At 36.4% G+C, this 57,671-nt stretch carries 57 protein-coding genes and 1 other annotated feature (2 of these 58 running past the window's edge); of the genes, 47 read left to right on the forward strand and 10 right to left on the reverse strand.

Annotation, left to right across the window (positions count from 1 at the left end):
• The 3 genes from B9N79_RS05940 to asnB all read left to right on the forward strand — a co-directional run.
• A protein-coding gene (locus B9N79_RS05940; protein WP_019392262.1) for an MTH1187 family thiamine-binding protein crosses the window boundary here: on the forward strand, nucleotides 1-124 show its 3' end. 182 nt of this gene lie to the left of the window's left edge; 124 of the gene's 306 nt are visible here — the last part of the coding sequence; the start codon falls outside the window, past its left edge; its stop codon occupies nucleotides 122-124.
• A gap of 175 nt (nucleotides 125-299) precedes the next feature.
• Nucleotides 300-538, forward strand: a binding site (T-box leader).
• A 228-nt stretch (nucleotides 539-766) separates the two neighbouring features.
• A complete protein-coding gene (locus B9N79_RS05945) occupies nucleotides 767-1,843 on the forward strand; it encodes a bifunctional 3-deoxy-7-phosphoheptulonate synthase/chorismate mutase (RefSeq protein WP_019392263.1) in 1,077 nt (358 codons plus the stop codon).
• Nucleotides 1,844-2,135: 292 nt separating this feature from the next.
• Nucleotides 2,136-4,028 carry an asparagine synthase (glutamine-hydrolyzing) gene (asnB, locus tag B9N79_RS05950; protein ID WP_085117958.1) on the forward strand — a complete coding sequence of 631 codons (1,893 nt, stop codon included), beginning with the start codon at nucleotides 2,136-2,138 and terminating at the stop codon, nucleotides 4,026-4,028.
• A gap of 208 nt (nucleotides 4,029-4,236) precedes the next feature.
• On the opposite strand, the gene B9N79_RS05955 is transcribed toward asnB, so the two are convergent.
• Complete coding sequence (locus B9N79_RS05955) at nucleotides 4,237-4,671, reverse strand: PDDEXK family nuclease (RefSeq protein WP_019392265.1); 435 nt, start codon at nucleotides 4,669-4,671, stop codon at nucleotides 4,237-4,239.
• A gap of 336 nt (nucleotides 4,672-5,007) precedes the next feature.
• Here B9N79_RS05955 and B9N79_RS05960 point away from each other — a divergent pair, with 336 nt between their 5' ends.
• The 5 genes from B9N79_RS05960 (at nucleotide 5,008) to B9N79_RS05985 (ending at nucleotide 8,727) form a co-directional block, all read left to right on the forward strand.
• Nucleotides 5,008-5,424, forward strand: coding sequence for a hypothetical protein (locus tag B9N79_RS05960; protein ID WP_019392266.1), 417 nt, complete (start codon nucleotides 5,008-5,010; stop codon nucleotides 5,422-5,424).
• Nucleotides 5,425-5,484: 60 nt separating this feature from the next.
• Nucleotides 5,485-5,868, forward strand: coding sequence for a ribosomal maturation YjgA family protein (locus B9N79_RS05965; protein ID WP_040056416.1), 384 nt, complete (start codon nucleotides 5,485-5,487; stop codon nucleotides 5,866-5,868).
• A gap of 466 nt (nucleotides 5,869-6,334) precedes the next feature.
• Nucleotides 6,335-6,898 (forward strand): GNAT family N-acetyltransferase, encoded by a 564-nt coding sequence (locus B9N79_RS05975; RefSeq protein WP_094041202.1) that lies wholly within the window; start codon nucleotides 6,335-6,337, stop codon nucleotides 6,896-6,898.
• Nucleotides 6,899-6,999: 101 nt separating this feature from the next.
• Nucleotides 7,000-7,644 (forward strand): 5,6-dimethylbenzimidazole synthase, encoded by a 645-nt coding sequence (gene bluB / locus B9N79_RS05980; RefSeq protein WP_085117963.1) that lies wholly within the window; start codon nucleotides 7,000-7,002, stop codon nucleotides 7,642-7,644.
• Between the two features lie 192 nt (nucleotides 7,645-7,836).
• Nucleotides 7,837-8,727 carry a sulfite exporter TauE/SafE family protein gene (locus B9N79_RS05985; RefSeq protein WP_019392271.1) on the forward strand — a complete coding sequence of 297 codons (891 nt, stop codon included), beginning with the start codon at nucleotides 7,837-7,839 and terminating at the stop codon, nucleotides 8,725-8,727.
• A 2-nt stretch (nucleotides 8,728-8,729) separates the two neighbouring features.
• On the opposite strand, the gene B9N79_RS05990 is transcribed toward B9N79_RS05985, so the two are convergent.
• Complete coding sequence (locus B9N79_RS05990) at nucleotides 8,730-8,924, reverse strand: hypothetical protein (protein ID WP_019392272.1); 195 nt, start codon at nucleotides 8,922-8,924, stop codon at nucleotides 8,730-8,732.
• A gap of 154 nt (nucleotides 8,925-9,078) precedes the next feature.
• Here B9N79_RS05990 and B9N79_RS05995 point away from each other — a divergent pair, with 154 nt between their 5' ends.
• The 8 genes from B9N79_RS05995 to B9N79_RS06030 all read left to right on the forward strand — a co-directional run bounded on the left by B9N79_RS05995 (nucleotide 9,079) and on the right by B9N79_RS06030 (nucleotide 17,041).
• Nucleotides 9,079-9,498, forward strand: a complete 420-nt coding sequence (locus B9N79_RS05995; protein WP_019392273.1) for an organic hydroperoxide resistance protein — start codon at nucleotides 9,079-9,081, stop codon at nucleotides 9,496-9,498.
• A gap of 213 nt (nucleotides 9,499-9,711) precedes the next feature.
• Entirely contained in the window at nucleotides 9,712-11,046 is a 1,335-nt protein-coding gene (locus B9N79_RS06000; protein ID WP_040056415.1) for a polysaccharide biosynthesis protein, read from the forward strand.
• Between the two features lie 87 nt (nucleotides 11,047-11,133).
• Nucleotides 11,134-11,883: an oxygen-insensitive NADPH nitroreductase gene (gene nfsA, locus B9N79_RS06005; protein ID WP_040056414.1), complete on the forward strand. Its 750-nt coding sequence runs from the start codon at nucleotides 11,134-11,136 to the stop codon at nucleotides 11,881-11,883.
• Between the two features lie 94 nt (nucleotides 11,884-11,977).
• Nucleotides 11,978-13,009, forward strand: a complete 1,032-nt coding sequence (locus B9N79_RS06010) for an anthranilate phosphoribosyltransferase (RefSeq protein WP_085117965.1) — start codon at nucleotides 11,978-11,980, stop codon at nucleotides 13,007-13,009.
• A 78-nt stretch (nucleotides 13,010-13,087) separates the two neighbouring features.
• Nucleotides 13,088-14,176, forward strand: coding sequence for a FecCD family ABC transporter permease (locus tag B9N79_RS06015; RefSeq protein WP_082023525.1), 1,089 nt, complete (start codon nucleotides 13,088-13,090; stop codon nucleotides 14,174-14,176).
• The gene (locus tag B9N79_RS06020; protein ID WP_019392278.1) at nucleotides 14,177-14,956 is read left to right on the forward strand and encodes an ABC transporter ATP-binding protein; all 780 of its coding nucleotides are present in this window, start codon (nucleotides 14,177-14,179) and stop codon (nucleotides 14,954-14,956) included.
• Between the two features lie 332 nt (nucleotides 14,957-15,288).
• Complete coding sequence (locus B9N79_RS06025; RefSeq protein ID WP_019392280.1) at nucleotides 15,289-16,017, forward strand: hypothetical protein; 729 nt, start codon at nucleotides 15,289-15,291, stop codon at nucleotides 16,015-16,017.
• Between the two features lie 82 nt (nucleotides 16,018-16,099).
• A complete protein-coding gene (locus B9N79_RS06030) occupies nucleotides 16,100-17,041 on the forward strand; it encodes a DHH family phosphoesterase (RefSeq protein ID WP_040056411.1) in 942 nt (313 codons plus the stop codon).
• Nucleotides 17,042-17,050: 9 nt separating this feature from the next.
• On the opposite strand, the gene B9N79_RS06035 is transcribed toward B9N79_RS06030, so the two are convergent.
• Nucleotides 17,051-17,524 carry an Hsp20 family protein gene (locus B9N79_RS06035; protein WP_019392282.1) on the reverse strand — a complete coding sequence of 158 codons (474 nt, stop codon included), beginning with the start codon at nucleotides 17,522-17,524 and terminating at the stop codon, nucleotides 17,051-17,053.
• Between the two features lie 143 nt (nucleotides 17,525-17,667).
• Here B9N79_RS06035 and B9N79_RS06040 point away from each other — a divergent pair, with 143 nt between their 5' ends.
• The 4 genes from B9N79_RS06040 (at nucleotide 17,668) to B9N79_RS06055 (ending at nucleotide 20,184) form a co-directional block, all read left to right on the forward strand.
• A complete protein-coding gene (locus tag B9N79_RS06040) occupies nucleotides 17,668-18,825 on the forward strand; it encodes an acyl-CoA dehydrogenase family protein (RefSeq protein WP_040056410.1) in 1,158 nt (385 codons plus the stop codon).
• Nucleotides 18,826-18,927: 102 nt separating this feature from the next.
• Nucleotides 18,928-19,413 carry a metal-dependent hydrolase gene (locus B9N79_RS06045; RefSeq protein WP_019392284.1) on the forward strand — a complete coding sequence of 162 codons (486 nt, stop codon included), beginning with the start codon at nucleotides 18,928-18,930 and terminating at the stop codon, nucleotides 19,411-19,413.
• A gap of 66 nt (nucleotides 19,414-19,479) precedes the next feature.
• On the forward strand, nucleotides 19,480-19,665 hold the full coding sequence (locus B9N79_RS06050) for a hypothetical protein (protein ID WP_019392285.1): 186 nt from the start codon (nucleotides 19,480-19,482) through the stop codon (nucleotides 19,663-19,665).
• A gap of 135 nt (nucleotides 19,666-19,800) precedes the next feature.
• Nucleotides 19,801-20,184 (forward strand): hypothetical protein, encoded by a 384-nt coding sequence (locus B9N79_RS06055; protein ID WP_063592712.1) that lies wholly within the window; start codon nucleotides 19,801-19,803, stop codon nucleotides 20,182-20,184.
• 516 nt (nucleotides 20,185-20,700) lie between these two features.
• Here the strand turns inward: B9N79_RS06055 and ku are convergent.
• Nucleotides 20,701-21,495 carry a non-homologous end joining protein Ku gene (gene ku / locus B9N79_RS06060; RefSeq protein ID WP_046217666.1) on the reverse strand — a complete coding sequence of 265 codons (795 nt, stop codon included), beginning with the start codon at nucleotides 21,493-21,495 and terminating at the stop codon, nucleotides 20,701-20,703.
• Between the two features lie 140 nt (nucleotides 21,496-21,635).
• On the opposite strand from ku, the gene B9N79_RS06065 reads away from it, so the two are divergent.
• Both B9N79_RS06065 and B9N79_RS06070 read left to right on the forward strand, forming a co-directional pair.
• Entirely contained in the window at nucleotides 21,636-22,694 is a 1,059-nt protein-coding gene (locus tag B9N79_RS06065; protein WP_019392288.1) for a M42 family metallopeptidase, read from the forward strand.
• Between the two features lie 181 nt (nucleotides 22,695-22,875).
• Nucleotides 22,876-23,652: an N-acetylmuramoyl-L-alanine amidase gene (locus B9N79_RS06070; RefSeq protein WP_040056409.1), complete on the forward strand. Its 777-nt coding sequence runs from the start codon at nucleotides 22,876-22,878 to the stop codon at nucleotides 23,650-23,652.
• 43 nt (nucleotides 23,653-23,695) lie between these two features.
• Here the strand turns inward: B9N79_RS06070 and plsY are convergent, their stop codons facing one another.
• Nucleotides 23,696-24,274, reverse strand: coding sequence for a glycerol-3-phosphate 1-O-acyltransferase PlsY (gene plsY, locus B9N79_RS06075; RefSeq protein WP_019392290.1), 579 nt, complete (start codon nucleotides 24,272-24,274; stop codon nucleotides 23,696-23,698).
• A 272-nt stretch (nucleotides 24,275-24,546) separates the two neighbouring features.
• Here plsY and B9N79_RS06080 point away from each other — a divergent pair, with 272 nt between their 5' ends.
• The 3 genes from B9N79_RS06080 (at nucleotide 24,547) to parC (ending at nucleotide 29,609) form a co-directional block, all read left to right on the forward strand.
• Nucleotides 24,547-24,954, forward strand: a complete 408-nt coding sequence (locus B9N79_RS06080) for a CoA-binding protein (RefSeq protein WP_019392291.1) — start codon at nucleotides 24,547-24,549, stop codon at nucleotides 24,952-24,954.
• Nucleotides 24,955-25,212: 258 nt separating this feature from the next.
• Nucleotides 25,213-27,180 carry a DNA topoisomerase IV subunit B gene (gene parE / locus B9N79_RS06085; protein WP_019392292.1) on the forward strand — a complete coding sequence of 656 codons (1,968 nt, stop codon included), beginning with the start codon at nucleotides 25,213-25,215 and terminating at the stop codon, nucleotides 27,178-27,180.
• 2 nt (nucleotides 27,181-27,182) lie between these two features.
• Entirely contained in the window at nucleotides 27,183-29,609 is a 2,427-nt protein-coding gene (gene parC / locus B9N79_RS06090) for a DNA topoisomerase IV subunit A (RefSeq protein WP_085117968.1), read from the forward strand.
• A 17-nt stretch (nucleotides 29,610-29,626) separates the two neighbouring features.
• On the opposite strand, the gene B9N79_RS06095 is transcribed toward parC, so the two are convergent.
• A complete protein-coding gene (locus tag B9N79_RS06095; RefSeq protein ID WP_040056407.1) occupies nucleotides 29,627-29,929 on the reverse strand; it encodes a hypothetical protein in 303 nt (100 codons plus the stop codon).
• Between the two features lie 154 nt (nucleotides 29,930-30,083).
• On the opposite strand from B9N79_RS06095, the gene B9N79_RS06100 reads away from it, so the two are divergent.
• The 3 genes from B9N79_RS06100 (at nucleotide 30,084) to B9N79_RS26010 (ending at nucleotide 31,618) form a co-directional block, all read left to right on the forward strand.
• Nucleotides 30,084-30,833 carry a YqcI/YcgG family protein gene (locus tag B9N79_RS06100; RefSeq protein WP_052264198.1) on the forward strand — a complete coding sequence of 250 codons (750 nt, stop codon included), beginning with the start codon at nucleotides 30,084-30,086 and terminating at the stop codon, nucleotides 30,831-30,833.
• A 77-nt stretch (nucleotides 30,834-30,910) separates the two neighbouring features.
• Complete coding sequence (locus B9N79_RS06105) at nucleotides 30,911-31,399, forward strand: GNAT family N-acetyltransferase (protein ID WP_019392296.1); 489 nt, start codon at nucleotides 30,911-30,913, stop codon at nucleotides 31,397-31,399.
• A 78-nt stretch (nucleotides 31,400-31,477) separates the two neighbouring features.
• Nucleotides 31,478-31,618: a hypothetical protein gene (locus B9N79_RS26010; RefSeq protein WP_019392297.1), complete on the forward strand. Its 141-nt coding sequence runs from the start codon at nucleotides 31,478-31,480 to the stop codon at nucleotides 31,616-31,618.
• 3 nt (nucleotides 31,619-31,621) lie between these two features.
• Here B9N79_RS26010 and B9N79_RS06110 read toward each other — a convergent pair whose 3' ends face one another.
• On the reverse strand, nucleotides 31,622-32,770 hold the full coding sequence (locus B9N79_RS06110) for a hypothetical protein (RefSeq protein ID WP_085117970.1): 1,149 nt from the start codon (nucleotides 32,768-32,770) through the stop codon (nucleotides 31,622-31,624).
• A gap of 188 nt (nucleotides 32,771-32,958) precedes the next feature.
• Between B9N79_RS06110 and B9N79_RS06115 the strand changes: the two genes are divergently transcribed.
• Nucleotides 32,959-33,300 carry a hypothetical protein gene (locus tag B9N79_RS06115; protein WP_123796579.1) on the forward strand — a complete coding sequence of 114 codons (342 nt, stop codon included), beginning with the start codon at nucleotides 32,959-32,961 and terminating at the stop codon, nucleotides 33,298-33,300.
• Nucleotides 33,301-33,724: 424 nt separating this feature from the next.
• Nucleotides 33,725-35,476: a gamma-glutamyltransferase gene (ggt, locus tag B9N79_RS06120; RefSeq protein ID WP_046217662.1), complete on the forward strand. Its 1,752-nt coding sequence runs from the start codon at nucleotides 33,725-33,727 to the stop codon at nucleotides 35,474-35,476.
• Nucleotides 35,477-35,509: 33 nt separating this feature from the next.
• Here ggt and B9N79_RS06125 read toward each other — a convergent pair whose 3' ends face one another.
• Nucleotides 35,510-36,778, reverse strand: a complete 1,269-nt coding sequence (locus B9N79_RS06125; protein ID WP_139814830.1) for a S1 family peptidase — start codon at nucleotides 36,776-36,778, stop codon at nucleotides 35,510-35,512.
• A 169-nt stretch (nucleotides 36,779-36,947) separates the two neighbouring features.
• Between B9N79_RS06125 and B9N79_RS06130 the strand changes: the two genes are divergently transcribed.
• From B9N79_RS06130 to B9N79_RS06150, 5 genes are all read left to right on the forward strand, one after another.
• Nucleotides 36,948-39,026: a DNA topoisomerase III gene (locus tag B9N79_RS06130; RefSeq protein WP_048896832.1), complete on the forward strand. Its 2,079-nt coding sequence runs from the start codon at nucleotides 36,948-36,950 to the stop codon at nucleotides 39,024-39,026.
• Nucleotides 39,027-39,278: 252 nt separating this feature from the next.
• Nucleotides 39,279-41,969 (forward strand): YhgE/Pip domain-containing protein, encoded by a 2,691-nt coding sequence (locus B9N79_RS06135; protein WP_040056401.1) that lies wholly within the window; start codon nucleotides 39,279-39,281, stop codon nucleotides 41,967-41,969.
• Between the two features lie 90 nt (nucleotides 41,970-42,059).
• Entirely contained in the window at nucleotides 42,060-42,755 is a 696-nt protein-coding gene (locus B9N79_RS06140) for a metallophosphoesterase (protein ID WP_046217658.1), read from the forward strand.
• A gap of 121 nt (nucleotides 42,756-42,876) precedes the next feature.
• Nucleotides 42,877-43,137 (forward strand): hypothetical protein, encoded by a 261-nt coding sequence (locus B9N79_RS06145; protein WP_040056400.1) that lies wholly within the window; start codon nucleotides 42,877-42,879, stop codon nucleotides 43,135-43,137.
• A gap of 131 nt (nucleotides 43,138-43,268) precedes the next feature.
• Nucleotides 43,269-43,562 (forward strand): hypothetical protein, encoded by a 294-nt coding sequence (locus B9N79_RS06150; RefSeq protein ID WP_085117973.1) that lies wholly within the window; start codon nucleotides 43,269-43,271, stop codon nucleotides 43,560-43,562.
• Between the two features lie 31 nt (nucleotides 43,563-43,593).
• On the opposite strand, the gene B9N79_RS06155 is transcribed toward B9N79_RS06150, so the two are convergent.
• Nucleotides 43,594-43,968: a PH domain-containing protein gene (locus B9N79_RS06155; RefSeq protein WP_019392307.1), complete on the reverse strand. Its 375-nt coding sequence runs from the start codon at nucleotides 43,966-43,968 to the stop codon at nucleotides 43,594-43,596.
• Between the two features lie 176 nt (nucleotides 43,969-44,144).
• Here B9N79_RS06155 and B9N79_RS06160 point away from each other — a divergent pair, with 176 nt between their 5' ends.
• The 6 genes from B9N79_RS06160 (at nucleotide 44,145) to B9N79_RS06185 (ending at nucleotide 50,622) form a co-directional block, all read left to right on the forward strand.
• Nucleotides 44,145-44,534, forward strand: a complete 390-nt coding sequence (locus B9N79_RS06160; RefSeq protein ID WP_019392308.1) for a GntR family transcriptional regulator — start codon at nucleotides 44,145-44,147, stop codon at nucleotides 44,532-44,534.
• Nucleotides 44,527-45,426: an ABC transporter ATP-binding protein gene (locus B9N79_RS06165; RefSeq protein WP_040056398.1), complete on the forward strand. Its 900-nt coding sequence runs from the start codon at nucleotides 44,527-44,529 to the stop codon at nucleotides 45,424-45,426. Before B9N79_RS06160 ends, B9N79_RS06165 begins: the two co-directional genes overlap by 8 nt.
• Nucleotides 45,401-47,422: a DUF6449 domain-containing protein gene (locus B9N79_RS06170; RefSeq protein WP_048896831.1), complete on the forward strand. Its 2,022-nt coding sequence runs from the start codon at nucleotides 45,401-45,403 to the stop codon at nucleotides 47,420-47,422. Before B9N79_RS06165 ends, B9N79_RS06170 begins: the two co-directional genes overlap by 26 nt.
• Nucleotides 47,423-47,450: 28 nt before the next feature.
• Nucleotides 47,451-47,957, forward strand: coding sequence for an RNA polymerase sigma factor (locus B9N79_RS06175; protein WP_019392311.1), 507 nt, complete (start codon nucleotides 47,451-47,453; stop codon nucleotides 47,955-47,957).
• A gap of 128 nt (nucleotides 47,958-48,085) precedes the next feature.
• Nucleotides 48,086-48,874: an ABC transporter ATP-binding protein gene (locus B9N79_RS06180; protein ID WP_046217657.1), complete on the forward strand. Its 789-nt coding sequence runs from the start codon at nucleotides 48,086-48,088 to the stop codon at nucleotides 48,872-48,874.
• Complete coding sequence (locus tag B9N79_RS06185; RefSeq protein ID WP_046217656.1) at nucleotides 48,871-50,622, forward strand: putative ABC transporter permease subunit; 1,752 nt, start codon at nucleotides 48,871-48,873, stop codon at nucleotides 50,620-50,622. The genes B9N79_RS06180 and B9N79_RS06185 overlap by 4 nt, the downstream gene beginning before the upstream one ends.
• A 24-nt stretch (nucleotides 50,623-50,646) precedes the next feature.
• Here the strand turns inward: B9N79_RS06185 and B9N79_RS06190 are convergent, their stop codons facing one another.
• Nucleotides 50,647-51,423, reverse strand: coding sequence for a SurA N-terminal domain-containing protein (locus B9N79_RS06190; RefSeq protein WP_040056395.1), 777 nt, complete (start codon nucleotides 51,421-51,423; stop codon nucleotides 50,647-50,649).
• A gap of 295 nt (nucleotides 51,424-51,718) precedes the next feature.
• On the opposite strand from B9N79_RS06190, the gene B9N79_RS06195 reads away from it, so the two are divergent.
• The 6 genes from B9N79_RS06195 to B9N79_RS06220 form a co-directional block, all read left to right on the forward strand.
• A complete protein-coding gene (locus B9N79_RS06195) occupies nucleotides 51,719-52,357 on the forward strand; it encodes a response regulator transcription factor (RefSeq protein WP_019392315.1) in 639 nt (212 codons plus the stop codon).
• Complete coding sequence (locus B9N79_RS06200) at nucleotides 52,357-53,484, forward strand: sensor histidine kinase (RefSeq protein WP_048896830.1); 1,128 nt, start codon at nucleotides 52,357-52,359, stop codon at nucleotides 53,482-53,484. The genes B9N79_RS06195 and B9N79_RS06200 overlap by 1 nt, the downstream gene beginning before the upstream one ends.
• 119 nt (nucleotides 53,485-53,603) lie before the next feature.
• Nucleotides 53,604-54,539 (forward strand): ABC transporter ATP-binding protein, encoded by a 936-nt coding sequence (locus tag B9N79_RS06205; RefSeq protein ID WP_019392317.1) that lies wholly within the window; start codon nucleotides 53,604-53,606, stop codon nucleotides 54,537-54,539.
• Nucleotides 54,540-54,556: 17 nt separating this feature from the next.
• Nucleotides 54,557-55,681, forward strand: coding sequence for an ABC transporter permease (locus tag B9N79_RS06210; RefSeq protein WP_046217655.1), 1,125 nt, complete (start codon nucleotides 54,557-54,559; stop codon nucleotides 55,679-55,681).
• Nucleotides 55,682-56,821, forward strand: a complete 1,140-nt coding sequence (locus B9N79_RS06215; protein ID WP_046217654.1) for an ABC transporter permease — start codon at nucleotides 55,682-55,684, stop codon at nucleotides 56,819-56,821. It begins immediately after the preceding gene.
• A gap of 213 nt (nucleotides 56,822-57,034) precedes the next feature.
• Nucleotides 57,035-57,671: the 5' portion of a PhzF family phenazine biosynthesis protein gene (locus B9N79_RS06220; protein WP_040056391.1), read on the forward strand. 233 nt of this gene lie beyond the right edge of the window; 637 of the gene's 870 nt are visible here — the first part of the coding sequence; its start codon is at nucleotides 57,035-57,037; its stop codon lies beyond the right edge, outside the window.

The raw sequence follows: 57,671 nt of genomic DNA on the forward strand, positions 1-57,671 counted from the left end.
GCATGAGCTTCCTTTCTCTAAAGGACTTGACCGCGTGTGTACAAATATTCGTATCGACGATCGTCGAGACCTTAAACATACGATGGAACGCAAGATAGAGGCAGTAGAAACAAAACTTCAATAAACAACATGCCTACACAAAATAAAGGTGCTAAGCATAGGATAAAATATCACTTTTATTTTTAGCCAAACTTTTTTTGAAAAAGCGCTTGACGAATGATAGAAAATGGTTCTATAATACAAATCAAACATATCAAATGTTTTCAAAACAATCGAAATTTAAAAAACTAAATAGATGTTTAAATGCAACGACAGGACAATAGTAGCATTGATCTCCCTGTTCTTCAGAGAGCTGATGGTTGGTGAAAATCAGTACAAAGAACAATGTGAAGTACGCCCCTCGAGCAGCTTTTCAGACATCTTGTACATTACAAGGTGAAAGGGAAGTCGGTTTAACCGTTATCTCAATGAAGTGATGAATGTTGAATATGATACATTTATTAAAATAGGGTGGTACCGCGATAAAATCGTCCCTACTGATTATTTAATCAGTAGGGACTTTTTGTATAAAAAAAGATAAAAACTTCTTTTTAGCGGCCTTTTATCATACACTATTTTCAAAATGTTTCAAAAAATTCGACATTCATAATTAGGGTGGTACCGCGATAAAATCGTCCCTACTGGCATGGAATCAGTAGGGGCTTTTTTTATAGATTCAAACATCTTTTTAAAAAAAATGAGAACAGTAAACTTAGGAGGAATAAACATGACAAAGCCAACTTTAGAAACATTACGTAAAGGAATCGACGAAATTAACTTACAGCTTTTAGAGCTTCTTAACAAACGTGGGGAAATTGCTAAAGAAATTGGGAAATTAAAAGAAATGCAAGGAACAAAGCGTTTTGACCCTGTTCGTGAACGAGAATCTCTAAATGCTATCTTAGCAAAACACGATGGTCCATTCGAAGCATCAACTATTCAACATATTTTTAAAGAAATCTTCAAAGCAAGCCTTGAACTTCAAGAAGATGATCATAGCAAAGCACTACTTGTATCTCGTAAAAATAAAGTAGAAGACACTATCGTTGACTTGAAAGGTGAAAAAATTGGAGACGGTAACCTTAACTTCATCATGGGACCTTGCGCTGTTGAATCATACGATCAAGTACGAACAGTTGCAGAGGCTATGAAAGCTCAAGGAATTCGCCTTCTTCGCGGTGGAGCGTTCAAACCAAGAACATCTCCATATGACTTCCAAGGTCTTGGTATTGACGGTCTAAAAATCCTTCGTCAAGTAGCAGACGAGCTAGACATGGTAGTTGTCAGTGAAATCGTAAATCCAGCTCATATTGAAATGGCAACAGAATACGTTGACGTGATTCAAATTGGGGCACGTAACATGCAAAACTTCGAGCTTTTAAAAGCAGCTGGTTCTGTGGATAAAGCGGTTCTTCTAAAACGCGGTCTAGCAGCAACAATCTCTGAATTTGTAAATGCAGCAGAATACGTTATGTCACGTGGAAATACAAACATCATTCTTTGTGAGCGTGGAATCCGCACATACGAAAAAGCAACACGTAATACATTAGATATTTCAGCTGTACCAATCTTAAAGAAAGAAACACATTTACCTGTTGTTGTTGATGTAACACATTCAACTGGTCGTCGTGATCTATTACTTCCATGCGCGAAAGCAGCGATTGCAATTGGTGCAGATGCTGTAATGGCAGAGGTTCATCCAGATCCAGCGGTAGCTTTAAGTGACTCAGCACAGCAAATGGATATTCCAGAATTCCAAGCTTTCATTAAAGAATTAAAAGGTCAACCAGCTCAAACAAAATAAAACAATAGTGTTTTTACAAAAAAAACCTTTCTTTTTACAAAAAAGTTGTAGAAAGAAAGGTTTTTTTCTTGTTTTGTAACCTTTTTGTAACAAATTTATTATTTTATTTGTTATAGTAATAATGTTATTGTCAATTTATAGCTAAAATTATCCAAAAAAAGACATATTCTGAATGCAACAAACCATAACTATAGAATATACTTAGTTCTTCTTATTCTTATAGAAAGAAATAAGGAAAGTGTTTTATATAGAAGCGTTTGGTTTTAAGGAGAAGGAGTAGGGAGGAACCGCTATGTGTGGATTTGTAGGACATATTAAAAAAAATGCGGATTTTGAAAATATAAAAGAAGATGTATTCAAAGGGATGGTGGAAAAGATCTTTCACCGCGGTCCAGATGATGTAGGTATTTATGAAGATCAACATGTACAGCTTGGTTTTCGCCGTTTAAGCATTCTTGATGTAGAAAAAGCTGGTCAGCCTCTTTCATACGATAATAACCGTTATCAGCTTATATTTAATGGAGAAATTTATAACTACATAGAACTGCGCCAAGAATTACTTGCTAAAGGTTACACGTTCAAAACAGATGGAGACTCTGAAGTTCTTCTTGCTCTTTATTGTGAAGAAGGCAGAAAAATGGTTTCAAAATTAAGAGGAATGTTTGCGTTTTTAATTTGGGATACAAAAACAAAAACGGTTTTTGGTGCACGTGATCCTTTCGGTATTAAGCCGCTTTATGTTGCTCAAACAGAGAACGAAATCTTTTTAGCATCAGAAACAAAATCAATTAAAGAAGTTATGCCAGGAGACCATGATCTAAGTGCTCAAGCTCTTCAGCATTATTTAAGCTTTCAATATGTACCAGAGCCTTACACTCTTTGGGATGCGGTGAAAAAAGTAGAGCCTGGGTATTGTTTTTATCAAGATTTAGAGTCTGATAAAGAACTGAAATTTGAACGTTATTTCAAACCAACTCTACATCCTATCCAAAAGGAAGAAAACGAATGGATTAAAGAGATTCAGCATGTGCTAGAAGACTCAGTGAATATTCATATGCGAAGTGATGTTCCAGTAGGGTCTTTCCTTTCGGGTGGAATTGATTCGTCCTTTGTTGTATCACTTGCTAAACGTTACCATAATAATCTTAAGACTTTCTCTGTGGGCTTCCAAACAGATGGGTATAGCGAGCTTGATGTAGCAGGAGAAACGGCTCAGGCGCTTGGCGTAGAGAATATTCAAAAAGTCATTACAGCAGAGGAGTTCATGGAAGAGCTACCGAAAATTGTGTGGCATCTTGATGACCCGCTTGCAGATCCTGCAGCGATTCCTTTATACTTTGTTGCCAAAGAGGCGGCAAAGCAAGTGACAGTTGTTTTATCTGGGGAAGGAGCGGACGAACTTTTCGGTGGGTACAATATTTATTGCGAGCCGGATTCCTTAAAAATGTTTCAAAACATTCCCTCTCCGCTAAAGAAAGCTCTTGGAAAAATGAGCAATATGTTACCTGACGGTGTCAAAGGGAAGAGCTTTTTACAACGAGGAACAATTCCACTTGAAGATCGCTATATTGGAAATGCTAAAATGTTTGAAGAAGAGGAAAAAGAACGTTTTTATCATCTTCAGCATAAAGGAGTCCATTATACTGATATTACGGCTCCTTTCTATGCACAAGCAGCCGAGTATGATCCAGTAGGAACAATGCAGTATGTTGATATGAATACATGGCTAAGAGGGGATATTCTATTAAAAGCGGATAAAATGACAATGGCCAATTCCCTTGAGCTACGCGTTCCGTTTTTAGATCGTCGTGTTTTTGAAGTCGCTTCCAGAATTCCAAAAAACATGAAAATAAAAGACGGGACAACAAAATATATTTTACGAAAAGCTGCGAGAGGGATTGTACCTGATCATGTTTTAGATCGTCGTAAATTAGGATTCCCAGTACCAATTCGAGTATGGTTAAAAGACGAACTGTACGATTGGGCGTTTAAACTTATTACAGAAAGTGATGTTGATCACTTATTTGATAAGAAAGAGCTTACTGCACTATTAAGTCAGCATGCAGCGAATAAAGGTGACTATAGCCGAAAGCTTTGGACAATCTTAATGTTCCTTATGTGGTATAACCAACATACAGGCGCTTCTGAATATAACCCAAAGACAAAAGATTTAATTATACATTGATTAAAAATCCCCTTCTTTTTGAGTAAGAAGGGGATTTTTGAACTAAATTAAATTTTTGTATATACTCATATCCAAAATATGATATAATTTACATGTAATCTTCAAACGCATATGAAACAGTACGCCTCGTGTTGTTTCTGAGCATGGTTAAGGTATGCCCCCTTGATCATAACGTTCCTGTGTGTACATTGTACACACAGGTTTTTTTTTATGACCCGCTAGGTTGCTTGAAAATTTCACGCTGTACTTTTAAAACCGCTTGATGAACATGTTTCATAACTTCACGTTCTTTTACTTCTACCACTTTCCATCCTCTTCTTCGAAGTAATGTTGATAGTTTTTCCTCTTTCTTATCTGGTTTCTTAGCAAGCGTTTGTGGATGCCGGTGAAGAATAATAGCAACTTTGTATTTAGGAATCATAACATCAATCATAAATCGCCCATATGGCTCATTTAAGCGCAAATCGTAGCCGCACATATCAAGCGCCTTACTTAGCTTTTCATGGAGGATGTCTGTTTTTTGCTTATTTAGTACATATTCTTGCTCATCAGTTTGAAAAGTAGAGGCAATGATAAAGATAAGCGTACCTGTGACAGTTAAAATGAGGGCAATAACAGTGCTTACTATAAAGATGTGTTCCATATTTAAATCCTTTCTAACGAGTTTCTAAAAGTTTTTCCCATTGTAACCAATGTCATGCGTATATAGTAATGAAGAATTATTGGCAACAATCATATGAGAGAAAATGCAACTTGATTTTGAACTTTGTCATTTGTAAAATAACGAATAGTGGCTATCTTCTTAATACTGCGAAGCTACCTCACATTGAAGTAAGGATTTAATTAAAAAGACTTTTAGAGAAATTCTTGGACAGAAATGAAACGAAACTATCATTTAATCGTTATTAACAAAGAGAAGGCTTTGATTTTTTATATAATAAAAGACTACATATGAAAGAAAAAAAGGGGTGTTCCCACCATGTCACATGTTTTAAAAACGGTTTTAACAGGCTGGTTTATTATGGTGATTACATATGGAATTGTTCTGCTTGGCGTTGCTCGTAGCTTAGAAATGCTGTACAAAACGCCATTAGATCTTAGTGTAACAACCTCAGTTATTATACTAGGGATGTGTCTGCTTACTGTTCCTTATCTTGTGGCAGGTGTATATGGACGTTTAAATATGAATGGCGATTTGCAAATTTTTCTTCTCTTTATGATTGTTCCTGTTGTACTTGAGCGTGTTTTTATATATGCAGTAGGAGCTTTTTTTGCGAAAGATGTTCCTGTTATCGAATTTATTCAATTAGATATTGCTCCTTACTTCACATTTTCGTACATTATAGCAGGTTTAGGAAGTATGGCGATTGCCCTTATTGTAGCGAAAACATGGTAGAAACAAGAAGCTCATTTCTTTTCAGAAGTGAGCTTTTTTAAATAAGAAAGGAATGCCACAATGAAAATAAAACCGAATAGCATTTATATTATGCTTATGATAATCATTATCTTTTTAGGAATTGAAGTGCGAAAAAAAAGCGCCTATTTTCCACACATTGTAAACTTATACTTGGGTGATATCCTTTGGGCTTTACTTATATTTTTAGGTTTTTCATTTTTAATGGAGAAGAAAGGGTTAAAAATCGTTATTTTTCTATCTTTATTGTTTTGTTATGGAATTGAAATAAGTCAACTTTATCATGCAGAATGGATTGATGCAGTTAGAAGCACAACGCTCGGTGGATTAGTGCTGGGATACGGCTTTCTATTCAGTGATTTAGTCTCTTATACAGTTGGAGTATTATTTGGAGCACTGTGCAAAGTTCTTCTGAAAAAAAGCTGACAGAAATTCCATCAGCTTAATATTAAAACATCTGAATATTAATATATATCTGTATTATATTAAGAGGAAAAGGAAAGGTGCTTGTAAAGAGTTCTTTTCGGTAAGAAGGTGAGAAAATGAAAGAATTTCCCCTTGTTTATGCTTTGGGATGGCATTATCGCTGTTCCCCTTGTGTTAATTTTGGTGCAAATTTTAAAAATTCTTTTTTCGATTAAAGGTCCGTATGTCCCCACCCTTTCCACAGTTATAGGTCTTATCATTTCTGTTTTTTTTAGTCATCCTCATAGCCTATCAGCAGGAATATTTATGGGGTTTTTTTATGGGAATGGGGCTGTAGGAGTGTACACTTCTCTAAAAACATCTTTTCAAGCCTTTCAGCGTAAACAGTAAGAACATATCTTTTTTCTCTTAAGAAAATTCGGTAAAATGAAAATATCGAGAATAAGAAGGGGAGAAAAAAGTATAAATGAGAAGGAAACCTAAAAATATGGTTACAACAAATCGTTTAATAATGAAAAACATAAAAGAAGAGGATGGAGAAATACTTTATAAATACTGGTCAGATAATGAAGTTACAAAGTATATGAATATTACTCCATTTCATAAAGTAGAACAAGCGAAGGAAATGATTCAATTTTTAACAACGTTAAAAGAAGAAGGAAAGGCAGTGCGATATTCTATCTTTTTAAAGCAAAGCGGGGAGTTAATTGGCACTTGTGGTTTCAACTCTATTGATCATGAGAATAGTCGTGTGGAGATTGGCTATGACTTAGGTAAAAATTACTGGGGACATGGGTACATTAGAGAAGCGTTAGCAGCGCTTATAAAAGAAGCTTTTTTCTCGCTTCATATAAATCGAATTGAAGCAAAAGTAGAAGTGGAAAATAAAAATTCTATTAAAGCGCTTTCTAAATTAGCTTTTACTAATGAAGGGCGCTTGCGTCAGTATGAACGCTCTAAAGGGGAACTTATTGATGTTTATATGTTTTCTCTTTTAAAGGAAGAGTTTCATAAATTAGAAGAAAGCTAATACCGATTTAATATACAGTACAGGTATAGGAAAAGGAGGTAAGCTGTTTTGTAAAAGGTACCGTTTTTAAAGTTCAAAACGTTATAGAACAGCGGATATTAATGTTCAATGAACAAGAAAAGACAGCTTTATATGATGTAATTTATAAGCGGAGAGATGTACGAACGTTTTTGTCAAAGAGCATTCCATCAGATGTGTTGCAAAGAGTATTAGAAGCGGGACATCACGCTCCCTCTGTTGGATTTATGCAGCCGTGGAACTTTATCTTAGTGAAAGATGGTAATCTTAAGAAAAAGCTAGCATGGGCAGCAGAAAAAGAAAGAAAAGCCCTCTCTATCCATTATGAAGGAGAGAAAGCAAATCAGTTTTTAGAGTTAAAAGTAGAAGGAATTAAGGAAGCTCCTGTAACAATATGCGTAACATGTGATCCAACAAGAGGAGGTTCGCATGTTTTAGGGAGAAATTCAATTCCGGAAACAGATATTTTATCAACGGCATGTGCTATACAAAATATGTGGCTCGCATCTTGTGTAGAAGGTCTTGCACTTGGATGGGTAAGCTTTTATAAAAAAAATGATGTGAGAGATATTTTATCTATTCCTCCACATGTCGATCCAGTTGCCCTTTTATCCATTGGGTATACAGAAGATTATCCGTCTTCTCCCATTTTAGAAGAAGCAAAATGGGAAAAACGAAGGGAACTTGAGGGATTAATCTTTGAAGATACATGGGGGAACAAGAAATAAAAAGCTGCAGAACTTCTTGTCTGCAGTTTTTTTATTGAAATTTTTAAAACCAAGTTGACAAATGAGGATTGTGGGATATATAGTATATATAATCTTACTGAATATGATGAGACTGATTGGAAAACCAAAGGTCCTTTGAAATGATATGCATCATTTCAAAGGGCCTTTTTTGTCAAAAAAAGGAGAGAAAAAATGAGAAAGCTATTTATCTTTGCAATTGTTGGTTTTTTTGCTCAATTAATTGATGGTTCACTTGGAATGGGGTACGGGGCCACATCTTCATCTCTTTTATTAACATTTGGAATTGCGCCTGCTGTTGCTTCAGCTTCCATTCATTTATCCGAAATCGCAACAACGGCAGCTTCAGGTGTTTCACATTACAAATTTGGAAATGTGGATAAAAAGGTATTGTGGAAATTAATGATCCCAGGCGCAATTAGCGCTTTTATTGGAGCCGCGTTTTTAAGCAGCTTGCCTGGAGACGTTATGAAGCCTTTTGTATCGATTTTCTTAACAGCACTTGGTTTTTACATCTTATTTCGCTTTTTATTTAAATGGAATCCATCACAGGCTCATAAAGGGGCAAAGGAACTAAAAACGCCGTTTTACATTGTATTAGGCTCTATTGCAGGGTTCTTTGATGCGATTGGAGGGGGAGGATGGGGACCTATTAATACACCTGTTCTTCTAGCACGCAAAGGAGCTGTTCCGCGAAGAGTCATTGGAACAGTTGATACGAGTGAGTTTGCAACAACAGTAGCAGCTTCAGCTGGTTTCTTGCTTTTTTTAGGAACTGAAAGCTTAAACTGGTTGTTAATTCTTGCTTTTGTTATTGGCGGAGTATTAGCTGCTCCTTTAGCTGCGTGGCTTATTAAGATCTTACCATCTTACTTGCTTGGTGTTTTTATTGGCGGATTTATTATTCTGACAAATGCTAACACGCTTCTGTCATCTTTTAATGTTGGAGGAGATAAGATTCTAGGGTTTTATATCGTCTTGTTTATTGGATGGGCCGCTGCTATTTTCTACGCGGTTCGCAATAAAGTACGTTTAAGCAAGCAAGATGTTTCCGAAACGTTGTAATCTTAATCAATAGATGGTGTTGGAACAGGTAGGCTTTCTTGGATATCTAAAAAAACGTCTGCTGGAGATGCGTTGTCTTCTCCAGCACCAGCTATTTCTCGATTAATAATAGTTGGAGCAATCCGAGCACAGTTCCCAAAATTAATAATAGCGCCGCTGGCAACGTTTTGAATTGTTACATGCGATGAAAAAGTCATATATACGCTCCTTTCTTTTTTGTATTCTATGATATTTAAAGAGGATTTGTACGGGCTAAAAGAGAGTTCTATAAAAAGCCAAGGTTTGAAATCATAGAAAGCGGTTATAGTAACAGTAGAGTTACTACATAAAAAAGTTAAGGAGTGAAATGAAATGGAAGCATTATACGTTGCAGAAGCTACTTCACGAGGTGGACGAGAAGGGCATGTTACAACTTCAGACGGCACACTTGATTTAAATATTACATCTCCAAAAGGCTTAGGTGGAAAAGGTGGAGACGGCACAAATCCAGAACAACTTTTTGCAGCAGGTTATGCCGCTTGCTTTGAAAGTGCGCTACAGCTTGTTTTAAATAAAGAACGAATCAAAGCAGAGAACACAGAAATCACGTCACACGTCTCAATTGGGAAAGACCCTGAAGACGGTGGATTCAAACTAGAAGTTGAATTAGTTGGACATGTTGAAGGTGTTGAACGTGACAAAGTACAGGAGCTTTTAGAGAAAGCTCACGGAGTTTGTCCATATTCAAAAGCAACGCGAGGGAATATTGAAGTTACGGTAAAAGCAAAATAAAAATAGACAAGTAGCGTGATAGGAGAGCTCAATTCCTATCACGCTTTTTGTATCCAATACATCTATTACATATGAATTTCTACGCATGAAAGAGAGGGGTTCCCTATATACATAGGATAAGGACAAGTTCAGATAAGCAACGTTGTTAAAACGTCTCGTAGTGGCTGCTCTATTGTTCACTTGCTAGAGATCCTAAATAAAGGGGAACGGATAATGAATAGTTTTTTAAAGTCAGCGTTAATTCTAACTTTGGCCGCTTTTTTAGGCGAACTTATTGAATTTTTGACAAATATGGTTCTAGCACGTGAGCTCGGTAAAGAAGGAATGGGGATGTACATGTCTGTGTTGCCTATCGTTTTTTTAGTTGTCACAATTGCAACGATAGAGCTTCCAATTTCGATTTCGAAGTTTTTGGCAGAACATAACCAAAAAGAGCATCGCAATATGATGAAGCATGCGACATGGTTTGCAACAGGAATTATTGCTTCTGTTATGGCTGTTTGGTTTCTTGTAATTACCTTTATACCGTTTTTTAACCATTATCATCCGTACATCGGTTGGGTTGTGCTTGTATTTATCCCCATTGTTTCTTATTCATCGATTTTACGCGGCTACTTTATGGGCGTTGATAATATGAGTGCTATTGCTGTTTCGAATTTTGTTAGAAAATCCATTCAGCTTACGCTTCTTTTCTTAGTATTTAGAACGTTTCATTTTGAAGATCATGGCACCGCTCTTCTTGTGGCCATTTGTGCTCTTGTAGCAAGTGAAGCGGTTGTATTTACTTACTTCTTGATTACATATGTGATGCAAACAAACGTAATTTCAAGAGGTTATCGATTTTCGTATACGGGAAAAGAAGTAAGAAAAAGACTTTTGTCCGTTTCTCTGCCAACAACAGGCCTGCATCTTTTCTCCGCATCAGCTGGAGCCATTCAGCCGTTTTTAATTAAGAAAAGTTTGATGTTAAGCGGAATGACGTCTTCCATTGCAACAGGTCATTACGGTATGCTTGCAGGAGTTGCTATGACGATTGGGTTCTTTCCAGCTTTTATTGCTCATTCTCTTCTTGTAGCCTTAATCCCGGCTGTTTCTCAAGCGCAAGCTGCAGGTGACCGTGATAAGCTAAGCTCGCTATTACAGCAAAGTTTACGAATAACGTTTTTATATGGAATTCCCGCGATTCTCATTATGAACATTTTTGCTGAGCCTATTACAAATCTCTTTTTTCATTCAAGTGAAGCTGCTTTCTATTTAAGAGCGCTTTGGCCGTGTTTTTTACTTCATTTCTTTGTAATCCCAATGAGAGCTTATTTAATTGGGTTAGGGCTTATGAAGGATGCCTTGTATCATACGATATGGGTTCATGTTATTTCCTTTTCGCTTATTTTTCTCCTTGCTTCTCAACGAGAATGGGGAGTAAGTGGCGTTATTTTAGCAATGAATGCAGAAACACTTCTGCTTACTCTTCTGCACTATTTTACCATTTGTAAACGAATTGGTTTGCCGATTTTATTTTTTATGAAGCGGCCGCTAACAAAATTATAAAAAATATAGGTTGAGCATTGTATTAAAGGAGAGAAGTTTATCTATGATAAGATAGTAGCAACAAAGAAGAGAGGAAGAGTAGAAGAAATGAATAAAACAATCGAAACAATATTAAATCACCGTTCTATACGAAAGTATAAAGATACGCCATTATCAGATGAACAAATTGATGCTTTAGTTCAAAGTGCTCAAGCAGCTTCAACCTCTAGTTTTATCCAAGCTTATTCTATTATTGGAGTAAAGGATCCTGCTAAAAAGAAAAAACTTGCTGAGCTTGCAGGAAATCAGCCTTATGTAGAAGAGAATGGACACCTCTTTGTTTTTTGTGCAGATTTGCATCGTCATGAGATACTTGGCACTATGGAAGAAGTGAAGGTGGCAGATTCGTTAGAAAGCACAGAAACATTTATGGTTTCTCTTATTGATGTGGCTCTTGCAGCACAAAACCTTGTAATTGCGGCTGAATCAATGGGGCTTGGCACATGCTATATTGGAGGCATTCGAAACAATTTAGAAGGTGTTGAAGAAGTATTAGACATCCCGAAACGCGTTATTCCACTTTTTGGCCTAACAGTTGGATATCCAGCGCACGAATCAAGTCAAAAACCACGCTTACCAAAAGCGCACATCTACCATGAAGAGTGCTATGAACAGGATGAAGAAAAATATAAAAAAGAGCTTGAAGCTTACAATGAAGTCACCTCATCTTATTATAAAGAGCGTACAGGTGGAAAACGTGAAGATACGTGGACAGCTCAAATGGCTAATATGCTTCATACACCAAAACGAATGTATATGAAAGAATATATTGAGAAAAAAGGATTTTCTAATAAGTAAGAGAAAAGAAGCTAGAGGATAGCTTCTTTTCTTATGGAAAAATTTCGATATTTCAGATATTGTTATAATAGATAGAAATAAAGGAGAGGGTTTTATGCAACAGTGGATCAAAGAAGTAGCAAGAGGACAGCGTGGAGCAAAAGACTTGCCTTTTGAAGAGGCAGAGAAAGCGGCGCATATGATGGCAACTGGTGAGGCAACAGATGTGCAGATTGCTACCTTTTTGACAGGACAGCGTATTAAGACAGAAACGCCAGAAGAACTCGATGCGTTTGTGAAAGTGTATAGAGAAAATAGCGAGCAAATCAACGTGAATGAAAATATAAGAGAGAACCTTGTAGACTATTCAAGTCCATATGCAGGGCGAAATTCGTTTTTTGCGACAATCCCAGTAAATGTATTGTTAGCTTCAAGAGGGATGCCTGTTTGTTTACATAGCAGTAACTCACTTCCTCCAAAATACGGTACAACCATTAAAGACGTTTTAACAGAGTTAGGCATTAAGACAGAGGAAAGTGTCGATGAAATTGCAACATCATTAGAAAAAATTAAGATTGGCTTTTATCATACAGAAAAGCTATCACCTCCACTCAAGCGTCTACGCTCAATTCGTAAGGAAATGGGAATTCGCACAACATTCAATACAGTTGAAAAAATGCTAAACTTAGCTCATGCCCCAAATATTGTGCTGGGAGCTTTTCATCGAACAGCTATTAATAAAATTTTGCCTGTTTTTAAAACACTAGATGTGAAAAAAGCAGTTGTTGTGCAAGGGATAGAAGGATCAGATGATTTAGCTGTTCATCGTAATAGCTTTGTTTTTCAAATCCAAGATGGACAGGAGTCTTCTTTTATTGTAAGTCCAAAAGAGTATGATCTTTATCTTCCTGAAGAAGAGTTTGTGAAAAAACGTTCATTACAAAATCAAGTTGAAACAATAGAGAGTGTCCTAAAAGGAGAAAAGAGTGATCTTTATGCTTATAATCAAGTTGTGCTAAATACAGCTCTTCGTCTCTATCTCTTCGGGTATGAACCTTCTATTGCAGACGGTGTTGCCTGGGCAAGAAATGCCTTGGATCGTAGAGTAGGTCAAGAAGTGCTTAAGGAGTGGAGAAGCATCTTATAAGAAACGAGCCTTTTACAAGGCTCGTTTTTCTTGTAATGTTTGACGAGAGGACTTTTAACGCATACAATCAGGAGGAAGATGGATGAAGAAGGGATGAAAATACGGTTGCATGCATTGGTTAGAAAAAAAGCAAGGACATTTTTAATATTAGGCTTTTCCGTCCTATTTTTGCTTTTTACAATTACATTTGCTGTGATGATAGGGTCTGTTTCCTTATCACCACTTTTAGTATGGAAAATTATTTTTTCACATATGCCTTATATAAATCATTACATAGATGGATCAGGATCACTTGCTCAATCCGCCATCATTTGGCAAATTAGGCTTCCGCGTGTTTTGTTAGCTTGTATTGTTGGAGCAGGACTTTCAATTGCAGGAGCTGCGGTTCAAGCACTTGTGAAAAATTCAATTGCAGATCCATACATACTTGGAGTATCGTCAGGAGCTTCTGTTGGAGCGACGCTTGTTATTACAGCAGGCGCTTTTTCTATTTTAGGCATTTATGCTCTATCAATTGCGGCTTTTATTGGCGCACTTTTATCTGTTTTAGGGGTGTTTTTTCTTGCTCAAGTACGGGGAAGAATTTCTACAGTTCGACTCCTTTTAAGCGGAGTTGCTGTATCAATGATTTTAACAGCGCTCACAAACTTTATTGTTTTATCTGCACCAAATGCAGAAGGAGCCAAAAGTGCACTTTTTTGGATGATTGGCAGTTTAACTGGGGCAAGATGGGATTATTTATTCATTCCTTTTACTGTCTTTTGTTTTGTATTTTTATTTTTATGGTCTCAATACCGAGCTCTTAATATTTTATTGACTGGGGAAGAGTCAGCTGTAACATTGGGGATTAACGTTCATATGTTTCGCAAGCTTTTAATTATTGCAACAGCTCTTCTAACAGGTGTTATTGTCTCTGTGAGTGGAGCCATTGGATTTGTAGGACTTATGATTCCTCATATTGTTCGTCTTTTTGTTGGTTCTAATTACAAATATGTGATCCCGTTTAGCGCACTGTGGGGCGCCATCTTTTTAATATGGGCCGATGTATTAGCACGCACGGTGATTTCTCCGCAAGAACTGCCAATTGGAATTATTACGGCTCTTGTTGGAGGTCCGTTTTTTATTTGGTTACTGAGAAAAAGTACGTACGCTTTTGGAGGAGAGTAAATGATTAGCATTGAACATGTAACAACGCTTATTGGAAATCAGCTTATTATAGATGATGTTTCTCTCTCTGCTGAAAAAAAACAGTTTGTTGGGATTATTGGACCGAATGGAAGCGGGAAATCTACGCTTCTCAAAAATATTTACAGAGTATTGCCGCTATCAAGTGGGAAGGTAATGATTAACGGCCATGACTTTTTGAAAATGAAGCCAAAGGAAGCTGCACAACAGCTAGCCGTTGTTAGCCAGGAAACACCGGTTACATTTGATTTTTCGGTAAAAGAAATGGTTTTAATGGGCAGGGCACCATATAAGAGGATGTTTGATTTTGATCATTCAAAAGACGACGAGCTTGCCCTAGAGATGTTGAAAAAGGTCGGTATGGAAACGTTCATTAATCGAAACTTTTTGACGCTTTCAGGAGGAGAAAAACAGCGTGTTATCATTGCGAGAGCTCTTATTCAACAAGGAGAAGTCCTTATCCTAGATGAACCAACAAACCATCTTGATATTCATCATCAGCTTCATATTATGGATGCTGTAAAAGATACTAATATGACGGTTATCGCTGCTCTGCATGATTTGAATATTGCGTCTATGTACTGTGATTATCTTTTTGTAATGAGAGAAGGAAAGATATTTGCACAAGGAAGACCTGAAGAAGTGCTAAATGAAACATTGCTAAGAGAGGTCTTTGAAGTTGAAACAATCATACATCAACATGAAACGCTAGGAAAACCACATATTACGTTTTTACCAAATCGTTTTGTGAAAAAGCAGTGATGAAGAATAGGATATAAGCAGGGTTTTTAGATAGAAGTATGGAAAGAAGACATCAATAGGTGTCTTCTTTTTTGATTGGAAGGTCGAAAAAAGATAGTTTCCTAAGGCCTTCTAATGTCTCAAAAGATACAAAAGGGCTCTTATTTTGTTGGAGGAACAACACATCCTGGAGGAGGCTCTCCAATGGTTACGATTGGCGGACTTAACGTTGCTTAGCACCTTTTAAACGAAAATCGAAAGAAAAGTTCGAAAGTCTTTTGACATTTACGGGGGTAATTCGCTAATATAGTAAATTGTGCTCCTTATTTTTTTTAGAAGGTGGAATGGTACATTTGGCTTTTTGGTTCTTTATTGTGTTATTTATGTTTATCGTCATTTTCCGTCCTCTCTTAGAACGACGGGCAGTGAAAAAATGGGGAAAAAGCAGCAAACGAATTCAATTTTTCGTTGAACAATCTCTTTTTTATATTATTATTTTGCTTGGCTACGTGACGCTTTTTAAGTATGAAGGCATTTCTTTCTCTTTTATTGGATGGAAAGCCACAAGTTTTTCTGCCTTTCATGCTTCACCACTCCCTAGTTTTTTCAAATACTTAATTCTTGCCCTTTTTGCCTTTTTTATTATTACGGTTATTTTAGTTGCATGGATTAAACGAAACAAAGAAGCAAACATTTTTGGAGAGGAAACGCTAGCTTCATCCTATCATGTATTCACACCGCAAAAAAAAGAGGAAGTTGCAAGCTGGTCCTTTTTTTCGTGTCTTCACGTAGCAGTAGAATCGCTTGTCTATTTTCCGTTTTTTTATTTCCTATATGTTCACATTTTTCATGTAACGAATATATGGCTCGTGCTCGTTTTTATCACGTGCGCTTACTATGTGGTGCAGCTTGCGTTTTCGTATGATCGGTTGAGTATTCAGCCATTTATTATCGGGCTCTTTTTGTCATCGCTTTATGTGTTGACAGAATCTGTTTTGCCACTTTTGCTCTTTTACATTTGCAACTTTGTTTTGGAAATTTATCATGTGGAAGAAGAATTCCAAAGACAGAAGCAAGCTTAGAAATGCTAGCTTTTGTTTTTTGAGTTGTTCTTTTTAAAAAGGGTATACTGATTTATAACTACATAAAAGAGGGGAATTTATTATGAGATTATTTTCACATAATGACCTGGATGGAGTAAGTCCAGCTATTTTAGCTCTTCGTGCGTTTTCAAAGGAAAATGTTCATTATTCATGCGTTGGCATTTATAAAATTGATGAAGTAATTGAAGAGTATTTAGAAGAAAATGAAGATATAGAAGAAGAAATTTATATTACAGATATTTCGGTCAATGAAGAAGTGGCTGCAAAATTAAATGAACGCGTACAACGCGGACAAAAGATTCTTCTATTTGATCATCATTCATCAGCAAAATGGCTTGATGAAACCTATGAATGGGCTACAGTAAAAGCAGTGGATGAAAAGGGACAAAAAACGTGTGGGACAGAGCTTTTTTATCACCACCTTCTTAAAGAAGGGAAATTACAACAAACTTCGGTGATGTCTGAGTATGTTGAACTTGTTCGTCAATTTGATACATGGGACTGGTATGAAAATAATAATGAAAAAGCGAAGAAACTAAATCATTTGTTTTATTTAATTAAACGAGAAGATTTTATTGAAACCGTATTAACCGCATTAGATAAAGAAGAAGAGTTTGCGTTTACAGAAGTCCATGAAACCATTTTAGCTCTTGAACAAGAAAAAATTGATCGCTATATCCATAATAAAAGTCATCAAATGATCAAGGAACAGCTAGAAATTGGGGAGACGCAATATACTGCTGGAATTGTATTTGCAGAGAACTACCAATCAGAGCTTGGAAATGCCCTTTGTGTAGACGACGAAGAGCTCGATTTTGTAGCTCTAATCGATATGGGGAAACGCCGTATTGGTTTTAGAACAGCAAGAGATAACGTGAATTTAAGTGAAATTGCCGCTCGTTTTGATGGAGGAGGACATCCAAAAGCAGCAGGATGCTCCTTAGGAAAAGAAACGTTTGATCTTTTTGTTCTTCATACGATGTTTTCAGAAACAGAAGCCTAAGAGTTTATCTTAGGCTTCTAAGTCGTGAATGGGAATTTCAGAGAGGGAATGCTGAGAGGATTTTGGTAACGAGATCTCGAGCAGTCCTTTTTGATAAGTTGCTTTTGCGCCTTTTTTTCGCACGCTCGAAGGAAGAGATATTTCTTGCTGAAATTTTTTCTCTCCATTACTTTCAATAAAACAGGAGAATGGACTATGAGAAACCTTTAGATAAGCTAATGTAGCGCGGTCTGGAATTTTTACTTGGATGATACAGCTATCATGCGTTTGAAATATATCATACATAAGCGCTGTTTCACCTTCTGAAGTTTTAGTATGGGACATTTGCAACGCTTGTTTAAAAAAATCATTATTTTTAATGAAGTCTGGTAAAGGCTGTGACATTGCAGAGGATAGCACGCTTTTTAAATATTGATCCGTCTCTTTATTGTTTTGCTCTTTTCCTTGTTCAAAAGGCCAAGAGTTAGATTTCCATGGAAACACGCTTTTTCCTCCTTAGTATCTTATTCTCCTTTACTATATGGCAACGTACCCCTAAAGGTTATTTCTGTACTTGGTCCTTTTTCATTGATATGATAGTTATAAAACCCGATAAGTTTACAATGATTTGAACGGAGCGTGATTTTGTGACAGCAACATTTATCAAAACAGACTTTCAAAAGGAATGGCTACAACGACTTACTCCCCTTGTAGAAGAGTTTGCAAACAATGGAGCCGAAATTGATGAAAAGTCTCTTTTTCCAACTGAACATATTGAGAAATTAAAGAAGATTGGCTATACGTCTTTATCCCTGCCTAAAGAGGCCGGTGGGGAAGGATTAGCGCTTTATGATCTTCTTCTTTTTCAAGAAAAAATTGCAAGTGGAGATGCTTCAACAGCTCTTGCTATCGGCTGGCATATGGGGATTACAATGGATTTAAATGATAAAAGGAATTGGCCTGAATATACTCTTCATACTATGTTTCAAGAGATTAAAAATAAAAAACTTTTAAATGGAGCAGCAACAGAGCCCAAAACAGGAAGTCCAACGCGAGGAGGACGCCCTGAAACAACAGCTATAAGTCAACAAGACGGTTTTCTTATGAATGGTCATAAGACATTTACAACAATGGCTCCTGCCCTAGATTATTTTCTTGTGAAGGCATGGATAGAAGAAGAAGGAACAGTCGGAGAGTTTATCGTGCCTAAAACGGCAAAAGGGGTTTCAATTGAAGAAACGTGGGACATGATTGCTATGCGAGGTACAGGTAGTCATGATTTACTTTTAGAGAATGTTTTCCTTGAGAAGGATAAGCTTGTTCGATTATTAAAAGGAGGAAATAAGCGTGAAGCAAGCGGCTGGCTTTTGCATATTCCAGCGTGTTATTTAGGCGTTGCACTCGCTGCTCGAAACTATGCTATAGAATTTGCTAAAACTTACTCTCCTAACAGCATAGAAGGCACGATTAGCACATTACCAAACGTCAAAATGGGACTTGGAGAAATGGAATTAGAGCTTCTAAAAGGACGTCAATTTTTATATGCTGTCGCAACAAAATGGGATGAATGTGAAACAAAAGATGAAAAAGACAGCTTGCTTGAAGAGCTTTCAGCAGCAAAGCTTATCGCGACAAATTGTGCTATTAATGTCGTAGATAAAGCCATGCGTATTGTTGGAGCAAAAAGTTTACAGCGTACAAATCCACTTCAACGGTACTATCGAGACGTGCGTGCAGGATTACACAATCCACCTATGGATGACATGACAATTATGAATTTAGCGCAGTCAGCTCTAGAAGAGTAAAAAGACCTTTTTCAGAAAGGTCTTTTTTTATGTTTTTTGACAGAAAGGAAAATCTTTCTTATAATTATCTTTTATTGCATTAATTTAGAGAAGGTGGCAAATTTGAACTATTCTACACATGTGGCAACATCACTTGCTGCCGGTACATATCTTACAACGGTTACGAACGTGCCTTTTTCTGTTGCTTGCTTAGGAGGAATTGTAATTGGAAGTTTGCTTCCTGACATTGATGAGCCAAATTCTTTTGTAGGGCGCCGAACGTTTGGTTTATCAAAACTAATCAAAAAAACGTTTGGGCATAGAGGGCTAACGCATTCACTTTTATTTTGGCTTTTGTTTTCGCTTCTTTACTACAAATTTCAGAATGATTTCACCCTTGGATTGAGCTTAGGGTATGTTTTTCATATTATTGGGGATTTCTTCTCTAGGCAAGGTGTACCGCTTTTCTTTCCGTTTACAAAAAAGAAGTTTCGTGCACCACTTACATACAAAACAGGAACGGTTCAGGAAAGAGCACTTCTTGTTGTAGCACTTGTTGCTTTTGTATATATTGTGTACAGATATAAACTGTTTGTGACGGTTTTTTAACCATTTATATAAACCATCCGCCCTTTTTGTGCATATATTATAAAAAAGGGCGAAAGGGTGGTAAGAATGGTCATGCAGTTGTTTGCTTCTGTTATTATTTTAATTTTAGCAGCTTGGTTAATAGTACATTTATTAGATGATGGAAAAAATGAGGAGATTCATTTAACGCCCAAGCGATTATTTCGTTTCTTGCTTGCCCTCATTATTTTAGCTGTGACCGTGACAATGGTTGTTTCTCTTTTAGTTATGTAAAAGCATCCATTTGGGATGCTTTTTTATTGCAAAAATGCAAAAAGTTCGTAATGTCTCCGTAATGAAAAAGGGGTTGTAAGTCATATAGCAAGTGAGTAAAATAAAAGAGTAGATGAAAATAGGGAGGATCCTATGGTGAGGAGAATATTATTCGTCACGATGTTGCTTCTGCTCGCAATTTTTGCCATTGATCAAGGCTTAAGCGAAAAAAATAAATTATTTCTCGAAAAACAAATCATCGCAGAAGCACAAGAAAGTCATATTATTGATTTTGATCAAGCTTTTGATTTTAAATGGGACAACCTATATGTATTCCCAGGAAATACGTCTGTGAAAGAAATTAATAAAACATTAGGCTTTGCTTGGCCAAATGCTAGTTCAACAGGAATCTCAAAAAGCGACAGCCATCAGCTTATCGTGTTCGTTAAAGATAATACAGTAACTCGATATGCTAAAGTACCGTCTCAGTACGGAACGCTTACTCCAACAGATGATGAAAATGTATATAAATTCACTTAATAAAATCCCCCTTCTTTAAGGGGGATTTTTAGTTATCCAGCTTGATTTTGGGTGAAAGTTAGTAAAAATGAGGATGTTGAATCCCGTGATTTCCAAACATAACATTAAATTCAAAAAGATACATCTTATCATTACAAACGGCAACATCAAAGTCAGCATAGTTAATATGCAAAGAAGAAGCCATTTTTTGAACAAGATCAAGCGCTTCTATTAGAATGACTTCTTATGAAATTTCTCTACATATTCGCCAGTACGCTTCCATAATACGCCCACCAACCCATACGATACGTAGATCACAGTCAATTGGAAGATATTCTTGAACATATAAAACGTCTCTTGTTGAGCAGTATGTTAAGAAATTCGCCTTTATGTTCAAACTTACGTTCAGGCTTGATGTAAGCTACATTCTTCATCCCGATTGTACGATAAGGGTTAACTAATCCACATCCTAAAATAATTATATACCGACTTTTTGAAATTTGGATATGAGAATGTGAACAAAGGGAAAGGAAATAATTAGCTTGTAGCTCGTGGTTTCTTATTCATATTTTTAGGAGATTTTGTTTCAATCGTAGATTGATCAATACTTGCTTTTAGCGCTTCCATCATATGAGCAATTGTTCGTTCTTGTTTTGGCTTCGCTTCTTTTTCATCGATATATTTGAGAAGCGCTTCTTGATAGTCATCATGAAATACTTCTGGCTGAAAAGGTTCTGTTAAGTTTTCAATAAGGTCTACAGCAAGCTTTTGATCTTGATTTGAAACTTGATTTGCTAACCTATCGTCTCTTATATGACGTATATCTTCATAAGGATGAAGAGTGTGAAGAGCTAATATGTTTTCATAGGCGCGAATAACAGCATATTGATCGCTTGAATATAAAAATATCTTTGTCAAAGCAAATGTATTTGTAGCTTGTAATGCCGCTCGAAGAATTTCATAGGCTTTGATGTTTTCTTTTAAAGGAAGTACAAAAAAAGTTTTATTATAGTAAAGAGGATCAACCTCTGCTTTTTTTAGAAAATGAAAGATGGAAAGTTCTTTTCCTAAGAAAGGAGCTTTTACCATATTTATTTCTTCCTCTTCTAGCTGAATAAAAGTTCCGTCTTCACGCTCATACCCACGAACTAAATCATTGTGGTCAACTTCTACATTGCAGTGTGGACAAATTCGTTTCTGTTTGATCGGTGTTGAGCATTCTCGATGAAGCAATCGAAGCTTAACATCAGAATTTTCAACAGCTGAATGAAGTCTAATAGGTACTTCAATCGTTCCAAAATGAAGCTGACCTTTCCAGATTGTATGAAGCATATTTTCACCTCTTTTTCCATATTGTTTCTCTTTCATTTTAGATTTATAACATGAGTTTTAGGATAAGCTACTTTTTTTGTATAAAAGTCCCTAGTTCCTATCATTCTAAACAATGAGAAACCAAAAAGAAGGTGTAATAGATGGATTTGTTAAAGAAACTAACAGAAACACCAGGAGCTCCTGGATTTGAAAAGCACGTTCGAAATATTATGGAAGAAGAGCTGACATCTTGTGGGGCAGAGCTCGTATATGACGATCTTGGCAGTATTTTTGGTGGGAAAGAGGGAAAGGAAAATAAAGTTAAAGTAATGATCGCTGGTCACATGGATGAAGTAGCCTTTATGGTTTCTGAGATTACAAAAGACGGTTATTTGCGTTTTTCACCGCTTGGTGGATGGTGGGATCAGGTCCTCTTATCACAGCGTGTTCAAATTGTAACAGAGAAAAGGACATTCACAGGAGTTATTGGCTCTAAACCACCCCATATTTTACAACCTGAGGAACGAAGTAAAGTATACCCCATTCGCGAGATGTTTATTGATATTGGTGCCAAAAACAAAGAACAAGTAAAAGAATGGGGCATTCATCAAGGAGATCCTATTATTCCTATTTGTCCTTTTGAAATGCTCCCAGATGAAGATACAATCTTAGCTAAAGCCCTTGATAATCGAGCTGGTTGCTATCTTGCACTTCAGTCTTTAAAAGAGCTTGGAGAGGATCATCCTAATATGGTGTTTGCTGGAGCAACTGTTCAGGAAGAAGTAGGTTTAAGAGGAGCTGGAACGTCGCCTTACATGATTGACCCTGATGTTGCTATTGTGTTAGACGTTGGGATTGCAGAAGATGGACCAGGCATGGGTGGAGAAGACAAGCCGAAGCTTGGAGGAGGCCCCCTTATCAGTTTTTTAGACGCTTCAATGATTCCAAACATCCCGTTTCGTAATCTTGTCATTCAAACAGCAGAAGAGCAAAATATTTCTTATCAAACTGAAATTATGACAGGAGGAGGAACAGATGCCGGGAAAATCCACCTTTATAAACAGGGAGTTCCGACCATTGTCATTAGTGTTGCAGCCCGCTATATACATAGCCATGTTTCAATGGTAAGTAAGCGAGATCTTGAAGATGCTACAAAGCTCATCGTTGAAGTTGTTCGGAAATTGGATGAAAGCACGGTTAGGACATTTTCTGCAGAGTAAACAAAAAGTCGCTTAAGTTTTTAAACTTAAGCGACTTTTTGTTTACCCTTTTTTTCTTGGATTTTTGTAAAAAGAAAGAGAAAGGGGGGAATGCACATTTTTGTACCGATATTTAATAGAATTCATATAGTAGAGTATAAGCATATTTCATAGAAATAGAAAAGAATGGGATGATGAAAATATGGTGAAAGTGATGCTTGATCCAGGACATGGCGGAACAGATCCAGGTGGGGTAGCCAATGGACTTCAAGAAAAGAATTTAACACTAAAAATCGCTATATATACAAGAGACTATTTGCTTGCTAACTACCGTGGAATTGTTGTACGAATGACGCGTTCTGACGATCGGTTTATATCTCTTAATAGCAGAAGTCAACAAGCTAATGCTTTTAAAGCGAATCTCTTTGTTTCCATTCACATTAATTCAGGTGGAGGGACAGGCTTTGAAACGTACCGATTTACAGGGAGAGCGAGTTCAACAACCCTCGCCTTGCAAAGCAATCTTCATTCTGAAATTTTAACAGCGATGAAGTCGTTTGGAAATGTAGGAGACAGAGGTCAAAAACAAGCAAACTATGCAGTTCTTCGTCAAACAACAATGCCTGCTAATTTAACGGAAAATTTATTTATTGACCGAACAGCAGATGCAAACCTTTTGAAAAATGAAACATTTTTAAAAGCGGTAGGAGAAGCTCATGCACGAGCAATCGCCAAAACACTAGGGGTTGCACCAATCTCTCAGCCAAAACCGACACCAGCGCCGGAGCAGCCGGGGGAAAATGAAGGAGGAAGAACGTTGAACTTACAAGAGTGGCAGTGGAAAGAGCTTGCAGAAGTATATGCTAAAGCAAACCAAAGCGGTGTTTTAAAGAGCGATCAGTGGACAAAAAAAGCTCAAAATAAAACATTGACTGTTGATGAAGCCATCTTTTTAAATGCTATTTTAATTGGGCGATAGAAATGGAATGTAAAAAGGTGACAATCTTGTCACCTTTTTTACCTTATAGCCAAGTGATTTTTGGTTCTGTTTTGTTTAAAATACGTTTCATATTGGCAAGATGGCGGTAAACTACAATAAAAGCAATGAGACCCATAATAATACGAAGTGGAATATCATCAACAAAAAATGTATAGGCGAAAGCAAGAACAGCTGTAATGACGGAGGATAGGGATACATATTTAGATAGATAAAGACAGATGATGAAGCATACAAGAATCCCGACAAACAGCAGCGGCGTATATCCAAGAAGAATACCTGCGCTCGTTGCAACCGCTTTTCCACCCCGGAATTTTGCAAAAAGAGGGAAAACATGTCCTACAACTGCAAAAATACCAAAGAATAATGCATTCATATCAGCACCAACAAGAAGTGGAATGACCGTTGCGACAGTTCCTTTTAAAATATCAGCTACTGTTACAATAATACCGGCTTTTTTTCCTAATGTACGGAATGTATTTGTGGCTCCTAAGTTTCCACTTCCGTGTTCTCGAATATCAATGCCATAGCCTACTTTCCCAACAATTAAACCAAATGGAATAGAGCCGAGAAGATAAGCAAGTACCAAAAGAAAAATGGTCATGTGTTAAGCTCCTTTATATGTATATGTTCACTAATTTACACTCGTTCACATACAAGTTCATCTCATTTTATCATGAAATATTATATTGTTAATAGAAATATTTCATAAATGTATGGCAAAATAGTAAAAGCTATAATAAATTTATAAGCTTTGAAACAAAAACTTAAGAATAAACGTTTTATGAAGGACATTAACTTATGGCAAATTGGACAACTTTTTTGAATTTAACAGGATTTTCGTTTAATCTAAAGAATAGCTAAGGAGTGAAGAACATGAATATACCTTCTCGAGAAGAGCTTGGAAAAATATTAAAAGATAGCAAAAAGATTGCGGTTGTCGGTCTTTCAGACAATAAAGATCGAACATCTTATCTTGTATCAGAGGCTATGCAAAAAGCAGGGTATGAGATTATCCCGGTAAACCCGAACGTAAAGGAAGTACTCGGTGTTCCCGCTGTTGCCTCTCTTACTGATATTAAAGAACATGTTGATATTGTAAATGTGTTTCGCCGCTCGGAACATTTAGTAGACGTTGCAAAAGAATTTTTAGAAATTGATGCAGATGTGTTTTGGTCCCAGCTTGGAGTTGTAAATCAAGAAGCATATAATCTGCTTGTTTCCAAAGGATACAAGCCTGTTATGGACCGCTGTATTAAAGTTGAACATGCTTTAACAAAATAAACCATAACCCGATGTCATATGACATCGGGTTACCTGTTAGTGTTATGCTACAATAATATAGAGAAAAAGGCTTATTATAGCTTGTTTAGGAAGAACGTCATTTTCATTTTAAGCAAGTTATGGTAAAATTCAAAACACACGTTCCCTTTTTGTTTTAATATAAGAAAAGACATCATCACATAGCATTTATAAATTGTGAGATATTAGGGTAAAATGTGTTGCTATACATAAAGAAGTTGTTTGAAAGGGGAATGTTGCTTGACTACGAAACAATCATTTAGTTACAACGAAGATGCGATTCAAGTGCTAGAGGGACTTGACGCAGTACGAAAACGTCCGGGAATGTACATTGGAAGTACAGACAGTCGCGGACTTCATCATTTAGTATATGAAGTGGTAGATAACTCAGTCGACGAAGCACTTGCTGGTTTCGGAGATTATATAAAGGTAACGATCCACAAGGATAATTCAATTTCTGTAATTGATAAAGGGCGCGGTATGCCAACAGGAATGCACAAATTAGGGAAACCGACGCCGGAAGTTATTTTAACTGTGCTTCATGCAGGTGGGAAATTTGGACAAGGCGGCTATAAAACGAGCGGAGGTCTTCACGGTGTTGGGGCCTCTGTTGTGAATGCCTTATCAGAGTGGCTCGTTGTTACAATTAAGCGTGATGGTATTAAATACGAACAACGTTTTGAAAATGGCGGAAAACCCGTCACAACGCTTGAAAAGGTTGGAAAAACGAATCAAACGGGAACAACCATCCACTTTAAACCAGATCCAACTATTTTTTCTACAACAACTTATAACTATGAAACACTAAGTGAGCGCTTACGAGAATCTGCTTTCTTATTAAAAGGCATGAAGATTGAAATCATTGATGAGCGACATGATGAAAAAGCGCTCTATCATTATGAAAATGGAATTGAAGCTTTTGTTCAATATTTAAATGAAGATAAAGATATCCTTCATTCAGTGTGCTCTTTCGAAGGAGAGCAAAATGGAATTGAAATTGATTTTGCCTTTCAGTTTAATGATGGATATTCAGAGAATATTTTATCATTCGTTAACAATGTTCGCACAAAAGATGGAGGAACGCATGAGGCAGGTGCTAAAAGCGCAATGACACGTGCGTTTAATGAATATGCACGCAGAACAAACTTGTTGAAAGAACGTGATAAAAATCTTGAAGGGACAGACATACGCGAAGGGCTTGCTGCGATTGTTTCTGTTCGCGTGCCTGAGGAGCTTTTGCAGTTTGAAGGGCAAACAAAAGGAAAGCTTGGTACAAGTGAAGCACGTTCTGCCGTTGATGCTGTCGTTGCAGAGCATTTGTCTTATTATTTAGAAGAAAACGCAGATGTAAGCTCTATGCTTGTCAAAAAAGCAATTAAAGCACGTCTTGCAAGAGAAGCAGCTCGCAAAGCTCGTGAAGAAGCGAGAACAGGCAAGAAACGAAAAAAATCAGAGGCTGTATTAAGCGGAAAGTTGACGCCTGCTCAATCGCGTAACCCAAATCGAAATGAGCTTTACCTTGTTGAGGGAGACTCAGCAGGAGGATCTGCTAAACAAGGTCGTGATCGTCGCTTTCAAGCTGTTCTACCGTTAAGAGGGAAAGTCATTAATACCGAAAAAGCAAAGCTTGCGGATATATTTAAAAATGAAGAAATTAACACGATTATTCATGCAATTGGCGCTGGCGTTGGGCCTGAATTTTCGGTTGAAGATACAAATTACGATAAAGTTGTGATCATGACAGACGCAGATACGGATGGAGCTCATATTCAAGTTCTCTTACTTACTTTTTTCTATCGCTATATGAAAGATTTAATTGAAGCAGGCAAAGTGTTTATCGCTCTTCCACCGCTTTATAAAGTAAGTAAAGGAAGCGGTAAAAAAGAAGTCATCGAATATGCATGGAGTGATGATGAACTTCAAGGAGCCATTAAAAAAGTCGGAAGAGGCTATATGATTCAGCGTTATAAAGGTCTTGGGGAAATGAACGCTGATCAGCTTTGGGAAACAACGATGAACCCTGGCACGAGAACGCTTATTCGAGTACGTATTGATGATGCAGCACGGGCTGAGCGTCGTGTGACAACACTTATGGGTGACAAGGTAGAACCGCGTCGTAAATGGATTGAAAGTCACGTAGAGTTCGGGCTTGATGAGGATCCAAACATTCTAGATAACGAACATGTAACGGTCGCGGAGGAGGAATGAAAATGGAACAAACAGAACGCTATTTAGATTTACCATTAGAGGATGTTTTAGGTGACAGATTTGGTCGCTATAGTAAATACATTATTCAAGAACGTGCGCTGCCTGATGCGAGAGACGGATTAAAACCAGTGCAGCGTCGTATTTTATATGCTATGCACGTAGATGGAAATACGGCTGAAAAAGGGTTTCGTAAATCTGCTAAAACAGTTGGAAATGTTATCGGTAACTATCACCCGCACGGTGATTCATCTGTTTACGATGCAATGGTCAGAATGAGTCAAGAGTGGAAAGTACGCAATGTTTTAATTGAAATGCACGGAAATAACGGAAGTATTGATGGAGACCCTCCAGCTGCAATGCGTTATACAGAGGCTCGCCTATCTTCTATTTCACAAGAGCTTTTACGAGATATTGATAAAAACACAGTAGAATTTGTCCCAAACTTTGATGATACAAGCACTGAGCCAACCGTTTTACCAGCTCATTTTCCAAACTTACTTGTAAATGGATCAACAGGAATTTCAGCTGGTTATGCTACAGATATTCCTCCTCACAATCTTGTGGAAGTTATCGATGCTGCGATCATGAGAATTGACAAAAAACAAGCTACAGTAGAAGAGCTTATGAGCGTCATTAAAGGACCGGATTTTCCAACAGGCGGTATTATACAAGGTGTAGCAGGAATTAAAAAGGCATATGAAACAGGAAAAGGCAAAATCATTGTTCGTGGTAAAGCGAGTGTTGAAAGCCTTAAAGGCGGAAAAGAACAGATTGTCATTACAGAAATTCCATATGAAGTAAATAAAGCAAATCTTGTGAAGAAAATGGATGAACTTCGTCTAGATCGCAAAGTAGAAGGAATTGCGGAAGTGCGAGATGAGACGGACCGCACTGGTCTTCGCATCGTAATTGAGCTTAAAAAAGACGGAAATGCTCAAGGAATTCTACATTATCTTTACAAAAACACGGATTTACAAATTCCATACAATTTCAACATGGTTGCTATCCACAAAGGACGTCCAAAATTAATGACGTTACCAACCATTTTAGATGCATATATTGATCATCAAAAAGAGGTTGTGATTAATCGTTCGAAATATGAGTGGGAAAAAGCAAAAGAACGCGAGCATATTGTAGCAGGACTTATTAAAGCTCTCTCTATACTTGATGAAGTGATTGCCACAATTCGAGCTTCAAAAGATAAAAGAGATGCGAAAAATAACTTAATTAAAAACTATGAGTTTACAGAAGCTCAAGCTGAAGCTATTGTATCTCTCCAGCTTTATCGTTTAACAAACACTGATATCACGGCATTAAGAGAAGAAAGTGAAGAGCTACAACAGAAAATTGAAGAGCTTGAGCAAATTTTGAATAGTGAGCAAAAGCTTCTCTCCCTTATTAAAAAGGAACTTCGCCAAGTTAAAAAAACATATAAAACAGATCGTTTTACAGCAATTGAAGAAGAGATTGAAGAGCTAAAAATTAATTTAGAAGTAATGGTACCGTCAGAAGATGTAATGGTAACGGTAACGAGTGACGGATATGTGAAGAGAACAAGCCTTCGCTCTTACAATGCTTCAAATGGCCAAGATTTTGGTATGAAAGAAACAGATCATATTTTAGGCTGTTTTGAGGTGAATACAACTGAAACTCTTCTATTATTTACAAATAAGGGGAGCTACTTATATATGCCAATTCATGAGCTTCCAGATATCCGTTGGAAAGATCTTGGACAGCATGTGTCAAGCCTTATTCCTCTTGATAAAGAAGAGCATCTTATTCAGGCATTGCCAATTGAGGACTTTAAGAAAGAAGATTATCTTCTTTTTGCAACAAAGAACGGTATGGTGAAAAGAACAGAGTTGAAAAGTTTTAAAGCCCAGCGCTATTCAAGACCGCTAATGGCTTTAAATGTTAAAGGAGACGACGAAGTTGTCTCTGTAATGCGTACATCAGGTAATAGTCGCATTTTACTTGGCACAAAGGCAGGCTATGTTTTACTTTATAATGAGGAAGAAATCAATGTTGTAGGACCACGGGCAGCAGGAGTAAAAGGAATCAATCTGAAAGACGATGATGTTGTTATAGGGGCGGAAACGTTTATAACACAGCATGAGGACACACAGGCCATCTTTGTTACCCAAAGAGGAGCCGTTAAGAAAATGAACTTAAAAGAAGTGGAGCAAACATCAAGAGCAAAAAGGGGAACAATGATTCTTAGAACGGTTAAATCTAATCCTCATAACCTGATTGGCTTTACAATTGTAAAGGAAAACAGAGCTATTAGAATAGAATCAGCAAAAGGAATGACTGAAAAAGTAATTCCCGCTAATATTCGTGTTAGCGAGCTATACAGTAATGGTTCATTTATAATGGATGAAGCTGAGGTTGGAAAAATTATTTCAATGTGGATAGAGAAAGAGTCGTGAGTTTTCGCGACTCTCCCTTACAATAGCATTGAAATATATACTGTTAACGCAGTTATATGAATAATACCAAAAAGAGCGAGTATTTTATACCGCTCTTTTTTTGTTGAGCAGTTTTGCGCAATGAAAGAATGAAGCTTTCGTCCAATTGAGGTTGTAAGCCCTAATGTAAAAGCAAGATAAAGGACAATCTGAAAAAAAGGAAAAGAAGGGGAGCGTAAAGCACTAATAAGGGGAGAAAACACAAGAGAATGCCAAGAAGTATAAAAAAGAAGACTACATACACTAAACAAAAAGAAAGAACGTAAAGTATGAATATTCATTAGGACACCTTCCAATTTATGTTTATTTTTATTATACAAAAATAACAATTACTGATTCAAGTTTTTGAGTAAAAAAGAAGGATGTGAAAAACTAATCATAATTTTTTTAGGAGAATAATAAGCTTTGATATGAGTACATTGGAGGAGGAGAAGCATGAACATCCAATATCTTTATACACCACAACAAATCCACGGCTCAGTTGTTATCCCTGAATGGGGAAAAAAAGCTTTTGCAAAATTTGAACGAGAAGTACTTATTGAAAACTACCCTTGTCAAGCTGCTGTTGATGCTTTTAAAGATGAGATGCTTTATTTTACTTTTGTAGATTCTATTTATAAATATTATTCGCTTAAGCAGTTTGCTGAAGGGATTAAACATTATGTTGAAAAAATAGCTCCACAAAATAAAAAAACGGCTCTCATTGCACTTTTTAGAGAGCGTGGTCCTGTTCAAGCTATAAAAGAATATGAGCGACAGTTTTGGGATACTGTTCAATATTTGCACGTTGTTGACGAAGGAGGATGGCCTCAGCATATCGCTAAAACTCCTAACCATCCAAACTGGCAGTTTTGTTTCGCTGGACAGCCATTTTCTCTTATCTGTCAGACTCCTGCGCATGAGAAACGAAAAAGCAGGTATAGTCCTAATTTTACAATTGTTTTTCAACCAAGAGAGATTCTAAAAGAAGAAAATGAAGAGTTAAGGGACTTTGTAACAGAAGTGAAAAAAGAAGTTGTAGCGTATGATCAAATTTCTCCACACCCAGCACTTGGATGGAACACATCACAGCAGCAAAAAGAATGGCGAAAATACTTTTTACGTGATACAAATGATACACCTGTTGGACAGTGTCCATTTCGGGCAAAAACTGAAAAATTTCAGTCCACAAGAAAAGGTCGTTAATTAACTATTTTTCTCTCTTTTCTTTTTTTATAAAATGTGCTGAAATAAAAGGATAAGGATAAAAGGGGAGAGAGAGAATGAATATTAGATATGCAGTAGAAAAAGATTTACAAGGGATTGTAGACATTTATAACGATGCAATTGAACATACAACGGCAACGTTTGATCTAGAGAAAGTAAGTATAGAGGATAGAAAAGGATGGTTTGATGAACATGTTCACCGCTATCCACTTATTGTTGCAGTAAAAGGGGAGAAAATTATAGGGTATGCTACACTTTCTCCCTATAACAAGAAAGAAGCGTATAGCAAAACGGTAGAGCTCTCTGTTTATGTGGATAGAGAGGAACGCGGCCAAGGAATTGGACGTGCCCTAATGGATGAAATACTACACTTAGCTAAAGAGAATGAACATCGTGCTGTGATTTCACTCATTACGAAAGGAAATGAGCACAGCATTAGCATGCACAAAAGATATGGTTTCTTCCTATGTGGAGAGTTAAAGGAAGTTGGCTACAAATTTGATCAGTGGCAAGATGTGCTCTTGTACCAACTTTTAATAAAATAAAGAAAAGACCGCAAGTTAACGAGTCTAAGAGAATATACTGTATAAAAAGCAGCAGAAATGAGAGAGGAGTCGTTAACATTGGGGGAAAATAAGTACAATACACATCATAAAGTTGCAAACGAAATTAGCGGAAAACGAAAACTTAAAGCTAAGCTTCTGACTGAAAAGATTCAGAAAGCATTACAAAAATATGAAAATGAAAAGACTAAGCGTGCATAACGCTTAGTCTTTTTCGTGTTGAGCAACTACACACATTGTACGGCATAAAAAAGATAAGATATCAAAGAGAGTGTGTACATACATTGTTGAAAACTCTTTTAATTCTAACAGAGTAAGCTCCTCATTTTCAGGGTTTTCTCTTAATATATCTAGAAGTTCCTTTTTGTAGTGACGAAATTTGATTTCTATAATCCACCTTTCCGTTTTAGAAATGTGAACTAAAAAAGCAAGATGATCGTTTGCATCAATCTCAAAAATGCTTTGAGAAAAAGCGACTTTAACGATGGCACGATCTTTTAAAGAAGGATGATCTAGAGCAAGGGTATAATCAGGAACTTTACGGAGCATTCCAAGGCTGCTATAAAGATGGTATAAGCAATTCTGATCATATCTATATATGGAATAAGGATTGCCAAATTCTAAGTCTGTTAATGTTAAAGTTTCCTTTTTTAAAAGTTCTACTTTTTGTAAAAAGCGAAGTAAAAGATGATGAAGATCTCGATACTCGTTTGTCATTTTTTCTCCGAATATTTGAAGCTCCTCCATATTCTCTTGAGCTTGAGAAAGAAGCCCATAAAAATCACGATTAAACTCGTTTGCTTTTGCTAACTTTTGGAGGAGATTATCTCGCTCTTCCTGCCATTTTTCTACAAAGTGAGCAAGCTTTTCTCCTGTTAGTTTCTCCTCTTTATCTGCAAGCTTTTCTATACCTTCCTTCATTTCACTAAATGAAAAGTATTCTTCATCTAAAAGAGTTTGTATTGCTTTATATTCAGATCTGTATTTTTTATAAATATGAAAATGAAAGTGCTCTGATTCGGGATTGCTCATACTTGTGATTGTATAAAAACGAAGTGCTCTAAATCCATTGACAGATATCATAAGAAAGAGAAAGATAAAATGAAATTCTTTCGGGATATTCTGGAAATTAAAGAAAGAGAAAAGCCAAGATAATGTTAAAAAGATGTTTCGCCAATCACCAAGCATTTTCATTCCTACAAAGAAAAGAGAACGAATCATATAAAGAAAAAGGGAAAAAGGCGACACATCTGCTTCTGTTTCTTTCTTTTTTGTACGCATTTTCTCAATAAAAGGATCTGTATGCAAGATAAGTTTTTTGATATAAGAAATCATGCGCTCTTTAGAAGTCATCTCTCTTCACCTCGTTCTCTTTGATATCTTGGAAAAGCCCTATCATAAATAGCGTATGAATGAAATAAAATGTCATGACAGGATTCTTTTCTTTTTTGTTGAAAAGAAAGACGAGCTTTTTTTATTGAAAAGGATATATAAAGGGTAAACATGAAAAACACATTTCCAGTTAAGGGGAGGAGAAGATGATGAAAATTACGTTAGAAAAAGTGGTCAAAAAACATTGGGACAACTTTTCAATTTTAAGTGCCCTCTATTCTCTTTCAGAAAAAACGGAGTGGGATTATAAAGAGCATGGGGCTGTTATAGAAGCATTAAGAAGAACGGATTCAACGCTTGAAAAAAAACAAAATAGCGAAATTAAGCTTTATATTGCCAATATGTCACAACATCATATACAGCTTATAGTGAGGCATCTTTGTAATCTAGCTCACCATGTTTATTATATAGAGGGGAAAATCGATAAGAAGTACCCTATTTACGGCCACTTATTTCAAAAGAGAGAAGAAAGTCGTTTAAAGGCTATTTAAAATTGCTGCGATGCTTGCAGCAATTTTTTATTGAAAAGGTGATCTAAATGAAGAAAGGTCCTAATAGCTCAACGAACAAGCAGAAAACAAGATGATGGAGCTCATACAAGTTTTAAGCGTCATGCTAAACGGCAGCTTAAATGACTCACATAATGTAGGAATTAACATTAGCCATTTATAATAGTCAATTTGAGGAGAAAAGCTTATAAAGACATCGTAAGCTTTCTAGAATAATAGTCCTCATAGATTGAAGAAAAGAACGCCTTTAGTGGCGTGATTTTCTTTATAAAGAAGAGGAAAAACACTTATTTTGACTGTTTCTGTCGAGGAAAGAACAAGGGAGTTAGGGAAAAAGGCTCTCATTTTTTAGGTATAAACATGAGATAATTGAATAGTCAGAAAAGTTTGTAAAAGGAGGAATTTTATGAGAAAGACTTTGTCTAAATTTTTAACAGTCTTTATTCTTTTTTCTCTTACGCTAGGAGGCAGTTTATCTAGCGTATCTGCTAAAAGTACATCTTCTCTTCCTGTAAGCAAAGTTGATGTGGGAAAAGAAGGCATGGTAGCAACAGCAGAGCCTTATGCAACTCGAGTTGGTCAAGAGGTGCTTGAAAAAGGCGGAACAGCTGTTGATGCGGCGGTTGCTGTTCAGCTTGCTTTAAATGTAACAGAGCCGATGATGTCAGGCATTGGTGGCGGAGGATTTATGATGGTTTATGATGGTAAAACAAAGCAAGTATCCATCATGAACAGCCGGGAAAAAGCGCCAAGTGATGTAACTACAGATCTTTTTCTAGACGAAAATGGAAAAGCTGTTCCATTTAAAGAACGCCATACGTCAGGGAAAGCTGTTGGAGTGCCAGGTACGCTCCTTGGACTCGAAGAAGCACATGAAAAATGGGGAAAACTGAAGTGGAAAGCTCTTGTTAAGCCTGCTGAAAACCTTGCAAAAGATGGATTTAATGTGAGTATTACGCTTTCAGATAGTATTGAAGATAGTAAGGACAAGCTGTCGGAAGAGGCAAAAAGGGTGTATGCACCAAACGGACAAGTTTTAAAGGAAGGAGCACTTTTAAAACAAAGAGATTTAGCTAAAACCTTACAATTAATTGGAAAAGAAGGATCTCAAGCTCTTTATGATGGAGAATTAGGGAAAGCCATTGTAAAAACAGTCAAAGATCATGGCGGAAGTATGACAGAAGAGGATTTAAAAAATTATACAGTGAAAGAACAAACGCCAATTAAAGGAACATATCACGGTTATGATATTATCTCAATGCCTCCCCCAAGTTCCGGAGGGTTGACGGTTTTACAAATTTTAAAAATGCTTGAGCCTTATGATATTAGTCAGTATGGTGTACGGTCGAAAGAGAAGTACAATCTTGTCGCTGAAGCAATGCATCTCGCTTTCGCAGACCGAAATAAGTATATTGGTGATACGGACTTTGTGGACGTTCCAATTTCAGGCATGCTTAATGAAAACTATTTAGCAAAACGAAGTAAAGAAATCGAGCTTTTGAAAGCAAATAAAAATGTAAAACCAGGAGATCCATGGAGTTATCAAGGAGGAAAACCTGAAACAGAATACGTGCCGAAAAAAGATGACAAAGAAATTGGGCAAACAACGCATTTTACAATTGCTGATAAGTGGGGGAACCTTGTTTCCTATACCACAACAATTGAGCAAGTTTTCGGAACAGGAATTATGGTACCTGGCTATGGAGTAATGCTAAATAATGAAATGACCGATTTTGATGCTTATCCAGGAGGGCCAAATGAAGTCCAGCCAAATAAGCGTCCGATGAGCAGTATGTCCCCAACTATCGTTCTAAAAGATCACAAGCCTGTTATGACAGTAGGATCTCCAGGAGGACCGACTATTATCGCTTCTGTTGCTCAAACATTGATTAATAAAATTGACTACGGTATGTCGGCAGAAGCTGCCATTGAAGAACCACGTATTTATACTCCGACATATCCGAATATTAGATATGAAAAAGGGATTCCATCTGAGACAATAAAAGAGCTTGAAAAGTTAGGATACAAATTTGATGATGAGCCAGAAGAAATTGGAAATGTACAAACAATTGATATTTATGATTCTTTTTATCTAGGTGCAGCTGATTCATCAAGAGTTGGTAGTGCAGCTGGAGTGGACACTGTAAAAGGTAAATAAAGAAAACCAGCAGGGAGTTTCCCTGCCGGTTTTCTACGAGAGTTTGATATTTTGAGAGTTTGAGTATGGAAGAAATGGTTCATTTGGTGAACTATAGTGATCGATGACATCCGTAATTTTGGTCATCCAGCCATATGTGCCATTTGCAACACCACCAACATGAATTCCATAGAGCTTATGTGTAACAGGGTCATATGTAATAGCTCCGCTGTCTCCTCCTCTAGAATAAAAAGAACCTTTTTCACCGCGAATAAAGGCTGTTTTTAGCTCTCCATATCTATCATTTGCAAAATTTACAGTCGTGCTGCTCTTCGTTACATAACCGCACGTAACACCTGTTGTGATGCCAGATTTGCAAACATAGGCATTTTGATAAACAGGAGCATAACCTGTAATAAATGAATCGTAGTCACTTTTATCTTCAGCATGTTCATAGAAGAGGCGTGTTGCGTAGCGTCCGCTTGCAAGAGTATTAGCATCAAGTGAAATAAGACCAACATCAATGCCAGTATAGTTAGCTGTTGAATGATCATGACCAACAACGGTTGATCCTTGGTAGACGACGCTTTTATCTCCATTTAGACAATGACCTGCTGTAAGCAAGAAATAACGATTTCCTTTTTTAGCTACTCCAGCTGTTGTACAATAGTTTCCTTCGCTATCATGTACGCGAATACCTCCGCCAAGCTTCGTCCAGTCTCTTTCCCGAGAAAGCTGGATGTGTGGGGAAGAAAGGTCAGCATTTTCTTGAATTTCTACGATCGAAGGAAGTGCTTGTGTTAACTTCTCCTTATCAATAGATGACATGTTATGGACCTCAAGAATAACTTTTTCATGCTCTGTATCGATAGAAGTCATCATTGTTTTGTTTTGTTCGGGTAATCCTAGCTGTCTCATTTTGCTCCAAAGTTGTTCTTCTACATGTTCTAAATCGCTTGTGCTGTAAGTTGCACGTTTATAATGTACAATAGGAGCCGTTTCTTTCATAAGAGATGGTCGATAAGCAAGAGTTGTTTCACGTAAAAGATCATTTACTTTATTTTCGAATGTTTTTACTTTTTCATTTCTCTCTGTAAAGCCGAGTGTAATTGTCCCATCATCAGCAAAATAAACGGTTCCATAGTTTTTAAAAGCATCATAGCTTCCAAACACTTCTTGTATTAACTGTGCTACGTTATCTTGATTTTGGGATCGAAAAAAAAGTTCGTCTTTTGTTGGAGAAGATGATTCCGCCTGTGCTGCCAGTGGCATTAGTAAAATACCTAGAAAAAATAGTAAAGCTGTTATCGTGTGTTTCTTCATTTTTTTGTCCTTTCTATGTACAAAATGAATCATATATACCTTTCTTATTATATACGAAAAAAACGTGAAAAGGGGTAAGAAATACCGATTCTTCTTCCCAAGGAACGAAAAGGTTTTGTTTCTCTTACTTACAAAGTATAATGAGAAGTGGATATTGGAGGTTATAAAAATGAAAACACTTGTACTTGCAGAAAAGCCAAGCGTTGCTCGTGAAATTGCACGCGTTCTTGGCTGCACTAAAAAAGGAAAAGGAAGCATTGAAGGTGCTAAATATATCGTCACATGGGCATTAGGGCATTTAGTTGAGCTGAAAACGCCTGAGGACTACGATAATCGGTATAAAACGTGGAAATTAGAAGATTTACCGATCATGCCAAAAGAAATGAAGCTAAAAGTAATGAAAAAGACAAGTGCTCAATTTCAGCACGTATCACAACTTGCCAAACGAAAAGATGTAGGTGAACTTGTGATTGCAACAGATGCCGGTCGTGAAGGTGAGCTTGTTGCGCGCTGGATTATGGAGAAAACTCATTTTAATAAACCATTTAAACGTCTGTGGATTTCTTCACAAACAGATAAAGCGATTCGAGATGGATTTAAAAATCTTCAACCTGGGCAAGCATTTAACCGTCTATATGAATCTGCTCTATGTAGAGCTGAAGCAGATTGGCTTATTGGGCTTAATATTTCAAGAGCACTGACAACAAAATTTGAAGAGCCGCTTTCAGCCGGTCGTGTTCAAACTCCAACACTTGCAATGGTATTCGAACGAGAGAAGACGATTCAATCATTTAAACCTCAAACATTTTGGACGATTGAAGCAGAGTTTTCTCAATTCAAAGCACAATGGCAAGGAAACAAAGACAAGCGTATTTTTAAGGAAGAAGAAGCGACCTCGAAATATAAAAAACTTCTGGGAAATAAAGCGGTTGTCAAAAGCATTCGAAAGAAAAAGGGAACGGAAGCTCAGCCATTACCATATGATCTAAATGAGTTGCAGCGTGAAGCGAACAAGCGATTCCAGTTTTCAGCGAAAAAGACGCTTAATGTATTGCAGAAACTGTATGAGCAACATAAGCTTGTTACATACCCTAGAACAGATTCTCGCTATTTAACAACAGATATGGTTGCAACAATGCGAGACCGTTTAGAAAGTATTGCAGGTACTTATAAAGAAGAAGTTCGTCCGCTCTTAAAGGGAAATCCAACATTGCCAAAACGAGTTGTAAACAATGAGAAAGTAAGCGACCACCATGCAATTATTATTACAGATCAGCCTCTATTTTTAAGCGATTTATCAGCTGATGAGCGAAAGCTTTACGAGCTTATTGTAAAACGTTTTATTGAGCTTTTTTACCCTGCTTATGAATATGAAAAGATGACAATTGAGCTTGATATTAATGAGGAACGATTTGTTGCACATGGAAAACGAACGATTGAACAAGGATTTAAAGGTCTATTTGGTGGAGGGGACAATGACCAAGCTCTTCCGCTTTTAAAAGAAAACCAAGAACTTACTGTACAAGACATAGATCTTAAAACAGGTCTTACAGAACCACCACAACGTTTTTCAGAAGCGGACTTATTAGCTCAAATGGAAAAACATAATCTTGGAACACCAGCAACTCGAGCTGATATTATTGAAAAGCTACTTAGCGCAGAATCTATTGAACGAACAAACCATCGTCTTTATCCAACCAAAAAAGGAAAGCAGCTTATTGACCTAGTCGCAGAAGAATTAAAGTCACCAGAACTTACGGCAAAATGGGAACAAGAACTTGAAAATATTGCAAGAGGAAAAGGAAACGCTAAAACGTTTATGGCCAATATTAGAAAGCAAACAGAAAAAATCGTAAGTGACGTGAAAAAAAGCGACAAAACGTACAGACCCCATAATTTAACAGGTTCAAAGTGCCCAGAGTGTGGAGAGTTGCTTCGTGAACGCAAGGGGAAGAATGGACGAATGCTCGTTTGTTCAAGTCATGAATGTTCTTACCGTAGAGCAAAAGATCCTAAGCTCTCAAATCGTCGCTGCCCACAGTGTCATAAAAAAATGGAGATTCATAATGGCAAAGCAGGAACGTATTTTCAATGTCGTCCCTGTCAAATTACTGAAAAAGCGCAGGATAAAAAGAAGAAAGTATCAAAACGAGAAGAAAGAAACTTACTTAAGAAATATAGTGATGATGGTTCATTCGGTTCAAGCTTAGGAGATGCCTTAAAACAAGCATTACAGAAAAAAGATTAGCAAATATCCCGCAGATATTTTTCTGCGGGATATTCATATTTTTAAAAGAAATAGTGCAAAATAGAAAGAACTTCTAAAAAGAAAAAGCGCATATAAAAATGTTGACAATTTTTCCAGCGCACTTTACCCTAAGAAAGATATAGTTATTCCATAAAGTTTAGGGAAATAATATTTTGCAAAAATAAGTAAATTGAACATGCATTTTATTTCCTTAACAGCAACAAGACATTAAACGAGTTAGGTGAGAGGTATATGAAGCATATTTTTCAAATTTATCGAAATGACTGGGTTCGCATTTTTAAAGTTCCAATGGCTCTTTTTTTAGTTGTAGGGCTTATGATCCTTCCATCCCTCTATGCATGGTTTAATATTAAAGCATCATGGGATCCATATTCCAATACAAAAGATATTGAGATTGCTGTTGTGAACAAAGATGAAGGAACATTCATTCACAAGGGAAAAATTAACAAAAAGATAGACGTTGGAGAAGAAGTAGTAAAGTCTCTTAAAGAGAATAAAGACTTAGGTTGGACGTTTGTAAGTGAGAAGGAAGCACAACGCGGGGTGAAACATGGGGATTACTACGCAAGCCTTGTTATTCCAAAAGATTTTTCTAAAAAAATCGGAACAGTTCTCGAAGAAAATCCCGAGAAACCACAAATTTATTATAGTGTAAACGAAAAAATTAATGCTGTGGCTCCAAAGATTACATCAAAAGGTGCCTCAAATGTCACAGAACAAGTGAGTGAAAAGTTTGTTAAGACAGCAACGAAATCAATGTTTGAAGAGTTTAATCGAATAGGAATTGAACTTGAGCAAGAGCTTCCGACAATTCGAAACTTTGAAAATCGTGTATTTGCACTAGAGGAAAAGCTTCCTGAAATTGAAGATATGGGGAACAAAGCGCTTGAAATTGAGAAGAAACTTCCTGAAATTCGTGAACAAGGCCAAAAAGTTGTGGAGCTTGAAGAAAAACTTCCTGAAATTCAAGCAGCAGGGCAAAGTGTTTTAAAAATTGAAAAAGAGCTTCCGAAAGTTAAGGAAGCAGGAAATGAGATTATAGAGCTTCAAAAGAAGCTTCCTGAAATTAAAAGTGCGGGAGATCGAGTTGTAGAGATTGACCAAAACTTTTATAAAATTGAAGAAGGGTTAAATAAAGCGCTAGAAGATGCTAAAAAAGCAAATGAAATTGTCATGAAAGCACAGTCCACCCTTCCGACACTTGAGAACATTGCTAACAAAGGAAGCGAATTTTCACAAGGGTTAAATGACTTTTTAGAGAAAAATGAAGGAGCGTTTAATGAAGTAGCTCCTGTTATAAAACAAAATCTTGTGCTTCTTAATCAAACGGCAAAAGATGTTGCAGGTGTCACAGAGGAATTAAAAAACGTTAATGATGAAAATAGAGCAACATATATTGAAACGCTAAGTGCTTTAGAAACACGTTTGTCTTCAGGCATTGATGCTGCAGATCGTACAGCTGATTTACTTACAAAGCTAAATGAATATACGGGGAATAATGCTCTAGCAGGAGTCATTAACAGGGTAAATAACGTAAAAGATAGTTTTACTAATCAGCGTGAAGCGGTTGTAAACATTGAAAATGCTTTAAAAAGAGGTGAGCAGCCTTCAAGTGAAGCGCTAGATCGCTTAAATACGCTTGCAACAGATGCAAACAATACACTATCTAATGTGTTGGCGAACTATGACTCTTCTATCGTTCCAGCTGTTAATAGTGGGTTAGATGAGCTTACAGAAAATGCAAAAAATGCAAATAACGCTGTACAAACAGCAAAAGAAAAGCTCCCAGACATTAAAGGTGTGTTAAATGATGCTTCAAGTGGTCTCCAGTATGGACAACAAGAACTCACAAGTTTACAGGAGAGGTTACCAACTATCCGCGACCGTATTCATGAAGCAGCAACCACTATTTCTAGTAAAATGGATGACTTTACAAACGCTGTAAACAGCGGAGCTGCATTTGTACAAAATGACCTTCCAGCTGTTGAGGCTCAAATCCATAAAGCAGCAGATTTTGTGAACAATGATTTGCCCCAAGCAGAGAAAGAAATCCAAAAGGCAGCAGATCTTGTTCAAACAAAACTTCCAGAAGTAGAAGAGACAGTTCACAAAGTAGCAAATCTTGTTCGCGAAGACTTGCCAGACCTTGAAGACTCTGTTAAAAATGCTGCAGACAAAATTCGAGATTTTGAAGGGGAAAATGATCTAGGAGATATCATTGAGCTCTTAAAGAATGATGTTCAAAAAGAAAGCGACTTTTTTACAAGTCCTGTTCAATTAAAAGAAGATAAACAGTTTCCAATTCCAAACTACGGATCAGCTATGACGCCATTTTATACAGCTCTTTGCTTATGGGTAGGAGGACTGCTTCTTATCTCATTACTCCGGGTTGATGTAGAAGATGTTCAAGAGGGAACAAAAGGAATGCATATTTACTTTGGCCGTCTTCTCACCTTTTTAACAATTGGATTCTTTCAAGCGCTCATTGTTACGCTTGGGGACTTGTTTATATTAGGGTCATATGTAGCAGAACCAACGGCCTTTGTTTTATCGGCAATTTTTATCAGTATTGTTTTCCTGACGATTATTTACACATTTGTTTCTGTATTTGGAAACATCGGCAAAGCATTTGCGATTATTTTGCTTGTGCTACAAATTTCAGGCTCTGGGGGGACGTTCCCTATTCAAACAACGCCGCCATTTTTCCAAGCAATTAATCCATTTTTACCTTTTACGTATGCTATTGGTTTGCTGCGTGAAACAACAGGTGGGATTGTGAGAGATATAATGATTCATGATATTCTATTACTTGCCTTATTCCTTTTTATAGCTATTTTACTTGCCTTCCTTCTAAAAAAACCGTTATCAGGTTGGGCTGTAAACGTAGCGAAGAAAGCAAAAGAAAGCAAAATCATTCATTAAAAAAAGGGGAGCATTATGTTCCCCTTTTTGTTAATTACTAAAGTATGTTAAATTAGTAAAGGATATTTAAAAACAAAGAGGGTTTAGCACATGAGAAAATTTGTGATAAGCGATATACACGGAAATTATGATGGGATGATGAAACTATTTCAATTTGCTAAGTTTGATCCATTGAAAGATCAGCTTGTTGTGATGGGCGACATGATTAACAGAGGCCCCCAGAGTGGTAAGGTGTTAAGCGAAATCAAACAGCTTCATGAAACATATAAAAATGTTTATGCTACCATTGGCAATCATGAAGAAATGATGCTCTGGTATTTAGAGCAAAAAAGCGACATGTGGGCCCATTTCGGAGGAAAAGAGTCTGCAGCAAGCATTAATGATGTGTTCAAAGAGGAAGGTGTCACACAAGCGGTAGAATGGGTGAAGTCGTTGCCGCTTTATATTGAGGATAACCAATTTATCTATGCACATGCTGGGATGTTATCTTTAAAAGATCGAAACAAGCGCAGCAACCTTTGGCTTAAAAAGAAAGAGCTTTACACATTGAATCCTCAGATTTTTTTAGCGCGGTTTAATGGGAAAATTCTTATCCATGGTCATACACCAACATGTTTTGCCATTTGTGATGGTGCAAGGTTAAATATTGATCTTGGAGCAAGCGTTATGAAAAATGGCCGACTTGGTCTTATTGAGCTAGAGCAAAAAGTAGTCTACAGTTATTACTTCGGAGAAGATAGAGTTGCGATGGAGAACATTAAAGATCTTGCCCATCAGATGAATTGAAGCCAAAAGCCTGCTTTAGATAGCAGGTTTTTTTATTTACACAAAACTAGTATTTCTGTCTAATCATGAAAGTATAAACGTACATATACTTTCAGTAACAAGGAGATAGGAGCTGATAGAAATGCCAAGAAGATTCCGAGGAAGAATTAGAGCAGTAGAAGGCTGTGACCGAGACCAAGATCAAGACCAAGTAGGCGGAGTTGACGACGTTAACGATTTTGATGATATCGGAGGAAGAAATCGAAATGGAAACAGAGCAACAGCTAATGTATATGACAGTGGAAACTCTAACGTTGAGCTAACGTTAGATATTGATGTAGATGGCGAGTCAAGAGCACGCGTGCGCTCAAGAGCAAATTCAAACAACAATGATGAAGAGTGAATACCATAAAAGGAAGCGAGAAAAACCTCGCTTTCTTTTGCGTTTTTTAGAAGAGCTAGTGATTTTGTCTAAGCAAAACAAGACAAACGTACATAACCTAGTACAAAGTGGAAAAGAAGGAGAGAAAAGTTATGGAGCAGTCGTCAGGTGCATCAATACACTCTAGTGGTAATGCAGATGTTGATGTAACAGTGCAGTTTGATACATCTCCGCTTGCGTATGCACTAGCCTGTTTCTTACATGCCACAGATCGAATTAACAGCGAGCAGTTTTCAAGAATGGTGAAAGATTTAGATTCATTAGGTCTTCGTGGAAAGATAGAGGAAAATAAGCAAGAGGCAATGAGAAAACAACGTCAAAGTGTGAAAAATGAAGTTAAGCTTGCTCGAACATTTGTAGGGAAATTAAAGAGGAAAAAACGATAAAAAAAGCAGGCAGCTGTAGTACTGCTTGCTTTTATATTACAAGTTCAGAAAGCGTTTTTTGAATGTCAAAAATGCTGTCGTCTTTTCTAAATTGTTTAGCAATAGGTGTTGCTCTTCCTGATACATAAATTTTTAGCTCAGCATCTAAATCAAACGTTCCTGCTGTTTCAACGCTAAAATGTGTAATACTTTTATAAGGAAGGGAAAGATATTCTATTTTCTTTCCTGTAACACCTTGTTTGTCAACAAGAATCAGTCGTTTGTTTGTAAAAACAATAAGATCTCGAACTAGTTTGTAAGAAGCACCGATTTCTTCTCCAGCCATTAAAAGTCGACTAAGTTCTTTCTTTATTTCCTCTTTGTTTGCTTCTGTTGCATTTCCCATCAATCCATTAAAAAGACTCAAATCAACCACTCCTTTTCTAATGTATACGGTTGAAAGGAGTAATTGGTTTCATATTTCTAAATGAACTTTTAAAATTTTTATTGCAAATTTCTTATGGTATTTATATAATACTAACTGTAATACAACTGTTAATACAGTTAATACATAAAATAAAGGGCAGCGGAAGGAGGAAAGAGATGATCTCATTAGATCTACGCAGCCGTAAGCCTATTTACGAACAGCTTGTTGAGAAATTAAAAGAGCTAATTATTCATGAAGTATTTAAAGCAGATGAAAAACTTCCGTCTGTTCGATTTTTATCAAAAGAACTAACGGTAAATCCGAATACAATCCAAAAAGCATATCGAGAGCTTGAACATCAAGGATACATTTATTCTATTCCAGGTAAAGGGAGTTTTGTTGTTCCACAAGCTATTACAACAAACAATGAGAAGGTGGAAAAAGTGAAAAGTGATTTAGTGAAAATACTTTCAGAAGCCTTGTATCTTGGGCTTGATAAAGAAGAAATTGTGCGGTTGATTGAAGAAGCAGAGAAAACGGTGAAGGGAGGAGAGATACGTGATTAAGTTTGAGAACGTAAAGAAAGAATTTGAGAGCGTTGAAGCAGTGCAAGGTGTAAGTGGGACGATTGAAAAAGGTTCTATTTATGGTTTGCTTGGTTCAAACGGCGCGGGAAAAACCACCCTTATGAAGATTTTAGCAGGAATTTATAAAGAAGACAGCGGCAGTGTGACAGTTGATAATCAACCTGTATTCGAAAACGTTGAATTAAAGCAAAAGCTTATTTTCATTCCGGACGTTCTTTATTTCTTTCCGCAAACAACGATTCGTCAAGCTGCTAACTTTTATCGGGATACGTATACAGCATGGAACGAAGAACGATTTCAAAAACTCTATCACGTATTTAACATTTCACCTAAGAAAAAAATTCAGCGGTTATCAAAAGGAATGCAGCGTCAAGTTGCGTTCTGGCTCACACTTTCCGCAATGCCCGATATTTTGCTTATGGATGAACCGCTAGATGGGTTAGATGCGGTGATGAGACAGAAAGTAAAGAATCTTCTTATTGAAGATGTTGCAGAAAGAGACATGACAATTTTAATTTCCTCTCATAATTTACAGGAGGTTGAGGATCTTTGTGATCATATTGGAATTTTACATAAAGGAGAACTTTTGTTTGAAAAAGACCTAGATGATTTAAAATCAGACGTTCACAAAGTTCAGCTTGCTTTTAAAGGGGATATTCCACAAGCACTGTTAGAAAAGCTTGACCTTTTATATGAAGAAAAACGAGGAAGCGTTCTGCTTTGTATTGTAAAAGGAAAAGAAGAGCACATTTCTTCATTAATCAAACAATATAGACCTGTTATTTTTGATATTCTACCGTTGACTCTTGAAGAGATCTTTATTTACGAAATGGGAGGTGTTGGATATGCGGCAGAAAACCTCCTTGTTTAATAAAGGGATTTTTGTTCAAGATTTACGAAGTGTTGGATGGATTGGGATTGTATATTTTCTGTTGCTTGTAGCGGTTGGGCCGTTGCAAACATTACTTAAAATTGAAGAGTATCGTAAAACCGTCCTAGAGCCCCAATATTATATGCAAAGTCGAGTGATAAACTTTTTTGAGTTGGATAGTGCTCACGTTTTATTAACTTTTACTGTTCCAGTTGTGTTGTCCATCTTTTTATTTCGTTATCTTCATACAAAAATGGCAGCCAATTATATTCACAGTTTACCAATGAAGAGGAGTACTCTATTTCATCAGCGAATGTTAACAGGTAGTTTACTATTACTCTTGCCGCTAGTAATAGATACTTTTATTATGTTTGGGATTGGACAAGGATATGATCTAGGAACAGCCTATTCTTTTAAAAGTCTATCACTTTGGTTTGTTACTTTGCTCCTATTTAACCTGTTTGTATTTGCAGGTAGCACGTTTGTTGCCATGTTCACAGGGATGTCACTTCTTCAGGGAGCACTAACTTATATTATGTTTATACTGCCAATTGGAATTTTCACGATTATCTTACAGTATGAGGATCTGTTTCTTTTCGGATTTTCTTCTGAACTCGTACAGAGTGGATATTCTTCTAAAATTTTTCCTATAGAGCGAATGGCGAATATAACAGATGGACCCCTTTCTTTATTAGAATGGTGTATTTATATTTTAGTAACGGTTTTCTTCTACAATGTTGCTCTCCTCATATACAGACATAGAAAGACAGAAGCAGCTACACAGGCTATCGTTGTGAGGCCACTTCGCCCTGTATTTAAATACGGGGTCACTACTTGTTTTATGTTAGTAGGTGGAGTTTATTTTTGGAGCAACCAAGATGATATAAAATGGCTTATTGTAGGGCTTATTATAGGATCTTTAATTGGTTATATTATAGGAAGCATGATTTTAGAAAAAACATGGCGTATCTTTTCGAAATGGAAAGGATATATCGGTTTTGCCATTGCTGCTTTTATTATAATGTTTACACTTAATCTAGATGTCTTCGGATATGAAAATCATGTTCCGAAAAGCAATGAAATTAAACGGGTTTATATAAGCTCAGAATATGTTGATATAGAAACTCTTTTAGCTAATGATAACGAGTTTAACAGATATATTGAGGAATCGATTAAAAACGGAGAATTTAATTCTGAAGCTGAAGCAAGAAGATATTATAAAAGAGAGTTCTTTAAAAATAAAAATGATATTAACAATGTGATTAAGCTTCACAAATCTATTATAAATGATAAGGAAAAACTACAATCGCTTCACAAAAGCCGGGATAATATGGTGATTTTCGTTTATGAGCTAAAAGATGGAAGTCACGTTATGCGTCAGTATAGTTTACCAAATCATAAATATGATAATGTATACAAACCAATCGTAGAATCTGATGAATATAAAGAAAACCTTTATCCTGTTTTAAGTTTGAAAGAAAATGAAGTTCAGCAAATTATTCTAACAAACGGTATAGGTTTTATGGAGAAGCAAGAAGTAATTTCTGATTCAAATGATGTCAAAGAATTGTTCAATCTTATGAAACAAGATGCAAGAGCACAAACATATGGAGATATTATAAGAGGCAAAGGGATGTTAATTAATGTAGAATTTATAACTGGAAAAGATCGTATGCGAACGGATCAGATTCCTCTTACATTTACGAAAACTATAAAATGGCTTAAAGAACACCATCTCTATGATAAAGTTGTTCCAAAAGCAGATGAGTTTGATTATGTGGTTGTGAAGAAATATAACATTAATGGATCTCACGAAGAGATTGCTTCAACAGAGGAAATTACAGATAAAAATAAAATTAATCAGCTTATTAAATTAAGCTCTGATAAAGGCTTGGAATATAGCATAGACTTCGTATCAAAAAATGGACATTCTAATTATGAAGTAAATGTTCAATATGAAGACTTACCAAATGACATTAAAAAGCAACTAAACTAGAAAAAGAGAATAAGAGAGGAGAGGAGTCGTGACACATTCTACACCGTCACAGCTTATGACAGTTTGGTATGAGCAATATCGCCATGATTTATGCCGCTATGTACGCACGATTGTAAAGGATGCTTACCAAGCAGAAGATATTATTCAAGAGACGTTCGTCAAAGCTTTTCAGCATATTGAATCACTTGAAGCTGTTACAAAACCACAGAAATGGCTCTATAGAGTTGCTCATAATTTAGCCATTGACTTTTTAAGAAGAGAAACAACAAAAGATAGAACAGAAGCAAACATGAAGTTTAGTTATTTTCCAGCTCCTTCAACAGAAGAAGTTGTTTCAATAAGAGAAGCATCAAAAGAACTGGTTCAAGCAGTAAATATGCTAAAACCTTCTTATAAATCGGTCGTTACGATGCGCAAGATTCAAGGTCTTTCCCTTGACGAAACTTCTGCGTTGCTTTCATGGCCGAAAAGCAAAGTGAAAGTAACGTTATGCAGAGCATTAAAGAAATTGCGAAGTACAAAGGAATCTCAGTAAGAAAAAGCTCTCCAGTAAAATGGAGAGCTTTTTTGCTGTCTTCTGTTGTAGGAAAGAAGAAATGCATGTTACGATGATTATGGGTAAATATGTAAAAATAAGATTTTTTTAGAAGGAGATGACCCCTATTGAGTGAATTTGCATTAGAGGTTCAAAATCTACAGAAGAAGTATGGGAAATTCGAAGCTTTGAAACCGTTAAATTTAACTGTGAAAAAAGGAGAGTTATTTGGCTTTCTTGGTCCTAATGGAGCAGGTAAAACGACAACGATTAAGATGATGACAGGTCTGTTAGAACCGTCAAGCGGTAAGGCTGTAATTGGAGGAACAAATATATGGATATCACCAATTGAGGCAAAGAAAAAGATTGCTTACGTTCCAGATCAGCCTAATCTTTATCCGAAGTTAACAGGATGGGAGTTTTTAGAGTTTATCGCTTCTGTTTATCAAGTTCCCGCAGAGGAGTTTAGACAGCGAGCTGAAAAACTATTAAACTTGTTTGATTTAAAACATCGTGCAGATGAGCTTACAGAAGGATATTCACATGGAATGAAGCAAAAAATTGCCTTATGCGGCGCTCTTCTTCATAAGCCAGATGTTTTATTTTTGGATGAACCTACAGTCGGTCTTGATCCGAAAAGTGCAAAAGTGTTAAAAAACTATTTGCGAAAAATATGTGATGAAGGAACAACAGTTTTTGTATCAACGCATATTTTAGAAATTGCAGAAGTGATGTGTGATAGGGTCGGAATTATTTTAGGAGGAGAGCTTATTGCCCTTGGAACGATGAAAGAACTCCGTGAGCAAGGAGGAAGAGAAGGAGCAACGCTTGAAGATATTTTCTTAGAGCTAACAGGTGGTGAAGAAGGGGAAGCACTTATGGCCGAAATTTCAAAAGATGAGGATGATGCTTCATGATGAAAGAGATGCTTAAAGTTCAGCAGCGCATGCTTTTTAATAGCATACGATCTCAAGGGACAAAAGGCGCTTTTACATACGGAATATCCGCTTTGTTCATTCTCGTATTAATGATCATTTTAGCACGGCTTACGTGGAGCCTTGCTTCGAACCTACCAGATGGGGTGTTCGAAAGTTTTTTACCGTATATTTTATTAGCCATGTTATCATTCATTTTATTAATGGGAATTCCTCAAGTATTCAAAAATCTTTATTCAGCACAGGACCTTCAATTACTATTTACAATGCCAATTCCTACAAAAACGATTTTTTGGGTCAAGTATATCCAAAGCATTGTAGGGATTCCGCTACTTGTTTTCCTGTTGTTTTTTATTCCAGCTTTAACATTTGGAATTCACGGAAATGTATCCATTTTATTTTATTTTGTTGCCTTTGTTGTTGGAGCAAGCATTGTGTTGATTGGATTATCAATTGCTTATCTATTTAATCTGGGACTTATTCAAATTGTGCCTCCTTCTCGTGCAAATGAACTTATGACTGTTATGAGTGCTTTATCTGGATTGCTTGTTTATGCCTTATTTCAGCTCCCAAATCTTTTGAACGATTCTTCAAGAGGAGCCAATATGATCGAGAATTACCAGTTTCCGAATTGGACACCAATGAGTCTTGGAGGAGAAGCGCTTTTTCAGGCTAGAGTTGGAAGCATCGATTTTCTTCTGCCGCTTTTCTTCCTTCTCCTTCAGGCTGTTGTTTTCTTTTTTCTCTCCTCACTTCTTGTTGAAAAAGGATTCAGAACAGGATGGATTCGACTTAGTGAAGGGTCAAGGAAAAAGAAAAAAAGCAAGAAAGCCCAAACTTCAGGTGCTGTGCGACATCCTGTTATGGCACTAGGGTTAAAGGAATGGAAAGCTATATCAAGAGATTTAAGGGAATGGATGATATTTATGCCTCTGGGGTTCTTTTTAATCTTGCCTATAATTGTTTTTATGAATAATGAAGAGGGGCTAAAAATTCTTATCCAAAATACAGAGCTTACATTAGTGATTGTGCAAGGGGCATTTTTATTTGTTTATGCTGTGTTTACAGGAAGTCTAGCAGCTGCCTCTATTGGAAGAGAAGGACCTGCAGCTTGGATGCTTAGTGTGCTGCCTGTTACAGGGGTTCAAGTAGCTCTCGGAAAGCTTTGGATTAGCTGGCTTTTACCGTTTGGAATTTTATCATTTCTTGAAGGTGTTGCTGGAATTTTCTTAAGCTGGCCGATTCATTATCATCTTATTGTACTGATTATGAATGCATTTGTAGCGCTTGGCATTAGTTCCATTGGAATTTGGATCGGCACAATAGGAGCGAGGTACAATCCAAACAGTCCTCAGCAGCGTAATAGTGTAATTACAAGTCTTTTTCTTTTACTTCTGTCTTACGCTTATCTTTTGTTGATGTTTGTGCCGTTCGTTTTATTAATTGTTCCAACAGAAGCGATAGAGCTTGTGGGGAGTTTAAAAGGTGAAACAAGGGGCTTCTTCTCTTTTATTGTCGATAACTCCGCTTTTTTATTGGACTTAAAGCGCCAATCAACTCCACTTGGTATTTCAATAGGGTTTATTAGTTTGGTTGTCATCTCGTGCCTTGTTACGTACTTTATGGTGACGATTGCAGGAAAACGGATGGATGGAGGCGTCGATATTAAGTTTGTTGAAAACAAAGGAAACATTCGTTTTAAGAAAAACTCCATAAGCCGAAAATTATAAAAAAACCAGCCGTTAGGCTGGTTTTTATATCTTAACATCTACTTTTCCATCTTTTTTCAGTTCGTTTACTTTGTTCATCAAGTTTTCTTGCTGATTTTGTTCTTCAAGGCTTTGTTTAATTTGAGGTTTTACATCCTCTAATTTTGGAACTTCTTGCTGTTGTTTACTATCGCTTTGCTTCAGCTGTTGTACTTGTTGATCATAAGTATCTTGAATCTGTTTGTCTGTTACTGTTCCTTTAGGGATTTCTTTTTCCACATATTTGTTCGTTTGAACAACGTCACTAATTTGAGCCTTCAAGTCATCTAAACTTAAATCAGCTTCTTTTAATGCTTTATTGAACTCTTTATCTGTTTTATAAGGTTTTTTAACTTCATCAAGCTCTTTTTGAATTTCTTCGTTTGTTGCTTTATAGCCTTTTTTAGCAGCATCTTGAGAAATCAATTCTTGGTTGACTAGACCATCTAACGTTTGTTTCTTTATTTGTTTAGCAGCTTCTTTTGAAGTTGGATCTTGTCCATATTGTTGCATTTGACTTTGAGAAGTAGAGAGAGCCATATTATAGTCGCTTCCAAGTATTTTTTGTCCGTTAACTGTTGCAACTACTTTTTTCTCATCTACTTTTTGTTTAGCAAGCTTTTCTTGCATTTCTTTCATTTGTTTTTCTTGGTCTTTTTTACTTGTTTGCTGTTCAGTTTGAGTATCTTTTGATTTATCGCTTGCATTGTCATCGTTTGAACCACATGCAGTGAGCGTAACGGCTAATAATCCTGCGATAAGAGGATACGTGAATTTCTTCATGACTTTCTCCTTTCTGAAACAAAAATAGATATCTTTTCTAAAAAAGTATCTAGTGGGCATTGTAAAGCATATCGATAGAAAAAGAAACCTTTGAGCTTTATTTTTGCACTTTGTAATCAAAATGAAAAACTTTGTAATAGTGAATGCAATGGAAAATAACTCTATAATGATGAGGTTTTACTTCTAATATGTACGAAGAATCTTAAAAAAATAACAAGACTTTGTAAAATGAACAATAAAGCACCGTGTTATAATAAACAAAAAAATACTTAAATGCATAAAAGTGGGGGAATAAATGGAGAAAATTAAGGTGATTATTGCAGATGATAACTCATTCGTCCGCGAAGGAATGAAAATTATTTTGAGTACATATGAAGAATTTGATGTCGTAGGTCTTTTTGTAGATGGAGAAGAAGCTGTAGCATATTGTGAACATCATTCTCCTGATGTAGCTCTGTTAGATATTCGTATGCCTAATATGAATGGAGTTGAAGCAACAAAGATTTTGAGCGAGAAAACGAACGTAAAACCGCTTATTCTCACAACGTTTGACGATGATGAATATGTATTGGATGCAATAAGGAACGGGGCGCGTGGTTACTTACTAAAAAACAACGATCCCGAGCGAATCCGGGATGCTATCAAAAGTGTTTATATGGGCCACACCGTTATGCAAGATGTTGTACTTGATAAAATTAAATCAAACTTGCAGCCTGCTAAAGAAGAGGTAAGAATTGATAAAAATCTTTTTACAGAAAGAGAAATTATGGTGATGTCTCTTATTGCGAAAGGACTTTCTAATAAAGAAATCGCGGCAAAGCTGTTTATGTCAGAGGGAACAATCGCAAATTATGTGAGTACAATTTTATCAAAGGGTAATTTAGGACACCGCACAAAAATTGCCATCTATTATTTAACAGGGAAAGTAGATTAATGGTTAGAAAAGAACAGCTAATGGAAGAATGGGTTTTATACAGTAAAGCGGTACTACTCTTATACTTTATGCTTCAGTATGTAAATGAGGCCGGAGAAAAAGTTCCATGGGTAGTATGTTCACTTTTACTTTATGTTTGTTGCAATGTTTTACTTTATATTATGAAGAAAAGAAACGTGAAGCTTGTTGTATTGCTTTTATCTCTCACAGTGCTTGCTATGAGTGCTATATTGCTTCATATCTTCTTTCTTTTACTTCTTCCGTTAAACATATACGAACTTCTTTTTTATCAGGGGAAAAGACTATCATGGGGGATGCCTGCTGCTCTTATTGTTCTCTTTTTTCTCCCTTATTATGTGCAAATTTTATACGGATTTGTAACTGTCTTTACGTTTTTGACGTTTACAATATTAGCTCGTTATTCAAGTAGAATTGTTTTCTTGGAACAAAAAGAATTAAATCTTCGCAAGGACCTTCATAATACAAAGCGAAATCTTCATGAAAAAGAGGAATGGAAAAAGCAATCTCAGTATATGTTTAAGCTTGAAGAACGCAATCGTCTTTCTCAAGAAATTCATGATAAAATCGGGCATGCCATGACAGGAGCTTTAATTCAGATGGAAGCCTCAAAACAGCTTCTAGGACGTGATGAAAAAAAAGCAAAAGAGCTTTTGCAAAATGCTATTAATATTTCCAGTGAAGGAATTGAAAGTATCAGGTTGACGTTAAAAAAAATTAAACCTCCCTCAGAACAAATGGGCGTAAATCAGCTTAAAACGCTTATTAATGAGTTTATCGTTCGAACGAACGTTTCTACCTCTTTTTTGTATAGCGGAGATTTAGATAAAATGGGACCAATCTATTGGAAGGTTGTGTATGAAAATATTGCGGAGGGACTTACAAATTCTCTAAAGTATAGCAATGCAAGTGAGATTACAGTTGAAGTAGCTGTGTTAAATAAAGTGGTTAAGGCTCAGATAAAAGACAATGGAACAGGAGCAGAGAAAGTAATAAAAGGAATGGGGATTATAGGAATGGAAGAACGTGCTGCATCTTTAAACGGACAGATTATTGTAGATGGATCAAACGGCTTTTCTGTTACAACGCTGCTCCTTTTATCATCTTAAATGTGTTTCTTCCTAAAAATAATGAATATTCTCATCTAAAAAACATGAACTTCTGCACTACGGAAGTTCATGTTTTTTATTTACAATGAGAAAAGATAAGGAACTGAAAGGGTGACGGTATGAACGTTTTAGAATTGAGAAATGTTACAAGAAAATTTAATGACTTTATCGCTGTTGATAATATGTCTTTATCAATCCAAAAAGGTGAGATTTTTGGTTTGCTTGGAGCAAATGGAGCTGGGAAAAGTACAACGATTAATATGATAGCAAGCTTGTTGCAAATTACAGAAGGTGAAATTGAGATTTTAGGAAAAAGCATTACTAAACACCGGAAGTTTGCCAAAATGAATATTGGAATTGTTCCGCAAGATATTGCCATTTATGAAAATCTCACAGCAAGTGAAAATATTAAATTCTTCGCTGGACTTTATGGACTAAGAGGAAGTTTGTTAAAACAGCGTGTTGAAGAAGCTTTAGAGTTTGTAGGGCTTATAGATAAAGCAAAAAGTTTTCCAAAAAGTTTCTCAGGAGGAATGAAACGCCGTCTGAATATTGCATGTGCAATTGCGCATCGACCAAAGCTGTTAATTATGGATGAACCAACGGTTGGTATTGATCCTCAGTCTCGTAAGCATATTTTGGAGTCAGTCAAAAAGCTTAATGAAATAGGTTCTACCATCATTTACACAAGTCACTATATGGAAGAAGTAGAAGCACTCTGTACGAACATTGCGATTGTTGATCATGGCAAAATTATTGCAAAAGGATCAAAAGAAAATCTTAAGTCACTGATTACAGATGTAAAAGAGCTCTGGGTTGAAGTAAAAGATCCCTTGTATGTTAATTGTGAATCTATAGAAGAAATTGCTGGGGTAAAGCGTGCAAGCGTTGAAGGAAATATAATTAAAATTTATTCAGATGTAGAAATTCAAAACTTGAATAAAATTATCCAAACTTTACTGAAAGCAGAAGTGGAAATAAGTTCGTTGGAAGAAAAAGCACCTAATTTAGAAACGGTATTTTTAACATTAACAGGACGTAATCTAAGAGACTAGGAAAGGAGGGAGAATTTATGAGGATCATCAATCTGATGGTAAAGGAAATAAAAAGCTACTGTCGAGATAAACAAACGTTTCTGTTTTATCTCGCTCTTCCAATTGGTCTTATGTTTATTTTAGGAACAGCTCTTTCTGGAGCGTTTGCAAAAGATGTGTCTATTAATAATGTGAACATTTTATATAAAAATAAAGGAGACAGTGAATTCACCGAAAGTTTTAAAAGTTTTATAAAAGAAATGGAGAAAGAAAATGATCTATCTTTTAAAGAAGCAAAAGGAAAGTTAGATGGAAAAGAAGCGATAAGGAAGGGAGAATATACAGCTTATATTGAACTTCACTCAAAAGAGGTAAAAATTTATAAAAATAGCGCTGCCTCTGTTGAACAAAGCGTTGTTCAAGCTATTATGCAAAATTTCGTAGATCGATATAATGCTGTATATGAAGTAACTAAAATAAATCCTAAAGGAATAGAAGAAGCTATAACAGCAAGCAACAGTGACTACATGAAAGAAAGGTCACTAAACTCACCTGATAAGCCAAATTCGATGGATTACTACGCTGTTGTGATGACAACAATGACAGCATTTTTTAGCTTGTTTCATAGTTTTCATCTTTTAAGAGGAGAAACAGTGCTTCATACGAGTGACAGACTTCTATCTTCACCAATTAGCAAGTTTGAAATTTTCGTTGGCAAGGTTTTAGGGAATTTAGTGGTGAATATGATGTTTCTCTTAGCAGTTATTTTATTTAGTAAATACGTTTTTAAAGCAAATTGGGGGGATCATCTCTTCCTTATTTTCCTCCTTTTAGCTACGGAAGTATTTCTAGCTGTCAGCTTAGGAATTTGTATTAGCTATATTGCTAAAACTCCTCAAACAACAAGCGTTATTTCCATTGTTTTTGTACAGCTCGCTAACTTTTTTGGAGGCGCCTATTTTCCTTTCACAGCAGAAGAGGGCACATTTTTGCACCTTATCGTAAATCTTTCTCCGCTTCATTGGGCAAATAAAGGAATATTAGATGTTATATATGCGGGAAGTTTTGACACAGCTCTCTCCGTTCTCTTTGGTAACATTGGGATCGCTTTACTATGTATTTTAATCACTACTTTTGCTCTGCAGAGACGGGAGGGACTATAAGTGAAAGAAACAGGATGGATTATAAAAAATATTATAAAAAGCTTGTTAAATATGAAAGGAGGTCTTCTTTTATATTTATTCATTCCGCTTGCAGGAATTATTTTATCAACAGTTATACATGGAAGTGACAATCCGGACATCCGAATTGGCGTTGTTGATGAAGATAAAAGTGGACTCACAAAAGACACTTTCTCTTTTTTAAAAGGATTAGAAAATATGAATGTTGAAAAAATTTCAATTAAACAACAAGAGGAATCTCTAACAGCAGGAGAAAAAGATCTTATTATTATTTTTAATAGCGGATTTGAGGAAAGTGTTAAAAGAGGAAAACCAGAAGGGATTGAGCTTGTATCCCTTAAAGGAGAAGAAGCAACGGCTTTTGTAAAAAGCTATCTTGCCAGTTATATTGATAATGTGGCTTCAATTGCGCATGGAACAGAGGGGGATGAAGAGTTTCAGCTTGTTTATAACCGCTATCAGAACTCTGAAGTTAGTGTAACAGCCGGCACACTTGAAAACACCTCTCAGTATAAGCAAATGACGTACAGTTCCATTGGTTTTCTAATTGTCATCATGTTATCCTTTGCTATGTCATTATCACTGCTTATTTTAAAAGAGAAAGAGACAAGAACTTATTATAGAATTACGGCAGCTCCTATTACAGCAAGACAGTATGTAGCAGCAAACATTATTGTAAATATGATTGTGATGAGCGTACAGGTTATCTTAACATTAACAGTTATGAAAGTTGTTTTTCACATTGATTACGGGCTGGCGTCTTGGCAACTTTTTTCTCTCATGTTCTTATTTTCTTTTGTATCCGTTGGGCTCTCATTAGCGCTCATCTCTTTTGTGAATTCAACTTCTGCAGCACCTGCTTTACAAAATGCCGTACTTATTCCTACATGCATGCTATCAGGCTGCTTTTGGCCTATTGAAGTTATGCCAGATTCCATCCAGAAACTTGCTGACTTCCTGCCACAAAAATGGGTGTTAGAAACGATTACAAAATTTCAAGAAGGAAAAGGATTAGAAGATTTGTATATGAATTTTATTGTGCTGTTTTCATTTGGGATTGCTTTCTTTTTGATTGCTATCTATAAATTTAGTCGAAATAAAAGTGTACGAACGTTTGTTTAACAAAACTTGTCTTGCCTACAATCAAGGAAGTTAAAATAATAAAAAGAGCTAATTTCTGATATAGAGCTGGGAGATTAGCTCTTTTTATAAGTTGCTGACGTTCTTATTGTAATTAGTAATAACAGTAACCTAAAGTATGAAACACGAAAACTAACAAATAAGAATTTATATTTTAATAGGATATGGTAAAATTTATAAAAAGGGGGGCGTGTAATGACCATTAAATTTCATATTGTTGATGTGTTTTCAAAAGGGCGCTACAGTGGAAATCAGCTTGCTGTTTTTGAAAATGCTCATCATTTATCAACGGAAGAGATGCAGAAGATTGCAAAAGAAGTGAATTTCTCTGAAACAACCTTTCTTTTGGATGATAAAGAAAGGGACGGAGCGTGGGATGTAAGGATTTTTACGCCAACAGAAGAGGTTCCATTTGCAGGGCATCCCACGTTAGGAACAGCACATATTATTAGACAACATTTATTGGAAGCAGATGTGAAAAATATTACCTTACGTTATAAGATTGGCCCAATTTCAGTTACATTTGAAGAAGACGGAAAAGTTTTTATGCTCCAAAATGAACCAACATTCGGGAAAACGATTGAAAAAGAAGAAGCTGCTGCTGTTTTAAATATAGGGACAGAAGAGCTTTGTGATACATATCCTGTTCAAGAAGTTTCAACAGGACTGCCTGTCATTATTGCTCCTATCAAAACACTACAAACCGTTAAAAACATTGTTGTGAATGAAAGAGCTTATTTTGAAATGATAAAAGATAGAGAAGCAAAAGCAATCATGGTATTTTGTCCTGAAACAGTAGAAGGGAATACGCTGCATGCTCGTGATTTTTGCT

Source organism: Priestia filamentosa (genome assembly GCF_900177535.1).
GTDB lineage: Bacteria > Bacillota > Bacilli > Bacillales > Bacillaceae_H > Bacillus_I > Bacillus_I filamentosa.

Bases quoted from the DNA above. Each gene is read 5' to 3' on its own strand.
- asnB (WP_085117958.1), top strand. From the start codon at position 2,136: ATGTGTGGATTTGTAGGACATATTAAAAAAAATGCGGATTTTGAAAAT.
- B9N79_RS06065 (WP_019392288.1), top strand. From the start codon at position 21,636: ATGGATTTGTTAAAGAAACTAACAGAAACACCAGGAGCTCCTGGATTT.
- B9N79_RS06030 (WP_040056411.1), top strand. From the start codon at position 16,100: ATGAGATTATTTTCACATAATGACCTGGATGGAGTAAGTCCAGCTATT.
- B9N79_RS06160 (WP_019392308.1), top strand. From the start codon at position 44,145: ATGATCTCATTAGATCTACGCAGCCGTAAGCCTATTTACGAACAGCTT.
- B9N79_RS05955 (WP_019392265.1), bottom strand. From the start codon at position 4,671: ATGGAACACATCTTTATAGTAAGCACTGTTATTGCCCTCATTTTAACT.
- B9N79_RS06115 (WP_123796579.1), top strand. From the start codon at position 32,959: ATGAAAATTACGTTAGAAAAAGTGGTCAAAAAACATTGGGACAACTTT.
- B9N79_RS06015 (WP_082023525.1), top strand. From the start codon at position 13,088: ATGGATGAAGAAGGGATGAAAATACGGTTGCATGCATTGGTTAGAAAA.
- B9N79_RS06100 (WP_052264198.1), top strand. From the start codon at position 30,084: ATGAACATCCAATATCTTTATACACCACAACAAATCCACGGCTCAGTT.
- B9N79_RS06010 (WP_085117965.1), top strand. From the start codon at position 11,978: ATGCAACAGTGGATCAAAGAAGTAGCAAGAGGACAGCGTGGAGCAAAA.
- parC (WP_085117968.1), top strand. From the start codon at position 27,183: ATGGAACAAACAGAACGCTATTTAGATTTACCATTAGAGGATGTTTTA.
- B9N79_RS06170 (WP_048896831.1), top strand. From the start codon at position 45,401: ATGCGGCAGAAAACCTCCTTGTTTAATAAAGGGATTTTTGTTCAAGAT.
- B9N79_RS05975 (WP_094041202.1), top strand. From the start codon at position 6,335: ATGAGAAGGAAACCTAAAAATATGGTTACAACAAATCGTTTAATAATG.
- plsY (WP_019392290.1), bottom strand. From the start codon at position 24,274: ATGACCATTTTTCTTTTGGTACTTGCTTATCTTCTCGGCTCTATTCCA.
- B9N79_RS06135 (WP_040056401.1), top strand. From the start codon at position 39,279: ATGAAGCATATTTTTCAAATTTATCGAAATGACTGGGTTCGCATTTTT.
- B9N79_RS06125 (WP_139814830.1), bottom strand. From the start codon at position 36,778: ATGAAGAAACACACGATAACAGCTTTACTATTTTTTCTAGGTATTTTA.
- bluB (WP_085117963.1), top strand. From the start codon at position 7,000: ATGTTCAATGAACAAGAAAAGACAGCTTTATATGATGTAATTTATAAG.
- B9N79_RS06020 (WP_019392278.1), top strand. From the start codon at position 14,177: ATGATTAGCATTGAACATGTAACAACGCTTATTGGAAATCAGCTTATT.
- B9N79_RS06190 (WP_040056395.1), bottom strand. From the start codon at position 51,423: ATGAAGAAATTCACGTATCCTCTTATCGCAGGATTATTAGCCGTTACG.
- B9N79_RS06050 (WP_019392285.1), top strand. From the start codon at position 19,480: ATGGTCATGCAGTTGTTTGCTTCTGTTATTATTTTAATTTTAGCAGCT.
- B9N79_RS05960 (WP_019392266.1), top strand. From the start codon at position 5,008: ATGTCACATGTTTTAAAAACGGTTTTAACAGGCTGGTTTATTATGGTG.
- B9N79_RS06195 (WP_019392315.1), top strand. From the start codon at position 51,719: ATGGAGAAAATTAAGGTGATTATTGCAGATGATAACTCATTCGTCCGC.
- B9N79_RS06105 (WP_019392296.1), top strand. From the start codon at position 30,911: ATGAATATTAGATATGCAGTAGAAAAAGATTTACAAGGGATTGTAGAC.
- B9N79_RS06200 (WP_048896830.1), top strand. From the start codon at position 52,357: ATGGTTAGAAAAGAACAGCTAATGGAAGAATGGGTTTTATACAGTAAA.
- B9N79_RS06130 (WP_048896832.1), top strand. From the start codon at position 36,948: ATGAAAACACTTGTACTTGCAGAAAAGCCAAGCGTTGCTCGTGAAATT.
- B9N79_RS06145 (WP_040056400.1), top strand. From the start codon at position 42,877: ATGCCAAGAAGATTCCGAGGAAGAATTAGAGCAGTAGAAGGCTGTGAC.
- ggt (WP_046217662.1), top strand. From the start codon at position 33,725: ATGAGAAAGACTTTGTCTAAATTTTTAACAGTCTTTATTCTTTTTTCT.
- B9N79_RS06070 (WP_040056409.1), top strand. From the start codon at position 22,876: ATGGTGAAAGTGATGCTTGATCCAGGACATGGCGGAACAGATCCAGGT.
- B9N79_RS05965 (WP_040056416.1), top strand. From the start codon at position 5,485: ATGAAAATAAAACCGAATAGCATTTATATTATGCTTATGATAATCATT.
- B9N79_RS06185 (WP_046217656.1), top strand. From the start codon at position 48,871: ATGATGAAAGAGATGCTTAAAGTTCAGCAGCGCATGCTTTTTAATAGC.
- B9N79_RS06210 (WP_046217655.1), top strand. From the start codon at position 54,557: ATGAGGATCATCAATCTGATGGTAAAGGAAATAAAAAGCTACTGTCGA.
- B9N79_RS05985 (WP_019392271.1), top strand. From the start codon at position 7,837: ATGAGAAAGCTATTTATCTTTGCAATTGTTGGTTTTTTTGCTCAATTA.
- B9N79_RS06110 (WP_085117970.1), bottom strand. From the start codon at position 32,770: ATGACTTCTAAAGAGCGCATGATTTCTTATATCAAAAAACTTATCTTG.
- B9N79_RS05995 (WP_019392273.1), top strand. From the start codon at position 9,079: ATGGAAGCATTATACGTTGCAGAAGCTACTTCACGAGGTGGACGAGAA.
- B9N79_RS05990 (WP_019392272.1), bottom strand. From the start codon at position 8,924: ATGACTTTTTCATCGCATGTAACAATTCAAAACGTTGCCAGCGGCGCT.
- ku (WP_046217666.1), bottom strand. From the start codon at position 21,495: ATGCTTCATACAATCTGGAAAGGTCAGCTTCATTTTGGAACGATTGAA.
- B9N79_RS05945 (WP_019392263.1), top strand. From the start codon at position 767: ATGACAAAGCCAACTTTAGAAACATTACGTAAAGGAATCGACGAAATT.
- B9N79_RS06205 (WP_019392317.1), top strand. From the start codon at position 53,604: ATGAACGTTTTAGAATTGAGAAATGTTACAAGAAAATTTAATGACTTT.
- nfsA (WP_040056414.1), top strand. From the start codon at position 11,134: ATGAATAAAACAATCGAAACAATATTAAATCACCGTTCTATACGAAAG.
- B9N79_RS06150 (WP_085117973.1), top strand. From the start codon at position 43,269: ATGGAGCAGTCGTCAGGTGCATCAATACACTCTAGTGGTAATGCAGAT.
- B9N79_RS06095 (WP_040056407.1), bottom strand. From the start codon at position 29,929: ATGAATATTCATACTTTACGTTCTTTCTTTTTGTTTAGTGTATGTAGT.
- B9N79_RS06080 (WP_019392291.1), top strand. From the start codon at position 24,547: ATGAATATACCTTCTCGAGAAGAGCTTGGAAAAATATTAAAAGATAGC.
- B9N79_RS06140 (WP_046217658.1), top strand. From the start codon at position 42,060: ATGAGAAAATTTGTGATAAGCGATATACACGGAAATTATGATGGGATG.
- B9N79_RS06000 (WP_040056415.1), top strand. From the start codon at position 9,712: ATGAATAGTTTTTTAAAGTCAGCGTTAATTCTAACTTTGGCCGCTTTT.